This window comes from Streptomyces sp. NPDC030165, assembly GCF_055573595.1.
In genome coordinates, this window is record NZ_JBVIBD010000012.1 from 173,015 (window position 1) to 230,168 (window position 57,154).

43 protein-coding genes and 4 pseudogenes (2 of these 47 cut by a window edge) are annotated in these 57,154 nt (G+C 72.3%); 23 read left to right on the forward strand and 24 right to left on the reverse strand.

Annotated features, from left to right (window positions below):
* The 4 genes from ACZ4Z1_RS23355 to ACZ4Z1_RS23370 all read right to left on the reverse strand — a co-directional run.
* Positions 1-7,343, reverse strand: partial view of a non-ribosomal peptide synthetase gene (locus tag ACZ4Z1_RS23355; RefSeq protein ID WP_468488542.1) — the beginning only. It extends 7,801 nt beyond the left edge of the window; only the first 7,343 of its 15,144 coding nucleotides appear in the window; the start codon lies at positions 7,341-7,343; the stop codon falls past the left edge of the window.
* A gap of 61 nt (positions 7,344-7,404) precedes the next feature.
* Positions 7,405-12,033 (reverse strand): amino acid adenylation domain-containing protein, encoded by a 4,629-nt coding sequence (locus ACZ4Z1_RS23360; RefSeq protein ID WP_468488543.1) that lies wholly within the window; start codon positions 12,031-12,033, stop codon positions 7,405-7,407.
* On the reverse strand, positions 12,030-16,829 hold the full coding sequence (locus tag ACZ4Z1_RS23365; RefSeq protein WP_468488544.1) for an amino acid adenylation domain-containing protein: 4,800 nt from the start codon (positions 16,827-16,829) through the stop codon (positions 12,030-12,032). The genes ACZ4Z1_RS23360 and ACZ4Z1_RS23365 overlap by 4 nt, the downstream gene beginning before the upstream one ends.
* 120 nt (positions 16,830-16,949) lie before the next feature.
* A complete protein-coding gene (locus ACZ4Z1_RS23370; protein ID WP_468488545.1) occupies positions 16,950-18,185 on the reverse strand; it encodes a glycosyltransferase in 1,236 nt (411 codons plus the stop codon).
* Between the two features lie 459 nt (positions 18,186-18,644).
* On the opposite strand from ACZ4Z1_RS23370, the gene ACZ4Z1_RS23375 reads away from it, so the two are divergent.
* From ACZ4Z1_RS23375 to ACZ4Z1_RS23390, 4 genes are all read left to right on the forward strand, one after another.
* Positions 18,645-19,481, forward strand: coding sequence for an AraC family transcriptional regulator (locus ACZ4Z1_RS23375; RefSeq protein WP_468488546.1), 837 nt, complete (start codon positions 18,645-18,647; stop codon positions 19,479-19,481).
* A gap of 75 nt (positions 19,482-19,556) precedes the next feature.
* Complete coding sequence (locus ACZ4Z1_RS23380; protein WP_468488547.1) at positions 19,557-20,213, forward strand: class I SAM-dependent methyltransferase; 657 nt, start codon at positions 19,557-19,559, stop codon at positions 20,211-20,213.
* A 121-nt stretch (positions 20,214-20,334) separates the two neighbouring features.
* Positions 20,335-21,327, forward strand: a complete 993-nt coding sequence (locus tag ACZ4Z1_RS23385) for a GlxA family transcriptional regulator (protein ID WP_468488548.1) — start codon at positions 20,335-20,337, stop codon at positions 21,325-21,327.
* Positions 21,328-21,451: 124 nt separating this feature from the next.
* A complete protein-coding gene (locus ACZ4Z1_RS23390; RefSeq protein ID WP_468488549.1) occupies positions 21,452-22,075 on the forward strand; it encodes an isochorismatase family protein in 624 nt (207 codons plus the stop codon).
* 298 nt (positions 22,076-22,373) lie between these two features.
* On the opposite strand, the gene ACZ4Z1_RS23395 is transcribed toward ACZ4Z1_RS23390, so the two are convergent.
* A complete protein-coding gene (locus ACZ4Z1_RS23395; protein ID WP_468488636.1) occupies positions 22,374-23,999 on the reverse strand; it encodes a GMC family oxidoreductase in 1,626 nt (541 codons plus the stop codon).
* 338 nt (positions 24,000-24,337) lie between these two features.
* On the opposite strand from ACZ4Z1_RS23395, the gene ACZ4Z1_RS23400 reads away from it, so the two are divergent.
* Positions 24,338-24,799 carry a hypothetical protein gene (locus tag ACZ4Z1_RS23400; protein ID WP_468488550.1) on the forward strand — a complete coding sequence of 154 codons (462 nt, stop codon included), beginning with the start codon at positions 24,338-24,340 and terminating at the stop codon, positions 24,797-24,799.
* A gap of 171 nt (positions 24,800-24,970) precedes the next feature.
* Here ACZ4Z1_RS23400 and ACZ4Z1_RS23405 read toward each other — a convergent pair whose 3' ends face one another.
* Positions 24,971-27,817 carry a phosphatidylinositol-specific phospholipase C domain-containing protein gene (locus ACZ4Z1_RS23405; protein WP_468488551.1) on the reverse strand — a complete coding sequence of 949 codons (2,847 nt, stop codon included), beginning with the start codon at positions 27,815-27,817 and terminating at the stop codon, positions 24,971-24,973.
* 354 nt (positions 27,818-28,171) lie between these two features.
* Here ACZ4Z1_RS23405 and ACZ4Z1_RS23410 point away from each other — a divergent pair.
* Positions 28,172-28,626 (forward strand): annotated as a pseudogene (locus ACZ4Z1_RS23410) (MerR family transcriptional regulator); the annotation flags it as partial.
* An 18-nt stretch (positions 28,627-28,644) separates the two neighbouring features.
* Here ACZ4Z1_RS23410 and ACZ4Z1_RS23415 read toward each other — a convergent pair.
* Positions 28,645-29,328, reverse strand: coding sequence for a class I SAM-dependent methyltransferase (locus ACZ4Z1_RS23415; protein ID WP_468488552.1), 684 nt, complete (start codon positions 29,326-29,328; stop codon positions 28,645-28,647).
* Positions 29,329-29,468: 140 nt separating this feature from the next.
* On the reverse strand, positions 29,469-30,041 hold the full coding sequence (locus tag ACZ4Z1_RS23420) for a class I SAM-dependent methyltransferase (RefSeq protein WP_468488553.1): 573 nt from the start codon (positions 30,039-30,041) through the stop codon (positions 29,469-29,471).
* A 6-nt stretch (positions 30,042-30,047) separates the two neighbouring features.
* Here ACZ4Z1_RS23420 and ACZ4Z1_RS23425 point away from each other — a divergent pair, with 6 nt between their 5' ends.
* Entirely contained in the window at positions 30,048-30,857 is an 810-nt protein-coding gene (locus ACZ4Z1_RS23425) for an AraC family transcriptional regulator (RefSeq protein WP_468488554.1), read from the forward strand.
* Here the strand turns inward: ACZ4Z1_RS23425 and ACZ4Z1_RS23430 are convergent.
* Both ACZ4Z1_RS23430 and ACZ4Z1_RS23435 read right to left on the reverse strand, forming a co-directional pair.
* Positions 30,842-33,511 carry a SpoIIE family protein phosphatase gene (locus ACZ4Z1_RS23430; protein ID WP_468488555.1) on the reverse strand — a complete coding sequence of 890 codons (2,670 nt, stop codon included), beginning with the start codon at positions 33,509-33,511 and terminating at the stop codon, positions 30,842-30,844. The two genes, ACZ4Z1_RS23425 and ACZ4Z1_RS23430, sit on opposite strands and share 16 nt — an antisense overlap.
* Before the next feature lie 231 nt (positions 33,512-33,742).
* A complete protein-coding gene (locus ACZ4Z1_RS23435) occupies positions 33,743-34,393 on the reverse strand; it encodes a TetR/AcrR family transcriptional regulator (RefSeq protein ID WP_468488556.1) in 651 nt (216 codons plus the stop codon).
* On the opposite strand from ACZ4Z1_RS23435, the pseudogene ACZ4Z1_RS23440 reads away from it, so the two are divergent.
* Positions 34,357-34,875 (forward strand): annotated as a pseudogene (locus ACZ4Z1_RS23440) (hypothetical protein); the annotation flags it as partial. The gene ACZ4Z1_RS23435 and the pseudogene ACZ4Z1_RS23440 sit on opposite strands and share 37 nt — an antisense overlap.
* Before the next feature lie 26 nt (positions 34,876-34,901).
* Here ACZ4Z1_RS23440 and ACZ4Z1_RS23445 read toward each other — a convergent pair.
* Positions 34,902-35,801 carry an ANTAR domain-containing protein gene (locus ACZ4Z1_RS23445; protein ID WP_468488557.1) on the reverse strand — a complete coding sequence of 300 codons (900 nt, stop codon included), beginning with the start codon at positions 35,799-35,801 and terminating at the stop codon, positions 34,902-34,904.
* Between the two features lie 136 nt (positions 35,802-35,937).
* Here ACZ4Z1_RS23445 and ACZ4Z1_RS23450 point away from each other — a divergent pair, with 136 nt between their 5' ends.
* Positions 35,938-36,306: a helix-turn-helix transcriptional regulator gene (locus ACZ4Z1_RS23450; RefSeq protein ID WP_468488558.1), complete on the forward strand. Its 369-nt coding sequence runs from the start codon at positions 35,938-35,940 to the stop codon at positions 36,304-36,306.
* 251 nt (positions 36,307-36,557) lie between these two features.
* Here ACZ4Z1_RS23450 and ACZ4Z1_RS23455 read toward each other — a convergent pair whose 3' ends face one another.
* From ACZ4Z1_RS23455 to ACZ4Z1_RS23465, 3 genes and pseudogenes are all read right to left on the reverse strand, one after another.
* Positions 36,558-36,833, reverse strand: a complete 276-nt coding sequence (locus ACZ4Z1_RS23455; protein ID WP_468488559.1) for a hypothetical protein — start codon at positions 36,831-36,833, stop codon at positions 36,558-36,560.
* Positions 36,834-36,835: 2 nt separating this feature from the next.
* A pseudogene (locus ACZ4Z1_RS23460) lies at positions 36,836-37,435 on the reverse strand (TetR/AcrR family transcriptional regulator).
* Complete coding sequence (locus ACZ4Z1_RS23465; RefSeq protein ID WP_468488560.1) at positions 37,384-37,848, reverse strand: alcohol dehydrogenase catalytic domain-containing protein; 465 nt, start codon at positions 37,846-37,848, stop codon at positions 37,384-37,386. Before ACZ4Z1_RS23465 ends, ACZ4Z1_RS23460 begins: the two are co-directional and overlap by 52 nt.
* Positions 37,849-38,238: 390 nt before the next feature.
* On the opposite strand from ACZ4Z1_RS23465, the gene abc-f reads away from it, so the two are divergent.
* The 7 genes from abc-f to ACZ4Z1_RS23500 all read left to right on the forward strand — a co-directional run bounded on the left by abc-f (position 38,239) and on the right by ACZ4Z1_RS23500 (position 44,759).
* Entirely contained in the window at positions 38,239-39,873 is a 1,635-nt protein-coding gene (abc-f, locus tag ACZ4Z1_RS23470; protein ID WP_468488561.1) for a ribosomal protection-like ABC-F family protein, read from the forward strand.
* A gap of 79 nt (positions 39,874-39,952) precedes the next feature.
* A complete protein-coding gene (locus tag ACZ4Z1_RS23475) occupies positions 39,953-40,099 on the forward strand; it encodes a hypothetical protein (RefSeq protein ID WP_468488639.1) in 147 nt (48 codons plus the stop codon).
* On the forward strand, positions 40,074-40,325 hold the full coding sequence (locus ACZ4Z1_RS23480) for a hypothetical protein (protein WP_468488640.1): 252 nt from the start codon (positions 40,074-40,076) through the stop codon (positions 40,323-40,325). Before ACZ4Z1_RS23475 ends, ACZ4Z1_RS23480 begins: the two co-directional genes overlap by 26 nt.
* Positions 40,325-41,374: an HD domain-containing protein gene (locus tag ACZ4Z1_RS23485; protein ID WP_468488562.1), complete on the forward strand. Its 1,050-nt coding sequence runs from the start codon at positions 40,325-40,327 to the stop codon at positions 41,372-41,374. The genes ACZ4Z1_RS23480 and ACZ4Z1_RS23485 overlap by 1 nt, the downstream gene beginning before the upstream one ends.
* A gap of 204 nt (positions 41,375-41,578) precedes the next feature.
* The gene (locus tag ACZ4Z1_RS23490; RefSeq protein WP_468488563.1) at positions 41,579-42,538 is read left to right on the forward strand and encodes an alpha/beta hydrolase family protein; all 960 of its coding nucleotides are present in this window, start codon (positions 41,579-41,581) and stop codon (positions 42,536-42,538) included.
* A gap of 118 nt (positions 42,539-42,656) precedes the next feature.
* Positions 42,657-43,535, forward strand: coding sequence for a helix-turn-helix domain-containing protein (locus ACZ4Z1_RS23495; RefSeq protein WP_468488564.1), 879 nt, complete (start codon positions 42,657-42,659; stop codon positions 43,533-43,535).
* 93 nt (positions 43,536-43,628) lie between these two features.
* Complete coding sequence (locus tag ACZ4Z1_RS23500; RefSeq protein WP_468488565.1) at positions 43,629-44,759, forward strand: methyltransferase; 1,131 nt, start codon at positions 43,629-43,631, stop codon at positions 44,757-44,759.
* Here the strand turns inward: ACZ4Z1_RS23500 and ACZ4Z1_RS23505 are convergent.
* The 3 genes from ACZ4Z1_RS23505 to ACZ4Z1_RS23515 form a co-directional block, all read right to left on the reverse strand.
* Positions 44,707-45,588 (reverse strand): hypothetical protein, encoded by an 882-nt coding sequence (locus ACZ4Z1_RS23505; RefSeq protein ID WP_468488566.1) that lies wholly within the window; start codon positions 45,586-45,588, stop codon positions 44,707-44,709. The two genes, ACZ4Z1_RS23500 and ACZ4Z1_RS23505, sit on opposite strands and share 53 nt — an antisense overlap.
* Positions 45,585-46,382 carry a MerR family transcriptional regulator gene (locus ACZ4Z1_RS23510; protein WP_468488567.1) on the reverse strand — a complete coding sequence of 266 codons (798 nt, stop codon included), beginning with the start codon at positions 46,380-46,382 and terminating at the stop codon, positions 45,585-45,587. Before ACZ4Z1_RS23510 ends, ACZ4Z1_RS23505 begins: the two co-directional genes overlap by 4 nt.
* 93 nt (positions 46,383-46,475) lie before the next feature.
* Positions 46,476-47,054 carry a 2'-5' RNA ligase family protein gene (locus ACZ4Z1_RS23515; protein WP_468488568.1) on the reverse strand — a complete coding sequence of 193 codons (579 nt, stop codon included), beginning with the start codon at positions 47,052-47,054 and terminating at the stop codon, positions 46,476-46,478.
* Positions 47,055-47,175: 121 nt separating this feature from the next.
* Here ACZ4Z1_RS23515 and ACZ4Z1_RS23520 point away from each other — a divergent pair, with 121 nt between their 5' ends.
* Positions 47,176-47,370, forward strand: a complete 195-nt coding sequence (locus tag ACZ4Z1_RS23520; protein WP_468488569.1) for a YxD-tail cyclophane-containing RiPP peptide — start codon at positions 47,176-47,178, stop codon at positions 47,368-47,370.
* A pseudogene (locus ACZ4Z1_RS23525) lies at positions 47,363-47,833 on the forward strand (radical SAM protein); the annotation flags it as partial. The gene ACZ4Z1_RS23520 and the pseudogene ACZ4Z1_RS23525, both read left to right, overlap by 8 nt.
* A 140-nt stretch (positions 47,834-47,973) precedes the next feature.
* Here the strand turns inward: ACZ4Z1_RS23525 and ACZ4Z1_RS23530 are convergent.
* The 4 genes from ACZ4Z1_RS23530 to ACZ4Z1_RS23545 all read right to left on the reverse strand — a co-directional run bounded on the left by ACZ4Z1_RS23530 (position 47,974) and on the right by ACZ4Z1_RS23545 (position 51,776).
* A complete protein-coding gene (locus ACZ4Z1_RS23530; RefSeq protein ID WP_468488570.1) occupies positions 47,974-48,147 on the reverse strand; it encodes a hypothetical protein in 174 nt (57 codons plus the stop codon).
* 214 nt (positions 48,148-48,361) lie between these two features.
* Positions 48,362-49,150, reverse strand: a complete 789-nt coding sequence (locus ACZ4Z1_RS23535; RefSeq protein WP_468488571.1) for an aminoglycoside adenylyltransferase domain-containing protein — start codon at positions 49,148-49,150, stop codon at positions 48,362-48,364.
* A gap of 248 nt (positions 49,151-49,398) precedes the next feature.
* Positions 49,399-50,580: a multidrug effflux MFS transporter gene (locus tag ACZ4Z1_RS23540; RefSeq protein WP_468488572.1), complete on the reverse strand. Its 1,182-nt coding sequence runs from the start codon at positions 50,578-50,580 to the stop codon at positions 49,399-49,401.
* Between the two features lie 173 nt (positions 50,581-50,753).
* Positions 50,754-51,776 carry a helix-turn-helix transcriptional regulator gene (locus ACZ4Z1_RS23545; RefSeq protein WP_468488573.1) on the reverse strand — a complete coding sequence of 341 codons (1,023 nt, stop codon included), beginning with the start codon at positions 51,774-51,776 and terminating at the stop codon, positions 50,754-50,756.
* Positions 51,777-51,900: 124 nt separating this feature from the next.
* On the opposite strand from ACZ4Z1_RS23545, the gene ACZ4Z1_RS23550 reads away from it, so the two are divergent.
* Entirely contained in the window at positions 51,901-52,194 is a 294-nt protein-coding gene (locus ACZ4Z1_RS23550) for an ArsR/SmtB family transcription factor (protein WP_468488574.1), read from the forward strand.
* A complete protein-coding gene (locus ACZ4Z1_RS23555; RefSeq protein WP_468488575.1) occupies positions 52,191-52,580 on the forward strand; it encodes a VOC family protein in 390 nt (129 codons plus the stop codon). The genes ACZ4Z1_RS23550 and ACZ4Z1_RS23555 overlap by 4 nt, the downstream gene beginning before the upstream one ends.
* Positions 52,581-52,598: 18 nt before the next feature.
* Here ACZ4Z1_RS23555 and ACZ4Z1_RS23560 read toward each other — a convergent pair whose 3' ends face one another.
* Positions 52,599-53,054, reverse strand: a complete 456-nt coding sequence (locus ACZ4Z1_RS23560; protein ID WP_468488576.1) for a hypothetical protein — start codon at positions 53,052-53,054, stop codon at positions 52,599-52,601.
* A gap of 535 nt (positions 53,055-53,589) precedes the next feature.
* Between ACZ4Z1_RS23560 and ACZ4Z1_RS23565 the strand changes: the two genes are divergently transcribed.
* A complete protein-coding gene (locus tag ACZ4Z1_RS23565; protein ID WP_468488577.1) occupies positions 53,590-54,336 on the forward strand; it encodes a site-specific integrase in 747 nt (248 codons plus the stop codon).
* A gap of 303 nt (positions 54,337-54,639) precedes the next feature.
* Here the strand turns inward: ACZ4Z1_RS23565 and ACZ4Z1_RS23570 are convergent, their stop codons facing one another.
* Positions 54,640-55,185, reverse strand: a complete 546-nt coding sequence (locus tag ACZ4Z1_RS23570) for a hypothetical protein (RefSeq protein ID WP_468488578.1) — start codon at positions 55,183-55,185, stop codon at positions 54,640-54,642.
* A 110-nt stretch (positions 55,186-55,295) separates the two neighbouring features.
* Between ACZ4Z1_RS23570 and ACZ4Z1_RS23575 the strand changes: the two genes are divergently transcribed.
* Positions 55,296-55,460 (forward strand): hypothetical protein, encoded by a 165-nt coding sequence (locus ACZ4Z1_RS23575; RefSeq protein WP_468488579.1) that lies wholly within the window; start codon positions 55,296-55,298, stop codon positions 55,458-55,460.
* A 413-nt stretch (positions 55,461-55,873) separates the two neighbouring features.
* A complete protein-coding gene (locus ACZ4Z1_RS23580; protein ID WP_468488580.1) occupies positions 55,874-56,362 on the forward strand; it encodes a hypothetical protein in 489 nt (162 codons plus the stop codon).
* 511 nt (positions 56,363-56,873) lie between these two features.
* On the opposite strand, the gene ACZ4Z1_RS23585 is transcribed toward ACZ4Z1_RS23580, so the two are convergent.
* Positions 56,874-57,154: the final stretch of a dienelactone hydrolase family protein gene (locus ACZ4Z1_RS23585; RefSeq protein ID WP_468488581.1), read on the reverse strand. The gene runs 445 nt beyond the window's last position; only the last 281 of its 726 coding nucleotides appear in the window; its start codon lies beyond the right edge, outside the window; its stop codon occupies positions 56,874-56,876.

Here is a 57,154-nt window from a genome sequence, read left to right on the forward strand (position 1 = left end):
GTGTCCAGCGGCTGCCCGTCGGGGACGGCATAGCCGATCAGCCGGCGTTCGCCGGGGCGGTCCTCGCGGGCGGTCACCACCGCCTGGGCCACCGCGGGGTGCGCGGCCAGCGCGGCCTCCACCTCGCCCGGTTCCACCCGGAATCCCCGGATCTTGACCTGGTCGTCGGCCCGCCCGGCGAAGACCAGTTCGCCCTCCGCGGTCCAGCGCACCAGGTCCCCGGTCCGGTACATCCGCTCCCCCGGCGCGAAGGGGCAGGCCACGAACCGTTCCGCGGTCGGGCCCGGACGGCCGGGGTAGCCGTGCGCCAGCCCCGCGCCGGCAAGGTACAGCTCACCGGTCACACCGGGCGGGACCGGCTGGAGGAACCCGTCGAGGACGTACAGCCGGCGTCGCGGCAGCGGGCGTCCGATGGGCAGTTCCCGGCCGTGCCGGGCGCCCGGCCGCAGGAGGTGCCACGTCGCGCAGAGGGTGGCCTCGGTCGGCCCGTACAAGTGCCGTACGGCGAGGTCCGGGCAGGCCTGCCGTACGCGGGCGACAGCGCCCGGCGGCACCACGTCGCCGCCGGTCAGGACTTCGCGCAGGCCCGCGAAGCAGTCCGGGTCCTCCTCCGCCAGGGCCCGGAAGAGCCCCGCGGTCACGTGGACCGAGGTGGCCCCGGCCGTCACCGCCGCACGGATCCCCTGCGCGTCCACCGCGCCGGGCGGGGCCACCAGCACCCGGCCCCCGGCCGCCAGCGGCACCCACGTCTCCCGGAGCGAGGCGTCGAACGCGTGCGGCGCGTGCATCAGCACCGCTTCGTCCGCGCCGACGGACCAGCCGCGCTCGCACACGAGGGCGGCCACGCTGCCGTGCGGCACCGCCACCGGCTTGGGCACGCCCGTCGAGCCCGAGGTGTACATCACGTAGGCCGGGTCCGCCGCCGTCACGGTGCGCGCGGGACCCTCGTCCGGGTACGTACGGACGTCCGCCGCCACCCGCGGATCGTCCAGGTCCACCAGCCGCCCCGCGTACTCCGCCGGCACCAGCTCCCGGTGCGCCCCGGTGCACAGCACGGCTGCCGGGGCCGAGTCGGCCAGGGTGAAGGCGATCCGCTCGCGCGGGGCGCCCGCCTCGACCGGTACGTACGCGGCGCCCGTCCGCCACACCGCCAGCAGCGCCACCAGCAGCCCGGCCGAACGGTCCATCAGCACGGCGACCCGGTCACCACGCGCCACGCCCCGTGCGGCCAGGTACCCGGCCAGCCGGCCGGCGGCCGCCACCAGTTGGGCGTAGGAGAGCGTCCCGTCGCGGCCGTCGACCGCCACCACGTCGGGCGTACCGGCCGCATGGCCGGCGATCACGTCGGGCGTCAGGGTCCGCGGCGGCCCGGCCCCCGTTTCGTTCCACCCGGTCACCACCCGGGAGCGTTCCGCGGCGTCCGCCACGGTGATCCGTCCGACGAGCACCGACGGATCGGCCACCACCTGGGTCAGCACCCGCACGATCCGGTCCGCGAGCCGCCCTGCCACCTCCCGGTCGAGGAGGTCCGGCCGGTACTCCACCTGGACGCGGAGCCGGTCACCGGGGACGGCCCCGACCGCCACCGCGTAATGGGTGCCCGTCTCGACACCGGCCTGGGCGATCGACAGCGGACGGCCTGCCGAGCCGGGGCGCACGGTCGAGCTCCGCGGGTAGTTCTCGAACATCATCATGGTGTCGAAGACCGCGCCGGGCCCGGCGGCCTCCTGGATGTCCGGCAGGCCGAGATGCTGGTGGGCGATGAGCGCGGCCTGGTGTTCCTGGAGCTGCGCGAGCGTGTCCAGCACCGGCCGGGCCCCGTCCAGCCGGACCCGTACCGGCTGGGTGTTGATGAACAGGCCGATCATCGACTCCACGCCCGCCAGCTCAGCGGGGCGTCCCGCGACGGTGTTGCCGAACACCGGGTCCGTACGTCCGGTCAGCTGCGCCAGTACCAGCGCCCACGCCCCCTGGAGCACGGTGTTCAGCGTCAGGCCGTGCCCGCGGGCCAGTTCCTCCAGTGCGTGTGTCTCGTCCTCGGACAGTTCCGCCCGGCAGGTCTCCGACACCGCCGGCGCCCGGCCCGGGTCCGCCGGCGCCACCAGTGTCGGGTCCACGGCTGTGGCCAGTTCCGCGCGCCAGGCGGCCCGCGCGGCCTCCTTGTCCTGTGCGGCCAGCCACGTCAGGTACTCCCGGTAGGAGGGCGCCTCCGGCAGGCGGGATGCGTCGCCGCCCGCCGCGTGGAGCGCGCTCACCTCGTCGACGATGTTCGGCATGGACCAGCCGTCGATCAGGATGTGATGCGTCGTCAGCACCAGCCGGTGGCGGCCTTCACCGAGGCGGATCAGCAGCAGCCGCAGCAGCGGGGCCCTGGACAGGTCGAGCCGCTCCGCCCGCTCCTCGTCGCACAGCCGCGCCACTTCGGCGGGCACTTCGCGTTCCGGCAGGCCCGACACGTCCGCCGTCCGCCACGGAACCCGTACGTTCCGCGCGACGACCTGTACGGCCTCCCCCGTCGCCGCCCTGTGGAAACTCACCCGCAGCGCGTCGTGCCGGTCCACCAGGGCCTCCCACGACGCGCGCAGCACCGCGGCGTCCAGCGGGCCGCTCAGCTCCAGCACGCGCTGGGTCCGGTAGACGTCCGGCCCCTCCTGGTCGTACGAGGCGTGGAACAGCAGCCCTTCCTGAAGCGGCGCGAGCGGCCAGACGTCGGCCGGCTCCGGGACCGCCGCCTCCAGCGCGGCCACGGACTCCTGGCTGAGGGCCACGAGCGGGAAGTCGGACGGGGTGTGCCCGCCTGCGCCGGGCTCGCCGGCGTGGGCGGCCAGGCCGCTGAGCATCTTCCGCCAGGTCTCCCCCAACTCCTGTGCCACGGCGGCGTCCAGGGCCCCGGACGGCCAGGTCAGCGTGAGGGTCAGGAGCGGCCCGCCGGGAGTGTCCCGGACGACCGCGCCGGCCTCCAGCACGTGCGGGACGGCGGTGTCCGGCGCGGCCGAGCCACCGATCGCCGTCTCGCCCGCCGGCTGCCAGGGGGCCACCGGGCCGGTCCGCGCTCCGGACGGGAAGCGGCCCAGATAGTTGAACCCGATCTGCGGGCTGGGCAGATCCGCCGGCCCCGGTCCGGTGCGCGGGGCGGTCAGGTCCGCCGGTCCCAGTCCGGCAGGCGGGCCGAAGTGGCGCAGCAGCCCGTGGCCGAGTCCGTCACCGGGCACTGCCCGCACCTGTTCCTTGACCTGCTTGAGGAGGCGGCCGGCGGCCGGCCCGCCGGACCCGGCTTCCCGCAGGTCGATGTCCGCCGCGTTCAGCCGCACCGGGTGGATGTCGGTGAACCAGCCGACCGTACGGGACAGATCCGTGCCGTCGTGGGACTCCCGGCCGTGTCCTTCCACGTCCACCAGGAAGCCGGCGGTGGCGTCGGCGTCGGGCAGCCGGCGCGCCACGGCGCCGGCGAGCGCCGCGAGCAGCACCTCGTGCACCCCACAGTGGAAAGCCGTGGGGATACGGCCCACCAGGGCGGCCGCTTCCGCTCGCGGGATCGTCCACGACCGCCGCCGCAGCGTCGCCACGATGTCGCGTACCGGGTCCGTCGCGCATGCGCCGAGCGCCGGGGCGGCGCCTTCCGCCAGGCGTTTCCAGTCGTCCAGTTCGGTCCTGCGCGCCGGCGCCTGTGCGGCCAGGTCCCGCGCCCACTGCCTGAAGGAGGTGCCGACGGCGGCGAGTTCCGGCTGCCGGCCGGCCGCTGCCGCTTCGCAGGCGGCCCGCAGGTCCGGCAGCAGGATCCGCCAGGACACGCCGTCCACCACCAGGTGGTGCACGGCCAGGACCAGCCGTCCCGCCTGACCGGGCCCGGTGTCCAGCCAGACCGCCTGCACCATGACGCCCGCGGCCGGGTCCAGCCGCCCCACGGCCTCCCGCGCCGCGTGCTGCGCGGCTTCGTCCGCCCGGCCGTCCGGCACGGCTACGCGGGTGACCAGCGCGCGGGCGTCCACGGTGGCGCGCTCGTCCACCACCAGGACCGGTTCGGGGCCGTCCGGCACCGTGCGGGCCCGCAGCATGGGGTGGGTACGGAGCAGGGCTTCGAGCCCCGTGACCAGCGTCTGTCGTGTCAGTGTGGCCGGCGAGCCGACGACCGCCCACTGCGCGAACTCCGGGCGGGCGGCCTGCGCGCCGAGTGCGCGCATGACCGGTGTCCAGGGCAGTTCGCCGACGCCCGTGTCGTCTGCGGTGCCGGACGCCGTCCCGGCCGGCCGCGCCACTTCGGCCAGCCGTTCCGGTGTCTTGTGGCGGAAGACCTGGCGCGGGGTCAGCGCCAGTCCGCCGCGTCGCGCGCGGGACGCCAGCTGCATCGAGCTGATCGAGTCGCCGCCCAGCTCGAAGAAGCCGTCCCGGACGCCGACGTGTGGCACACCGAGGACCTCCGCGAAGAGGGCGCACAGAATCTTCTCGGCTTGCGTACGCGGCTCCCGGCCGGGAACGTGTCCGCCGCCGGGTGCGGGCAGGGCGGCCCGGTCGACCTTGCCGTTCGCGGTCACCGGGAGGCTGTCGAGCACCACCACGGCCGCCGGGACCATGTAGTCCGGCAGCACCCCGGCGACGTCGTCCCGTATGCGGTGCGGATCGGCCTCCCCCGGGCCGGCGGGGACGACGTACCCGGTCAGGCGGCGCTCGCCCGGGCCGTCCTCACGGACGGCCACCACGGCCTGGGCCACCGAGGGGTGCGCGGCCAGGGCCGCTTCGACCTCGCCCGGCTCCACCCGGAAACCACGGATCTTGACCTGTTCGTCGGCCCGGCCGGCGAACACCAGCTCCCCGACAGCCGTCCAGCGCGCCAGGTCCCCCGTCCGGTACATCCGCTCGCCGGGCGCGAACGGGCAGGCCACGAACCGCTCCCCCGTCAGGCCCGGACGCCCCGCGTACCCCTGCGCCAGCCCCGCTCCGGCGAGGTACAGCTCACCGGCCACCCCCGGTGCGGCCGGCTGGAGGAACGCGTCGAGGACGTATGCCCGGCGGTTGGCCAGCGGACGCCCGACCGGCAGCACCGCGCACGGTCCGTCGCCCGGGCGCACCAGGTGCCAGGTCGCGCACAAGGTGCTCTCGGTCGGCCCGTACAGATGACGTACCGCGACGTGCGGGCACGCCTCCCGTACGCGGGCGACCGCGCCGGCCGGCACCACGTCGCCCCCGGTCAGCACCTCCCGCAAGCCGGTGAAGCACTCCGGCGCCTCCTCCGCCACGATCCGGAACAGGCCCGCGGTGAGGTGCACCGCCGTCACCCCGTCCGCCACCGCTGCCGCGATGCGCTCGGCGTCCACCGGCCCCGGCCCGGCCACCACCACCCGGCCGCCGGACGCGAGCGGAACCCACACCTCGAACAGCGAGATGTCGAACGCGTGCCGCGCGTGCAGCAGGACCGCGTCCCCGGGCCCCACGGACCAGCCGCGCTCGCCCACCAGGGCCGCCACGGCGCCGTGCGGCACCACCACGCCTTTCGGCACGCCCGTCGACCCGGACGTGTACATCACGTAGGCCGGGTCGTGCGGTCCCACCGCGACCGGCTCCGCCGGCGCCGGGCAGCCGGCCACCGAAGCCGCCACCCGCGGATCGTCGAGCACCACGAGTGCGGCGGCCGCGCCGGCCGGTACCGCGACCCGGGTGGCCTGTGTGCACACCACCGCCGACGGCGCGGCGTCGGCCAGCAGGAATGTGGTCCGCTCGGCCGGGCTGCCGGTGTCGACGGGGACGTAGGCGGAGCCGGTCTTCCACACCGCGAGGAGGGTGACCAGAAGCTCGGCCGACCGCTCCATCACCACCGTGACCCGGTCGCCGCGCCGCACTCCCCGCCGGATCAGGTAGCTCGCCAACCGGTCGGATTCACGGGCCAGTTGTGCGTACGACAGGGTCCGGCCGCCGTCCGTCACCGCCGCCGCTTCCGGTGTGCGCGCGGCGTGGTCCGCCACCATTTGAGGCACCGGCGCGTCGGGGGCGGGCGCCTGTGTGGCGTTCCAGTCCGTCACGACCCGTTCGCGCTCCGCCGCGTCCAGCGCGTCGATCCGGTCCACCGGTACCGAGGGGTCCGCCGCCATCTGCTCCAGCACCCGCACCAGCCGCCGGAAGACGGCCTCGGCGGTGGCCCGGTCGTAGAGGTCCGGCCGGTGGTCCAGCTTGCAGGTCAGGCGTTCGCCGGGCAGGACGGCGAGTGCGAGGGGGTAGTGGGCGGTCTCGGTGGATCCGGCCGGTGTGAGGGTGAGGCCACCGGTGCCGGACGGCCCGGCGGGCGGGTCCGGGTAGTTCTCGTACACCACCAGCGTGTCGAAGACCGCTCCCGGCCCGCCCAGCCGCTGGATCTCCGACAGGCCCAGGTGCTGGTGGGCCAGGAGCGCGGACTGCCGCTTCAGCAGCCCGGCGAGCATTTCGGACAGCGGCTGGCCCCCGTCGAGCCGTACGCGTACCGGAAGGGTGTTGATGAAGAAGCCGACCATCGATTCGACGCCCGGCAGTCCGGCGGGCCGGCCCGCCACCGTGGCGCCGAACACCACATCGGTACGGCCGGCCAGCCGCGCCAGCAGCAGTGCCCAGGCGCCCTGTACGACGGTGTTCAGCGTGAGGTCGTGGTCGCGGGCCAGCTCCGCCAGCCGCCGGGTCAGCCGCTCGGGGATGTCCCTGATGATGCTTTGGGGGACGACGGGGGTGCGGGCGGGGTCGGCCGGCGCCACCAGCGTCGGCTCCTCCGCCCCGGTCAGCTCCGCCCGCCAGGCGGCGCGCGCGGCCTCCTTGTCCTGCCGGTTCAGCCAGGCCAGGTACTCCCGGTAGGGCGTCACGTACGGCAGTGCGCCGGGGTCACCGTCGGCTTCGTACACCGCGGACAGTTCGCCGAACAGCACCGGCATGGACCAGCCGTCCATGAGGAGGTGGTGGCTGGTGAGGACGAGGCGGTGCCTGCGCTCGCCGAGCCGGACCAGCAGCAGCCGCAGCAGCGGGGCCACCGCCGGGTCGAAGCGCCGCGCCCGCTCCCGGGCGGCCAGGTCCTCCGCCGCGGACAGTGCCTCGGCCTCGGGGAGGTGCGACAGGTCCGCCTGCCGCCAGGGCAGTTCGGCCTCCCGGGCGATGACCTGGACCGCCGCACCCGATGCGCGGCCGCGGAAACTCGCCCGCAACACCGGGTGGCGGGCCACCAGCGCCTCCCACGAGCGCCGCAGCCGCTCGGCGTCCAGCTGCCCTTCCAGGTCGAGCAGGCGCTGCCCCTGGTACGCGTCGGGCCCCTCCTCGTCGTACGCGGCGTGGAACAGCAGTCCCTCCTGCAACGGCGACAGCGGCCACACGTCCTCGACGCGGGTTCGGGTCATCGCTTCTCTCCTCACAGCCGGTCACGGTGCAGGTGTCTTCCAGGGGTGCGTCGTCGGCGGGTCAGGTTTCGAACTCGTCGATGTCCTCCTGGGCCAGCTCGACGAGGCTGAAGTCGGAGGGGGTGTGGCCGCCCGCTGCGGGGGCGGCGCTGTGGGCGGCCAGGCCGCCGAGCATCTCCAGCCAGCACCGGCCCAGCCGGCGGGCCGCGGCGCCGGCCACGATTCCGGTGGACCACTCCAGGTGGAGGGAGAGTCCGGCCCCTTGCGGGGTGTCCCGGACGACGGCGCCTGCTTCCAGGGCGTGCAGGACGGGCTGGTCCGGGTCGGCCGCACCGCCGATCGCCGACGGGCCGGCCGGCTGCCAGGCTTCGGGCGCCCGCGCCGCCCCCGAACCGGTACGGAACCGCCCCAAGTAGGTGAACGCGATCTGCGGGGCGGGCAGGGCGGCGAGCAGTGGTGCTGTCCGCGGGTTGAGGTGGCGCAGCAAGCCGTACCCGAGGCCGTCGCCCGGCACCGCTCGCAGCTGTTCCTTGACGGTCTTCAGCAGCACCCCGGCCGCAGGTCCGCCGGCCGGCACCTGTTTCACGTCGGTGCCGCCCAGGCGCAGCCGGACCGGGTGGACGGAGGTGAACCAGCCCACCGTGCGCGTCAGGTCCACGCCTTCTCCGGCCTCGCGGCCGTGTCCCTCGACGTCGAGCAGTACCGCGTCGGCGTCCTGCCAGTGCGCGACCGCGCCGGCCAGCGCGGCCAGCAGTACCTCGTGCACGCCGCAGTGGAACATGGCGGGGGTGGTGCCGGTCAGTATCCGGGCCTGCGCCGGCGGCACCGTCCACGACTGCCGCGCCACGGCCGCCCAGGTATCCCGCGCGGGGTCCGGCGCCCGGCCGCCCGGAAGCGGCACGGGCGTCTCCAACGAGCTGGTCCAGTAGGCCAGTTCGGCAACGCGTGCGGGTGTGACGGCCTGCTCGGCCAGCATGCCCGCCCACCGCCGGAAGGAGGTGCCGACCGGGTCCAGTTCCGGTTCCCGGCCGGCCGCCGCGGCCTCGCAGGCGGCCCGCAGGTCCGGCAGCAGGATGCGCCAGGAGACTCCGTCCACCACCAGGTGGTGGATCACGAGTGCCAGCCGTCCGGTCCGCTCGGGTCCGGCGTCCAGCCAGACCGCCTGCACCAGTACGCCCGCCGCGGGATCCAGCCGGCCCGCTGCCTCGTGTGCGGCCCGGTCCGCTGCCCGGTCCAGGTCCCCGGCCGCGACGTGCGCGGCATCGACCCGCGACACCAGCCCCGCGGGCGCCACCGTTCCGCGTTCGGCCACCGTCAGCGCCCACGCGGAGGCTTGCGGAGCCACGCGGGCCCGCAGGACGTCATGCGTGTCCAGTACGGCTGCCAGCCCGGCCACCAGCACGTCACGTGTCAGCCCGGCGGGGGTTCCGGCGATCACCCACTGGGCGAACCGGGGCGCCGCCGCGTGCCGGCCCAGCGCGCGCATGACCGGCGTCCAGGGCACCTCACCGGCCGCCACGTCCGCGGTGGCCGCCGCCTCGCCCCCGATCCGGGCGACGGCGGCCAGCGCGGCCGGCGACCGGTGCTCGAAGACGTCCTGCGTGTCCACGTGCACCCCGGCACGGCTCGCGCGGGACGCCAGCTGCATCGACGTGATCGAGTCACCGCCCAGCGCGAAGAAACTGTCCTCCACACCGACGCGTCCGACGCCGAGCACCTCGGCGAACACCGCGCACAGGATCTCCTCGGCCGGGGTCCGGGGAGCCCGCCGCGCGGCCCGCTCGCCGGAACCGGGAACGGGCAGGGCCTCGCGGTCGACCTTCCCGTTCGCGGTCACCGGCAAGGCGTCCAGCACCAGTACGGCGGACGGGACCATGTAGTCCGGCAGCAGGCCGGCGAGGTGGCGCCGGACCGACTCTCCGTCCACCTCTCCCTCCAACTCCCCGCCCGGGGCCGGGCTTTCGGGGACGACGTATCCGGTCAGCCGCGGCCGGCCGGGCCGGTCCTCGCGGACGCTCACCACGGCGTCGGCGACGGCGGGGCAGGTGAGCAGGGCGGCCTCGATCTCGCGGGGCTCCACACGGAACCCGCGGACCTTGACCTGGTCGTCGGCCCGGCCGGCGAAGACCAGCTCCCCGCCGTCCGTCCAGCGCGCCAGGTCCCCGGTCCGGTACATCCGCTCGCCCGGCGCGAAGGGACACGCCACGAACCGGTCCGCGGTCGCCCCCGGCCGCCCCTCGTAGCCCTGGGCCAGTCCCGTACCGGCGAGGTACAGCTCGCCCGTCGTGCCGGGCGGGCCGGGACGCAGGAAAGCGTCCAGGACATAGGCCCTGCGGCGGTCCATGGGGCGGCCGATCGGCAGCTCCCCGGGCACCGCGTCACCGGGCCGCAGCGGGCGCAGGGTGGCGCACAGGGTGGTCTCGGTCGGCCCGTACGCGTGCAGCACCGTGGTGTCCGGGCACGCATTCCGGACCCGCCGCACCGACGCGGCGGGCACCACGTCGCCGCCGGCCATCACCCGCCGCAGCCCCGCGAAGCACGCGGGTGCCTCCTCCGCGATCACCCGGAACACGCCCGCCGTCAGCTGCACCGTGGTCACCCCGGCGGCCACCGCCGCGCCGATCCGGCGCGCGTCCAGCGCCCCGGGCCCGGCCACCACCACCCGCGCGCCCGCGGCCAGCGGCAGCCAGATGTCGAACAGCGAGGCGTCGAACGCGTGCGGCGCGTGCATCAGCACCACGTCATCCGTACCGAGGCCCCATACCGGATCGCTCACGAGTCCGGCCACACCGTCGTGCGGCACGGTCACGCCCTTGGGAGTCCCCGTCGAACCCGAGGTGTACATCACGTACGCCGCGTCCTGCCCGGTCAGCGGCGCCCGCGGCCCCCCGGCAGGGCACTTCGCGACGGCTGCCGCCACTTCCGGGTCGTCCAGCACCACGAGCCGTCCCGGGGCGCCGGCCGGTACGGTGCCCCGGGTACCCGCGGTGCACACCACAGCCACGGGGCCGGTGTCGGCCAGCAGGAACGCCACGCGCGGGGCCGGGTGGGCGGTGTCCACCGGTACGTACGCGGCGCCCGCCTTCCACACCGCGGCGAGCGTCACCAGGAGGTCCGCCGAACGCTCCAGCACCACCGCGACCCGGTCTCCCCGCGCCACGCCGAGACTCGTCAGGTAGGCGGCCAGCCGGTCGGACGCGGCGTCGAACGCGGCGTAGGTCAGCGACCGCTGTCCGTCGGTCACCGCCGTCGCGTCCGGTGACCGCTTCGCCCACGCGGTGACCCGTTCCGGCACCAAGGCGCCCGAGGTCCCGGCGCTGGCGCCGTTCCCGTGCGTCACCACCCGCTCGCGTTCGAGCGCGTCCACCACGTCGATCCGTCCCGCGGGCGACGCAGGGTCCGCGACGATCTGTTCCAGCACCCGCAGCAGCCGTCCGGCCAGCGGCCCGGCCACCTCCGGGGCCACCAGGTCCGGCAGGTACGCCAGGCGCACCCGCAGCCGGGCGTCCGCGGTGACGCCCACGGTCAGCGGGTAGCTGGTCGCCTCGTTGACCTCCGCAGTCTCGAACGTGACCGCGTCGCAGACCGTCGGCCCGCCGGCGCGGCCACGGTGGTTCTCGTACACCAGGAGCGTGTCGAACACGGCTCCGGGCCCGGCGTGGCGCTGGATGGCCGGAAGGCCCAGATGCCGGTGCGGCAACAGCGCGGCCTGGCGCTCCTGTACGTGCGTGAGCAGGTCCCCCACCGGCCGCGCACCGTCCACGCAAACCCGTACCGGCAGGGTGTCGATGAGCAGCCCCACCATCGATTCCGCCCCCGGCACCTCCGGGGGCCGCCCCGACACCGTGGTGCCGAAGACCACGTCCGTACGGCCGGCCAGCCGCGCCAGCACCAGCGCCCACGCGCCCTGCACCACCGTATTGACCGTCAGGTCGTGCGCGCGGGCGAACGCGGTCAGGGCCTGTGTCGCCTGCGCGCCGAGTTCCGCCGTACGGGTCCGGGGCGTCACCGGCGTCCTGCCCGGGTCCGGCGGTGCCACCAGCACCGGCTCCGTGACACCGGCCAGTTCGGCCTGCCACGCGCGGGCCGCCGCCTCCTTGTCCTGGCGGTCCAGCCACGCCAGGTACTCCCGGTAGGAAGGGGCCGGCGGCAGGCCGGAGAGGTCACCGGCCGCCGTGTAGGCCGCGGCCAGCTCCCGGGAGACGACCGGCATCGACCAGCCGTCCATCAGGATGTGATGGCTCGTCATGACCAGGTGGTGGCGGTCCGGGCCGAAGCGGATCAGCAACAGGCGCAGCAGCGGTGCCGACGTCAGGTCGAACCGCCGGGCCCGCTCCCGCCCGGCCAGCGCCGCTGCCTCGGCGGCCGCCGCGTGCGGTGGACGTCCCGACAGGTCGCTCTCGCGCCAGGGCAGGCGTACCGTGCGCGGGATGAGCTGCACGGCCTCGCCCGACTTGCGCCTCGGGAAGCCGGCCCGCAGGGCCGCGTGGCGGTTCAGCAGCGCTTCCCACGAGGCCCGCAGCCGTCCCGCGTCCAACGGTCCGTGCACCGTCTGGACGTGCTGGATGACGTAGGGATCCGTCTCCTGGGCGGCGGAGGAGGCGGAGTGGAAGAGGATGCCCTCCTGGAGCGGTGACAGCGGCCACACCTCTGCCAGCGCGGGCCCCTGAGCGGCGGTTGCGGAACTCACAGCGGCGACCCTTCCTCCCGGTCTTCCCAGCTCTGCGCCATCGCTTCGAACAGCTCGATCTCGTCCTGGTCGAGGGCGAGCAGGGTGAAGTCGCCGGGGGTGTGACCGCCTGCCCCCGGTGTGGTGGTGTGGGCGGCCAGACCGCTGAGCATCTCCAGCCAGCACCGGCCCAGGCGTTCCCCGTCGGCCTCGTCCAGTACGGCATCGGGCCAGCTCAGGCTGAGGGTGAGCACCGGCCCGTCGGAGGTGTCGCGGACGTCCGCGCCGGCCGCCAGTACGTGCGGCGCCGGCATGGCGGGGGCGAGTGCGGAGCCGATCGCCGACGTACCGGCCGCCTGCCAGGCGCCGACCGTGTCCCCCGGGGAGGGCGCGGGGAAGCGGCCCAGGTAGTTGAAGGCGATCTGCGGTGCCGCGAATGCCGCCAGGACGGCGCGGGTCCCGGGGTTGAGGTGGCGCAGCAGCCCGTGTCCCAGCCCGTCGCCGGGTACGTCCCGGCTCTGCTCCTTGACCGTCTTGAGCAGCGCGCCGGCCGCCGGGCCGCCCGACGGCACCTCGTCCAGGGCGACGCCGGTCAGGTCCAGCCGCTGCGGGCGCACACTGGTGAACCACCCCACCGTACGGGAGAGGTCCATCCCGTCACCGGCCTCGCGGCCGTGCCCCTCGACGTCCACCAGGACCTGCGGAGCGGCGTCCCGCCTGCTGCGCGCGACCGCTCCGGCCAAGGTGGCCAGCAGCACCTCGTGCACACCGCAGTGGAAGGCCGTCGGTGTGGCGGTCGTCAGGACGGCCGCTTCCTCGGCCGGTACCGTCCAGGTCCGGTGGCGGAGGGTGGCCCCGGTGTCGGCCGCCGGGTCCAGCGCCCGCTCGACCGGTACGGGGTCCACGGCACCGTACGCGGCCGTCCAGTCCGCGAGTTCCGCGACCCGCTTCCCGTCGGTCGCCTGTGCGGCCAGCCACCCGGCCCACCGCCGGAACGACGTGGCCACCGGCTCCAGTTCGGGCTCCCGCCCGGCGGTCACGGCCTCGCAGGCGGCCCGCAGGTCCGGCAGCAGGATGCGCCACGACACCCCGTCGACGGCCAGATGCTGCACCACCACGACCAGACGGCCGACCCTGCCGGGGCCGGCGTCCAGCCATACCACCTGCATCATCACGCCCGTCGCGGGATCGAGCCGCCCCGCGGCCTCGTCCGCCGCGCGCTCGGCGGCCGCGTCCAGCTCCCCCGCGACCGGCACGCGCGTCACCAGGCGCGCGGCGTCCACCGATCCGCGCTCGCCCACCGTCAGAGCCGGTTCCCCGCCGTCCGGCACCACTCGGGCCCGGAGCATGTCGTGGGTGTCCACCAGCGCGCCCAGCGCGGCCACCAGCACGTCCTGGGTCAGCCCGGGAGGCGCGCCGACGATCTGCCACTGCGCGAACCGGCCGTCGACGACCCGGTCGCCCAGCAGCCGTGCGACCGGGGTCCAGGGCACCCGGCCGACGCCCGTGTCGTCCCCGGTCGCGTCGGCGCCGGCCGCGGGGCCGACGGTCTGGGCCACCCTCGCGAGCCGTTCGGGCGTCTTCGCCTCGTACACCTGCCGCGAGGTCACCACCAGCCCGGCGCTCCGGGCCTGCGCCATCAGCTGCAGTGCGCTGATCGAGTCACCGCCCAGTTCGAAGAAGCTGTCCTCGGCTCCGACGTGTCCCGGCCCCAGTACGTCGGCGAAGAGGGCGCACAGGGTCTCCTCGGCCGGCGTACGCGGGGCGCGGCCCCCGACCCGCGCGGGGAATCCGGGCGCCGGCAGCCGGGCGCGGTCCACCTTTCCGTTCGGTGTCAGCGGCCACGCGTCCAGGGCCACCACCGCCGCCGGCACCATGTGGTCCGGCAGCGAGCGGGCGGCGTGTTCCCGCACGGCCCGGCCGTCCACCGGGTCCGCGACGGGCACGGCGTACCCCACCAGCCTGCGGTCGCCCGGGCGGTCCTCCCGCACCACGACCACCGCTTCGGCGACGGCCGGGTGGGAGGCCAGCGCGGCTTCCACCTCGCCCGGCTCGACCCGGAACCCGCGCACCTTGACCTGGTCGTCGGCCCGTCCGGCGAAGGCCAGCTCCCCGCCGTCCGTCCAGCGCACCAGGTCCCCGGACCGGTACATCCGCTCCCCCGCCGCGAACGGGCACGCCACGAACCGCTGGGCGCTCAGGGCGGCCCGGCCCAGGTAGCCCCGCGCCAGGTTCGCCCCGGCCAGGTACAGTTCGCCCACCACACCGGCCGGTACCGGCTGCAGGAACGCGTCCAGCACGTACGCCCGGGAGTTGGCGATCGGGCGGCCGATCGTCGGCCGGCCGGCACCGCCCAGCGGCGCGCTCGCGGTGGACGTGACCGTCGCCTCGGTGACGCCGTACTCGACCACCAGCTCCCGCCCCGCGGCCCACCGCCGGCGCGCCTCCCCGGTCAGCGGCTCGCCCCCGACGATCAGTACGCGCAGCTCCGGCAGGCCGTCGGACGGCAGATTCCGCAGGAAGGACGCCGGCAGGGCGACGTGGGTGATGCGCCATGTGCGCAGCAGCTGGGCCAGTTCCGCACCGAGCGGCGGCCGGCCCGGCGGAGCCGGCACGAGCCGGCCGCCCGCGCACAGGGCGGGCCAGATGTCGCTCATCGAGACGTCGAAGCCCGGCGAGACCAGTTGGAGGACACGGCTGCCGGCGTCGAGGCCGTACCGTGCGACGTGGTCGACGACGAGGTTGGCCAGTCCGCGGTGTGGGACGACCACGCCTTTCGGGGTGCCGGTCGTACCCGAGGTGTAGATGAGGTACGCCGCGTTGTCGGCCCGCAGCGGCGCCCGGCGCTCCGCGTCCCGCACGGACCCACCCGCGCAGCCCCCCAACGCCTCGGTCACCGCGGGGCCTTCCAGGTTCAGCACCCGCCCGCCGAAGTCCCGCGGCACCGCGTCGCGGGTGCCGCCGTCGCACACCGCCACCGCCGGCCCGGCGTCCCGCAGGACGAACGCCACCCGCTCCGCCGGAAGGCCGGGATCGACCGGTACGTGCACCCCGCCGGCCATCGACACCGCCAGCACGGTCACCACGAACTCCACCGACCGCTCCAGCACCACCGCCACCCGGCATTCCGGGCCCACCCCCGAGCGGATCAGGTACCTGGCCAGCCGCCCCGCCTCGTCGTCGAGTTCCCCGTACGTCACAGTCCGCTGCCCGTCCTGAACGGCCACGGCGTCAGGCGCCCGCCGCACCTGGCGTCCGAAGAGCTCCGGCAGTGGCGCGAGCGGACAGGGCGCCGCCGTCCGGCTCCCCTCCCGCACCGCCCGTGCGCTCTCCGGCGGGCCCGGCATGCCGACCCGGCCGACCGGCACCGCGGAGTCCGCCGCGGCCCGTTCCAGCAAGTGCAGCAGGGACCGGTGTACGCCCCGGACCCCGTCCTGGTCATAGCGCGCGGCATCGGCTTCCAGGACCACGTCGACCCGGCCGCGGTCCGGCGCCGACGGACCGGTCATCCGTACCACGAGGTCATCGACGGGCCGTGGGGACAGGTCGCACAACTTCCCCCGGCACGGCCCGAACCACAGGTCCGCGTCGGCCGGCGAGACACCCACCGACGGGCCGAACTGCCATGGGTCCTGCGCCCGGCCGAGCTCGCGGCGCAGCCAGGCACCGGGAAAGCGCCGGTGGGCGAGGAGACCGCCGGTCTCTTCGCCGGCCGCCCGGGTCAGCTCCGCGAAGCCCGCCCCGGCGGACACCGGCAGCCGCAGCGGCAGGACGTTGGCCATCGCACAGGGCGTCCGCCGCGCCCGCCCGGCGGGGCGCCCGTCGGCGGTCAGGCTCAGGCACGCCTCGTCCGCTCCCGTCATCCGGCACAGGGACACGGCCGCAGCGGCGGCCACCAGGGCGAGCCGCCCCGTTCCGGCGCGGGCCGCCACCGCGGAGAGTGCGGCGACGGCATCGGGAGTGAGCCGGCCGCTCTCCCGCAGAACGGCGCCGCCCTCGGCGGGAGCCCTGGCGGAAACCGGCACCGGACCTGGCCGGTCCGCGAAACGTTCGTGCCAGTACCGCCGGTCGCGCGCGCAGCCGTCCGACTCCCGGTAAGCGGCTTCCTCACGCAGCAGGTCCCGCAGCGGGACGTACCCGGGAACACCGAGGTGCTCCCCACGCACCAGCGCCCCGTAGAGCTTCGCGACGCGGCGCGCCAGCAGCGCACTTCCGAATTGGTCCAGCACCAGCCGGTGATATCGCTGGTACCAGACATGACGCTGGGGGGCCAAGGAGATGAGCGTGTGCGAAAACAGCTCTCCGCACTTCTCTTCCGGATCCGGCAATCGGGTCTGCTCGCCCTGCATCAAGCCCTCGACGGCTTTCCACGGATCGTCACACATCCCGATATCGACGGTCCGCAGTTCCCCACCCTGCGCCGAATTCCGCCCGATCACCTGAACCGGAACACCACCGTCTTCCGTGAACCGCGCCCGCAGCGCCTGGGTCTCGGTGACGGCCTGCCGCAGCGCCCGTTCAAAAACGACCGTGTCCAGGGGCCCGAGAATGTCGACGTACTGCCTGATCTCGTACGGCCGGTACGTGTCATCCGCATGCCGGGCCGACCACACTTCCGCCTGGCATGCGGACAGGGGTAAAGCGGGCCCCTTGAGGTCGTTCATGCTGCCCCCTTCGGTGGACGGCCCGGCGCGTGAACTGCAGACGGACCGCGCCAATGCCGCGGCGCGCACACCGTGAACCGTCCGAATTTCTCGCCGGGCCCGGCCGGTACAGGAATTCCACGGCCGATCGCTCCACTGTGCGGAGCCCCACATACGCAGTCAACCGCAACCAGTTGGACGGGGAACGGGCAATTGCGCGTCCAACTGGCTGCGGTTGCGTCCGCGGTTCCGAGGGCTCTTGTCAGCAGGCTCGGGGCACGATCCTGCGGGGGCTCACACGGTCATGGCCGGCCTTCCCTGGCTGACTTCGTCGAGCAGCAGTCTCGCGGCCACCGCCGCACCGTCGGTGCGGATGACGCCGGCCACGGCCCGCGCCCGTGCCCGGGTTTCGGGCGTCAGGGCCGTGGTGAGGGCGGCCGACAGGGAGCCGAAGGTCGGCGTCGGGCCGTCGTGGGACACGCCGGTGCCCAGCTCGGCCACTCGGGCGGCCCAGTACGGCTGGTCCGCGATCAGGGGGACCACCACCTGGGGCGCGCCGGCCCGGGCCGCCGTCGTCGTGGTGCCCGCGCCGCCGTGGTGCACGACGGCGGCCACCCGCCGGAACAGTGCCTGCTGGTTGACCTCGCCGACGACGAAACAGTCGTCGGCGTCGTCGATCGGGGCCAGGTCCGCCCAGCCGCGCGCGAGGAGTACGCGGCGGCCCTGCGCGCGGACCGCTTCGGTGGCCACCCGGGCGATGCCCTTCGGGGCGTACGCGGCCATGCTGCCGAAGCCCACGTACACCGGTGGCGCTCCGGCGTCCAGGAACGCCTCCAGGCCGTCCGGGAGCGGGCGGTCGTCGGGCAGGATCCACGCCCCGGTGTGCACCAGGTCGAGGTCGGTCATGCCCTGCGACGGGCACAGCGTCGGGTCCGCCGCCAGCCACGGCCGGCCGGTGAAGACGTGGTCGCGGACGTTGTCCACCGGCGGCAGGCCGATCCCCGCCCGACGGCGGTTGAGCGCCTCGCCGTACAACGCGTTCACCCGCTGGGCGTCCTGCTGCCACAGCACCCGGTTGTCGGTCTCGTCCCGCGGGGACGGCGTGCCCGGGCGCACCCCGGGGCGGAGGTGCCGCGACGGCAGGCCGAAGATGTGGAAGCACCCGTACACGTAGCGAAGGCCCAGGCTCTCGGCCACATCCCGTGCGCCGGCCGGCATCAGGCCGGACGCCAGCAGCGCGTGACACCCCTCGGCCGCCCCGATGAGCGTGTCGAACCGGGCGTCGACCAGCTCGGCGGCGAGCCGGAACGCGTCCGCCGCCGTCGGCGGCCGCTCGCCGGCCACCACCGAGCGCACCGGCGGACCGAGCGGCACCAGCGGCACGCCGACTCGCTCCAGCAGCACCGCGAACTCCTCGTCCGGAGGAGCGCACATCCGTACCTGCGCACCGAGTTCGCGCAACGCCACCGCCAGTCCCGCCAGCGGTTCGACGTCTCCGCGTGATCCCACCGTCGTCAGCAACACCCGCATTTCGTGCCCCCCATTTCCACAGTTCCACAGTTCCCGCCTTTCAGTCGCCGATTCTGCGGTGGGGGTGGGGGCTTGCCGCAAGCCCCCCGGTGCGCTATACGTTGAGAGTGGCAAGGAGTGAATTCTCCTTGCCTTTGTTTTTGGGCCGTCCGCCGAGGACGGACAGCCCTCCGGAAATCCCGAAAGAAAATCCTTCCGGGCGGGCGCTGATCAGGTGCGGGGCAGCGGTCGGTGCGGGACTGCCACCCGACGGCCATGACGCGCGGTCCTGACCGTCACGCACGTGGCTGCCATTCGCCGCGCAGTCGGCGAAACACTCGTCACCGCCGCATCGTCACCTCAACGGCCTGCGGCAAGTGCAGGCGAGAACGGGGGCACGATCGGCGTGGCCGCACTCCCGGCCCTGCGGCGACCGCCTCCACCGCTCTTGAACACCGGCGCGCCGCTCATAATGTCGGCATGACCACCGCCGACGGCTGGGTGCGGTACTGGCGCGACGGCGACCGCCCCGTGGAGGCCATGCACGCGCACTTCTTCGACCACGTCTATCCGCCGCACAGCCACGACACGTACTCCTTCGGCAGCACCGTCGCCGGCGCGCAGAGCTTCCACTGCCGGGGCGGCACCCACACCAGCGGCGCCGGGATGGTGATGGCCTTCAACCCGGACGAGGTGCACGACGGGTGGGCCGCGGCCGACGTGGGATACCTGTACCGCATCGTGCACATCGGCCCGTCCGTGGTCAGCGACATGATCAGCGACGCCACCGAGGGCCGCTCCGCCGCGCTGCCCCTCTTCACGGACCCCGTACTGAGCGACCGAGCGCTCGCCGACGCCCTCGCCGGGCTGCACGCCGCGCTGATCGGCTCCCCGAATCCGCTCATACGGGACGAGTGGCTGACCGCCGCCGTGACCGCCATGACGCGCCGCGGCGCGTCCACGACGGCGTCTGCCGTACGGGTCCGGACGCCGACCGACCGCGCACGCCGCCAGGCGGCCCGCCGCGCCCGGGAACTGCTCGACGACACCTACCTGGAACCCCTGACCGCGGAACAGCTGGCGGCGGCCTCCGGATGCAGCCGCTTCGCCCTCTACCGGGCCTTCCGCGCCGAGTTCGGCCTCGCGCCCAGCGACTACCAGCGGCAACTGCGCCTGCGTCACGCACGTTCACTGCTCATGTCCGGCGCCACACCGGCCGACGCCGCCTCGGCCACCGGCTTCGCCGACCAGGCGCACTTCAGCCGCTGGTTCCATCGCGTGTACGGCATCACGCCCGGCACCTTCCGGCGTGCCTGACGGCTGCGGGGCGGAAGGGCCCTGGCGGTTGGAGTGACGTGTCGGCGCAGCGACCCGATCTGATGGACTGGTGGCATGACGCCGCTGCCGTCCCGCATCCTCCGGGCCCTCGCCCGGTTCAACGCCGCGCACCCCTGGGACCACAACGCCCACTTCCACCCGTGGATCCTGCGGCAACTGCCCCGGCGCTTCGGCAGTGCCCTGGACATCGGCTCCGGCAGCGGCGACCTGGCCAGACTCTTGGCCACCCGCGCCGCCACGGTGCACGGCATCGACGCCGACCCGGCGATCACGGCCCGGGCGCGGGAACTGACTCCTCCCGTGGCCCCGGTGACGTTCACGGTCGCTGACGCGCTCACCGGGGTCCCGGGCGACTCGTACGACGTCATCACCTGCGCCGCCGTCCTCCACCACCTGCCGCTCGCCGACGCCCTCACCGTCTTCCGCCGTCACCTGGCTCCCGGCGGCACTCTGGTGATCGTGGGCCTGGCCCGCCCGCAGACGCCCGTGGACCACCTGCTGGCCGCCGTGTCCTCCCCGCTCAACGCCGCCACCGGCTGGCTCAGGAACAAGGGCCGCCCGTCGCCCCGGCCGGTCGCGATGACCGCCCTGACCCGTCCGGCGGACACCCCCTTCCCCGACATCGTCCGCGAAGCCCACCGCATCCTGCCCGGCGCACGCCTGCGCCGTCGGCTGTTCTGGCGCTACACGCTCGTGTGGCGTCACCGCTGACGTACATGAGCCGGGAGCCTTCCCCGGTCCCCCGTCCCCCCGGCCCTCTTCGGACCCCATGTCCGGATGTGACAGGTAATCGTCATTGCGGTCACTGACGGCAGCGGGTGAGGATCGGTCCATGCCCACTTCGCACCGTGTCGTCATCGCGGTCTTCCCCGATGTCGATCTCCTCGACGTCACCGGCCCGGCCGAGGTCTTCGCGCTGGCCAACCGGGAGACCGCGGGCCGCGCCGGCTACCAGGTGCGCCTCGCCGGGCCGGCCACGGGTGCGGTCCGCACGTCGGCGGGGGTGCGGCTGCTCGCGGACGTGGCCTTCGAGGACGTCGGTGAGCAGGTGGACACCCTGCTGGTGCCGGGCGCGGTGGACATGACCGACGACGGCCCCGTGGCCCGTACCGACCCCGCCGTCGTGGCGTGGGTGAAGGAGACGGCCCCGTACGCCCGGCGGGTCGCGTCGGTGTGTGTGGGCGCGCATCTGCTGGCCGCGGCCGGGCTGCTGGGCGGGAGGACGGCGACCACCCACTGGTCGACCTCCGCCCAGCTCGCCGCCGATCACCCGGACGTGACGGTCGACCCGGACCCGGTCTTCGTCCGTTCCGACTGCGGCCGGCTGTGGACCGGGGCCGGGATCAGTGCCTGTCTGGACCTCGCGCTGGCTCTGGTGGCGGAGGACCTGGGCGAGCAGACCGCCCTGGCGGTGGCCCGGCAGCTGGTGATGTACCTCAAGCGGCAGGGCGGACAGAGCCAGTTCTCCGTACCGCTCAGCCGCCCGGCCGCCGAGCGCCGGGACATCGACGAGCTACGGCTGTGGATCTCCGACCATCTCGACGAGGACCTGTCCGCGCCGTCTCTGGCCGCCCGGATGTGCCTCAGTGAACGGCACTTCGCCCGTGTCTTCAAACAGGAGACGGGCAGCAGTCCCGCAGCTTACGTCGAAGCGGCCCGCGTCGAGCTGGCCCGGCGCCTGCTGGAGACCACGGACTGCCCGCTCGACCAGGTCGCGGCCGCCGCCGGGCTCGGCTCGGTGGAGACGTTGCACCGGGCGTTCAGACGGCAGCTCGCCTCCACCCCGGCGGCCTACCGCCGCCGCTTCCGTACCCGGGTCACCTGAGCCGCCCGTCTCCCACCCCATTCTCCGTATCTCTCCGCATCTCTCCCTTGGCGCTCGGCGAGGCGGACGACCTCACCATGTGCCCTGACGCGAACAACGAACAACGCACGCCGAAAGGTTTCCGATGAACGCCCTCACCCCCTCCACTCCCCTGCGCGACGTGATCGGGCTGGACGGCCGGCCGCCGCGGCTGAGCGAATCCGCCCTGCTCCTGGTCGACTTCCAGAACACCTACCGCACCGGCGTCATGGCCCTGGACGGGGCCGACGAAGCCCTCGCGGCCGCCGCCCTCCTGCTGGAGCGTGCCCGTGCCGCGGGCACCCCGGTCGTCCATATCGTCAACGACGGCGGCGAAGGCACTCCGTACGACATCCGCGCCGACATCGGCGCCATCAGCGAGCCGGTCACCCCCGTCGAGGGAGAACCGGTCGTGGTCAAGCAGTTCCCGAACGCCTTCCACGCCACCGAGCTGGAGAAAGCCCTGACCGGCCTCGGCTTCGAGCCGGGCAGCGGCAAGGACCTCGTACTGGCCGGCTTCATGACCCACATGTGCGTCAACTTCACCGCACAGGGCGCCTTCAACCTCGGTTACCGGCCCACCGTCGTCGCCGAAGCCACCGCCACCCGCGCCCTCACCGCCCCGGACGGCACCGTACTGCCCGCCACCACCCTCCAGGCCGCCGCCCTGACCACCATCAGCGACCTGTTCGGCCTCGTCGTCCCCACCGCGGACGGCCTCCCCGGCTGAACCGCGCACGAACCCGGAGACCGCGCCGCCGCTCAGCGCGCGGCCTCCGGGAACTCCAGGCGACAGCCGTACCGGCCGACCGGAGTTCACGGATGAGGGCCCGTACCGCCGTGGCCTCCGTCGATTCGAGTGCGGTGCCGTAGCCGACTCCGCGCCGGGTCGGCCGGGCCCGCGAAGTGAACCCGCCCGGGCCGCCTGGCACCAGGCACCGAGGAATGACCGGCCTCAGGTTCCGGCGCCTTCGCTGTTGCGAAGGCACACCGCAACTCCCTTGAGTTTCCGGGCGCTCCGAGCGCGGTCAGCCCTGCCCGGTCATGATCATCTCTGCCGCCCGCTCGCCGACCACCATGGAGGGAGCCATCGTGTTGGCGACCGTCACATGAGGCAGCACCGAGGCGTCGGCGACGCGGAGGCCCTCGACGCCGTAGACCTTGAGCCGGGCGTCCACGACGGCGTCCGCGTCCCGCCCCATCCGGGCCGTGCCGCTCTGGTGCCAGAAGGTCTCCACGGCGTTACGCAGGAACAGCTCGACCGTGTCCGTCGCGGAGGACGCCGGGGACACCTCCCGCCTGGCGAACGGACGGAGCCCGGCGGAGTTGCCGATCTCGCGGGCCATGGCGACGGCGGACAGGGCCGAGCGGACGTCGTCGGGGTCGGCCAGGAAGTTCGTCTCGACGCGGGGCCTGGTCAGCGGGTCGGCGCTCGCCAGGCGGACCCGGCCGCGGCTGCCGCCGCGCGGGCGCATGGCGGGCATCAGCGTGAAACACCGTTCCGGCGGCGGGTACTGGGCGGCGCTCTCCACGGAGACGGACGGGGCGGGCGAGAGGTACATGACGAACTCCGGCGCTCCCGGCCGCGTGTCGTCGGACCAGAAGCAGACGGCCTGGCTGCGCGTGGGCACCGGCATCGGCACGTCCTCGGCCTCCCACATGCAGGGCAGGCGTATGTGGTCGTCGAGGTTACGGCCGACGCCGGGCAGGTGCTGGACCACCGGGACGCCGGCGGCCCGCAGTTCGGCCTCGTCCCCGATCCCGGACCGCATGAGCACGGCCGGGGTGCCGATCGCGCCCAGCGACAGCACCACCTCCTGCGACGCGTGCGCGCGCAGCGGCTTGCCGTCGCGGATGAGCTCGACGCCGGAGGCCCGGCCTGCGGAGAGTAGGACGCGGGAGACCGTCGTGTGCGGCAGGACCGTGAGGTTCGGCTGCCCCAGGCGGCCGGCGACATAGCGGCGGAAGGGGGTCTGCCGCACTCCCTCGTGGATGTTCTCGTCCCGTACGGCGCAGCCGGCGTCCTTCTCCATCAGGGCGCCGTTGGCGCTGTCGAAACGGGAGAGGCCCGTGGCCTCGACGCCGTCGAGGAAGGCGGCGAAGAGCGGGTGCACGTCCTGCGACGGCCGGATCCGCATCGGACCCCCGGTGCCACGGCGTTCGGGGTCGGGGGCGCCCTGCCAGTCCTCGATGCGCCGGTAGAGCTCCAGTATGTGCGCGTAACCCCACCCGGAATCGCCTGCCTGCCGGGCGAAGGAGTCCCAGTCGCTCCGGTGGCCGCGGGCCCATACGCCGGCGTTGACGGCGCCGCCCCCGCCCAGTCCCCGGCCCGTCGCGTAGGCGAGCCGGCGCCCGTTGAGCTGCGGGTTCGGCTCCGTGACGTAGTCCCAGGTGCGCTCGCTGCCGAGGTTGGCCGGCCACAGGTCGGGGTTGCTCACCCGCTCGTCCTCGTCGTCGCCGCCGCTCTCGACGAGCAGCACCGTGACAGCCGGATCGGCCGCGAGCCGGCCGGCCAGGACGGAACCGGCCGAACCGGCGCCGCACACGATGTAGTCGAAGGCGGCACCGTCGTCGATACGGTCGGCGAGCGCGAGCCGGTGCGGGAGTTCGGCAGCCGTGGCGCCTTCCTGTCCTGGTTCGTTGCTCACGTTCATGCTCACGCTCGTCATCTCCTTGGAACTAAGTCCTGAACGACTGACGGTCCTCCCCCATGCCCGTTCCGGGGCCGACGCGTCGAAGCGGCCGGTCCGATCGGGCAGTTCGCCAACATCACCCTAACCGTCTCGAACCATCGCACCGCATCGGCCACCTGCTACGAGGCACCGCCACCCGCGGCTCGACGCCGCCCGGCCACGGTCCGCCCCGGCGGTCCGCCCCAGCGCCCCGGCCGCCGTTAGTGAAGCGTTAGCCGTACAGCGGCAGATCGTCAGCGGCGGCCGACAGTCTTGTTCTCATCAGCCCGCAGCGCCACGCGAAGAGAACAGGGAAGAACATGTCGCACCGCACCACACTCCGCCACGCCCGCAAGGCCGCTGCCGCCATGGTGATCGCCGTCGCCGCGCTCGGGCTCACCGCCTGCCAGGACGGCGGCAGCAGCGCTTCGTCCTCGTCCGCCTCGACAAGCGCCCAGAAGCCCGCCACCTCCACGGCCAAGTCCGCCCAGAAGTCCACCGGCGGCGCGCCTTCGGACGCGACCAAGAAGTCCGGCATGAAGTGCACGAACCAGATCAACTACGCCGGTGACCCCCGGTCCAACGCCGAAATCAACTCCATCGGTGAAGACACGGGCCGCTGCCCGGCCCCCAAGAAGGACACCAAGCCGTCCGGCACCCCGAAGAAGCCCGGCGTGAGCTGCACCAACCAGATCAACTACGCGAGCGACCCCCGGTCCAACGCCGAAATCAACTCCATCGGTGAGGAGACCGGTTACTGCCCGCCGATCCAGCATCAGTGAGCCCACCGCCGTCCCTGACGGCGCAGCCCCCTTGGGGCTCAAGTGGACACTGGACCGTTCCGGATCACGGCCATGTCCTCCGCCGCCGAGGCTTCCGGCGGCGGAGGACGGTCCTTCACTTCATCCGTGCACTATGGAGCGCTACCGAGCAATGCGGAACGCTGCCGTGCACTACCGTGTGCCACCCACCACCGGCTCCCCTGTCGACTGACTGCCCGCCGGACGGGGCGCGACCACGCACTCGGACGTGCCGGACTCCGCCGCGCCGTTGACGGCGGTGACGCAGAACTCGTAGTTCCAGACGCCGGGCACCAGGTAGGCGATGCCCCGGCTGGTCCCGTCGGTGACGTACTCGTCGGCCGTCGACCGGCTGCCGTCGTTGATGTTGCGGATCCAGACGCGGTAACCGGCGGCCTGTTCCGACCCGTTCCAGGTCAGCTGGACGGTCGTGGCGTCCGTGGAGGTGACCTTCAGGCCGGTGGGCGCCGACGGTGTCCCGGCACCCACCATGACGGCCCGGGCCGCGCCCGGCATGCCGCCGCCGGCCGCGTTCCAGGTGGCCACCGCGACGACGTACCGGTGGCCCGGGACCAGGCCGTCGACGTGCGCCGACTGGCCCTTGACGCCGACGCTGCTGACGAACGCGCCGGGAGTGTCCTTGTCGAAGGTGAGCACCTCGTAACGGTCGATCGTGCCGGTGTGCGTTCCGGTCGGCTTCCCCCATGACACGTCGACCCCCGTGGCGGTGGCCCGGGTGACGATGCCGACCGGCGCCGGGGCGGTCTCCGGGTGCGCGGTCGCGCTGACGACGCCCGACCAGCCGGACGTGGCCTGCTCTCCGTTGTCGGTGCGGACCTGGTACTCCCACTTCTGGCCGTCGGTCGTCCAGGTCGTGTCGTGGCGGTTGGCCGTGACCCGCAGTTCGTTCCACGCGTCGCTGCCCACGAGCCGGCTCCGTACCGTGTAACCGAACGCGCCGAAGACCCGGTCCCAGGTCACGGTGATGCCACCGGGGCCGGACCGGGCCGCGACGTTCCCGGGCACGGGGGTCGGCCGGGTCTCGACATCCCCGGGGACGGGCGGCACGCTCGTGCCCAGGTGGAACTTCTCGTGCAGCGTCAGTTCGAAGGCCCGGGCGATCTGGTACTCACCGCGGGCGTTGGGGTGCAGACCGTCGTAACCGGCCGGGCAGCCACCGACCTCGCACTCGTAGTTCCCGCGCCAGTCGACCAGCTCCACCGGCGACTTGCTGGTGTTCCACTGCGGGATCGCCTTGCGGAGCATGGCGTTGTACGTGTCGGTGTTGCGGGGCAGGTCGTCCCGGCCGCCGATCTTGGTACGCTGCGGAACGTCGGCCAGCGCGAACTTGACGTCCGGCTTCGCGGACCGCGCCTCGTCCACCAGCGCCTTCATGCTGTCCAGGGTTCCTTCCGGGCCGCTGACGAACCAGCCCATGTCGTTGAACCCCAGCCCGACCAGCAGCAGATCGGGGCGGTACTTCGCCACCTGGTCGGCGATCAGCTTCTTGTCCTGCGCCGCCTGCCGTCCCCACACCGCGAAGTGCTCACTGTCGAAGGGCCGCGCACCGGCCGCGTAGGCGCCCGAGACCCTGGGCGCATCGGGCTCGGCGGCCTGTTCGCCCTGGAGCGCGGGCGGGGCCGGTGGCTTCGGCTCGGCGTGCTGCACGGTGCCCTTGTACGGGCCGACGAAGTCCACGGTCACGCCCTGGTTCTGGAACCACTCCCACAGGCGGTAGCGCCAGGTCCAGTCGCCCTCGTGTCCCTGGGACATCGAGTCGCCGACCACCATGATCCGGAGGTTGCCGCCGTTGCCGTCGCCGTCGTCGCCGTTCCCGCGCGGGTTCCGTTCGACGATCTCGTCGATGAGCCCGCCACCGGGGAAGTCCATCATCATGATGCCGGTACGGTCCATCGCCTCGCGGCCACCGAAGTTGTCCGCGCGGCCGGAGTAGAACTCCGGGCACCGGCCGTCGGTGTTGTGGAAGCACTGGATGAGGAACTCGTTGACGCCGTTGGCCGTCGGGGTGCCGCCCGCGACGGTGGAGGGGTGCGCGCCCGACGAAGTACCGCTGGTGTAGTTCATGTACAGCGCGTCGGGCTGGTAGCGGTACTCCTTCTCACCTCCGCGGTGCGCGTCCCACACACCGTTGGTACGGCGGAGGTGCGCCCGGACCTTCTCCCACTTGCCGGCGATGGCTGCGATGCTGGGAACCTCGTACGCGTCCTGGACGTACTCGTCGTAGGAGCCGCCCGCGGGGTAGAGCTGGCGGACGCCGTAGCCGCCGTAGATGCCGCCGCCCGTCCCGCGGAAGCCGAGCAGGACGATCTTGCCCCGGACCTCGCCGAGGGACGGCGTGTCCGCCTGGCTGCTGCCGGTCACCGACGGGCCCCAGAACAGGTCCTGCCACGCCGTCGTCCGCTTCCACTCATCGCCTTCGCCGGTGTACGCACGGCCCTGCAGGTACGAGTCGAAGACCTTCGTGCGCCATGCGTCGGTGGCGAAGCCCTTGGCGTCCTTGCAGGAGAACGTCTCTCCGGTGCACTCGGCCTTCAGGTTCAGCAGGATCGTTTCCTTCGGGTGTGCCGAGAGGAAGTCCTTGGCCTTCGCCAGTACGTCGGTGAAGTTGGCGTACTGATACATGGCGCCGTGATGGACGGTGAAGGCCAGCCCAGCCTTGCCCTGGTCCACCCTGACCCGGATGTCGATCGACCGGATACCGGCGTCCAGCTGGGTGGTCAGGGTCTCCGCGCTGTAACCGTGCGGTTCCTGGGTGCGGGTGATGCTGGTGGAGATCGCCTCGCAGGCCCCCGCGCTGCTCCGGGAGCCGCACAGGGCGAGACTGTCGTGCGTCCCGGGTATGGACATCCGGGCGAGGCTGGTCCTGTCCGGCACCCCGGCCATCCACGTCCGGTTGGCCGGCGAGGCGGACGTGATGCTGTTGTAGTACTCGTTGGCCTGCGCCGGTACGCCGGTGGCGACCAGGCCGAAGGCCGTCAACGCGAAGGTCAGTAAGACTCTGAGGACAGTACGTCTGCGCGCGGCCGGACCGCCGCGCCGACGCTGTCGGGTCGTGCCTGGCATCAATGATTCCCATCGATCGATCACAGGCCCTTCGGCGAAAAATGCCGAAAGGTCGGCGTAAGTGTCGCAGCGTGGGGAGATGGTGACCATGGATGCCCGGGTGACCCGGGTCACGGGTGAGGGGTGAGGTGATGCGGTGTGCGAGTGCGCCGGGGGCGGACGCGATGGGCTCACCTGAGGTGCTTGAAGTTGCCGCAGCGGCAACTCCTACCGTCCTGACCAGGGCCGGAAAGACCGGCCCCTGTCCAGCAACCGACCGGGAGGCGGGTCATGGCCTGGCCGACCGCCGAGTCGCGCGGATGTCCGGTGTGACAGCCCGGACCCTGCGGCACTACGACCGGACCGGCATCCTGCCGCCAGCGTGGATCGGCAGCAACGGCCACCGCCACTACGAGGAGGAGCAGTTGCTACGGCTGCAACAGATCCTCGTGCTGCGAGCGCTGGGCCTGGGCCTGTCCGAGATCGGCCGGGTCCTGGCCGCGCAGGTCGACGAGTTGGAGGCCCTGCGGGGTCACCACCGGCGCCCGCTCGCCGAACGCGACCGGCTCGACGTCCTGGCCGCCACCGTCTCCCGCACGATCACCGACCTGGAACGGTCCAGGAAGGACGGCAGCCCCATGACCACCATCAACCGGCCGGAGAACCTGTTCGAGGGCGTCCGGCCCGAGCAGTACGAAGAGAGCCTGCGCCCCTTCCCCGAGCACGCCGGGGAAATGACGCCGAGCCGAGTCTCCCCTCCCCCTCTACTCCTCCCACCGAACCGCTCGCACCCATATCCGGTCCTCCGTCACGTACCGGTCGACTCTCAGACCCGCATCAGCCAGCGCCTCCTCGAACTGCTGCTTCGTCAGGGGGCGGGCCAGGAATGTCTGGGTCCAGGCGGAGTCGGGGAAGGTGTACTCCGCGTGTACCGAGTTGACCCCGTCGCCGACCGGGTCCGCCGATACGATGCGGATGGTGAAGCCGGTGGGGTCGTGGCGTTCGCGTGGCACGTCGGTGTGGAAGTCTTCGCCCTCGCGCTGGATCAGTACGCAGCCGCTCGGTGCGAGGTGGCGGACGCAGGTGCGTAAGAGTGCTCGCCGTACGGCGACATCGGCGGTGTGCACGAGGAACGATGCGAGTATCACCGCGTCGAACGTCTCGCCCAGGTCGAGGTCCTCGATCGGGCTGCACACCGTCCGCGTCCCGCGGACGTGCTCCAGCATCTCCGGTGACTCGTCCACGGCGGTCACCGCGAAGCCTCGTTCCAGAAGCGGGTGGGTCATGCGCCCCACCCCGCAGCCCAGTTCCAGTATGTGCGCGCCCGCCGGCACCGCCTCGGCCACGATGTCCGGTTCGGCTCCGGCCGGCAGTCGTGCGTAGAGTTCGACCGCGCAGCCGTCCGGGGTGATCGGCCCGGGCCCTGTTCCCTGATGTCCCGCTCGCATGTTCCGTCCCATGCCCGCTCAACGGCCCGTTCCGCACAGCCGTTCCCCCTCTTCCCTCGACCGCCCGTTCGAGTGAACGCCGCGTCTCCGATCGCCGGGACCGACCGGCGCGTCTGACGGCCGGGGCCGATCGCCGCCTCTCACTCCCGTACGGCACGGAACCGGAACCGCCCCTTCCCGAGGATGACCTCCGCCGGACCGAACCCGGCCGCGCGCAACCGCCGCGGCAGGGTTTCCGGCGGGACGGGTACGTACGTGTCGCCCAGGTGTAGCAAGCGGAAGGCCGTACTCGCGCAGCCGTCACAGCCGGCGAAGACGCCACCGGGGCGCAGAACCCGCCGGGCTTCGGCGAAGAGACGGTCCTGCGCTTCCGGGGACGGCACGTGATGCAGCATGGTGAAGCACACGACGGCGTCGAAACCGCCGTCCGGGAACGGCATCGACGTGCCGTCGCCGTGCACGACGTCGACCTGTCCCGCGTACGCGTCCTGAAGTTTCTTGGCGAACTCCGCGTCGACTTCGAGGACACTGAGGTGACCCGGCACGCGGCGCGCGAGTACGCGCGTGGTGGCGCCGTAACCGGGCCCGATCTCCAGGGTCCCGGTGCCGAGTTCGACTCCGTCGAGGGCCCAGGGCAGCAGGTTCCGCTCCACCCCTCGTGCCCACCTGTCGGAACTGCACACCCACTGGTGCAAGCGATTCATGGAGGCCATGCGGCGATGCTAAGAAGCGCGGGCGACGTCCACCACGAGGTAGGGGGACACACCCTGTCGCGGTACGGACATCTCGTACCGGGGCGGTTCCCGGAAGCGGCAGTGGTCGTGGGGAGTTTCGTGGTCGACGACGGCCAGTGGTACGGACGGCACTGGCACACGGCACACCAGCTGGCCTGGGCGGAGGAGGGGGTCATCGCCGTACGCGCCCGGGGCAGCACCTGGATCCTGCCGCCGACCATGGCGCTGTGGATACCGGCCGGTACCGAGCACGCGACGGGTGCTTCCGGTCCGGTCGTGGGCCGGAGCCTGTACTACGTGCCGGACCGCTGTCCGGTGCGCTGGCCGGCCCCCACCGTCGTGGGCGTCTCGCGCCTGCTGCGCGAGCTGATCGCCTACCTGGCGGACGACGGTCTGACGGCGCATGCCCGGGAACGCGCGGAAGCTGTCGTCCTCGACCAGTTGCGTCCGGTCTCCGTGGCGACGGTCCTGGCACCCCTGCCCCGCGACGACCGGGCACGCCGCGTCGCACACGCCCTGCGCGCGTGCCCGGCGGACGACCGGACGCTGGCGGAGTGGGGCGCGGAGGTCGGGGCGAGCGCGCGGACGCTGGCCCGCGCGTACGCCGCGGAGACGGGGATGCCGTTCGGGCAATGGCGTACCCGCTTGCGCCTGCAGACCGCGATGCCGCTGCTGGCGGGCGGTGCGACGGTGGCGGCGGTGGCGCCCCGGGTCGGGTACGCGTCACCGAGCGCGTTCGTGGCGGCGTTCCGGCGCGTGGTCGGCGTACCGCCCGGAATCTATTTCTCGCCGTGAGCCGCGGACTCCTGGTCCTGCGGCACCGGGCGCAGGGCGAGGAGGGCGATGTCGTCGGCGCTGTCGGCGCTCAGGGCGATGAGCAGCTCGTCGCAGAAGACGTCGAGGGGTTCGCTCGCCAGGGCGGCGGCGTGCCGGCGGAGTCTTTCCATGGCGTGGTCGAGGGACTCGTCGCGGCGTTCGATCAGGCCGTCGGTGTACAGCAGGACGGTCGCGTGGGCCGGGATCGGATCGACGGCTTGCGGGCGCGGCATGTCGGGTTCCATGCCCAGCAACAGCCCTGAGCCCGCGTCGAGGTAGCGCGTGTCGCCCTCTCTGGTCGTCAGCAGCGGTGGCAGGTGTCCGGCGGAGGAGTGATTCAGCTGCCAGGGCCCGCTCGCGGAGCCGTTGACCAGACCGTAGATGCAGGTGGCGGTGGCCTCCTGGGACAGGCTGTGGTTGGCGATGTCCAGCCGGCGCAGCACCTCTTCGGGCGGCTCCTGGCGGTCGATGGCGATGCCGCGCAGCATGCTGCGCAGCTGGCTCATGGCGACCGCGGCCTCCAGGTCGTGTCCGGTGACGTCACCGATGACCACGGCGGTCTGCCCGCCGGGTACGACGAAGCTGTCGTACCAGTCGCCGCCGATCTGCGCGGTCGTGGAGGAGGGCGCGTAGCGGGCGGCCATCTGCAGGTGCCCGATCTCGGGCAGTACGGGCAGCAGGGAGCGCTGGAGGCGCTCGGCGATGTGGCGGGTCTCCTGGTACAGGCGGGCGTGCTCCACACCCAGGGCGAGGCTGCGGACCAGGTCGCCGATCAGGGGCAGCGATTCCTCGGTGAAGGGCCGTTCCGCGCCCGTACGGATCAGGGTCAGGGCGCCGAAGACGGCGCCGCGGGTCCGCAGCGGGGCGATGACCGCGCTGTTCGCCCCCACCCGTTCGAACAGATCGCGGTCGTGGGCGTCGAGCGGGCTCTTGACCTGGCCCGGCGGCGGGCCCTCGGTGAGCAGCAGCGGCCCGGCTCCGCGCAACACCCGGGCCAGCGGCCCGCGCGCCGCCCCGGTCACCGGGGGAAGCCTGCCCGCGTACGCTTCGACGGGCAGTTCTGTGGAGCTGTGGTGGGCGACGCAGAACCGCTCCAGCACGTCGCCTTCTTCGAGCAGGTCCACCACACACCAGTCGGCCAGTCGCTGGGTCAGGATCTTGGAGACCCGCTGCAGTCCTTCGTCCAGGTTCGGGGTGCTGCTCAGCGACTCCCCGATATCGGCCAGCAGCCGCCGTTCCCGCGCCGGCCCGTCGGGCTCGTCACTGTCCGCACCCGCGACGCGCTCCGGGTCGTCGGGCAGGTCCGGCCCGCCGGGCTGCTGCGCGGGGATGGCCTGGCTCTCTCCGGAGGGGAGGGGGGCCGGGACGGGAGGGGCGGTCCTGGGGGCGATCTGGGCGACGTAGACAGTCTGGCCGTCGGCCGTCACCTGGGTCTGGACGAACAGCCGTACGGGGACGAGCCTGCCGTCCCGGTGCAGCGCCGGCAGTGGTACCGAGCGGCCCAGGATGTGGGGCTGCCCGGTGAGCAGCAGGCGGGTGAACGCCGTCATGTGGCGCTCCCTCAGGTGCTCCGGGATCAGCGCGGTGAGCCGCTGGCCGACCAGCTCACCCTCCTGCCAGCCGAGCATGTCCGCGGCCGGTCCGTTCGCCACGATGATCCGGTTGTTGTCGTCGGCCGCGATGGTGGGCACCCTGCTCGCCCATACGTGACTGGCGTCCCAGGGCACCAGCTCGGAGGGGCTGGCACTCGGCTCGCGGGGAACCATGGTCCACGCGGTGGGTGGCCCGCCGGTGAGCTGGCAGGCGATCTGGTCGAGCAGCCAGCGGCGGAAGGCACGCTTCTGGGGAAGGGACGGCCAGGTGAGGAGGCGCTCGTCCCGGGCCGCCTCCTCTGCCACGTCGAGTACGCGGCCCAGGGTCCGTACCGCCCGTGCGATGTCCGCCGGGAAGGAAACGCTCAGGGAGTGGACGTGGGCCGCCGAAGGCTGCCCTTCCAGCGCTGCCGACATGTTCGCGCCGATCACGTTGCTCGCGTCGTGCGCGGCGGCGAGGTCTTCCGGGTCCACGCCGGTGTCCTCCCCTGCGTATGCCGCGAAGGTCAGCTCGCGGAGCAGGGTGTGCTGGTGATGCTGGGCCGCCAGGTACAGCGTGCCGGGGAGGTCGACGAGCGTCACCGTACGGGTCGGGCCACAGGACGGTTCGGCGGTCTCCCATGTGGAGGACGGGGGTGGCCGCTCGTCGCACCACAACTCGAACCACACCGTCTTGCGCTCGTCACCGGTGTCGACGCCGTACCGGGAGGCGAGCTGCTCGACGACCGCCAGGCCCTGTCCCCGGCCCTGTCCGGCGTACGTATCGGGGTCCCCCGGCACCGGCCGACGGCACGGCCGGTGGTCGCTGACCCGAACCTGGACCTCGTCGTCGAGCAGCCGGACCGCCACCTCGGCCTCCGTGCGCGCATGCAGCACCACATTGGTCACCAGCTCGCTGACCAGAAGTTCAGCGGTATCCACCGCGTCCGGCGCGCCGTCGGCCAAGGCAGCTCGCACGAAGCGCCGGGCCTGCCGCGCGCTCTCCGGCCGTGGCGGAAACCTCTGCGAGGACGCCGCTCCCGGCTGACTGATGTGGTCCATGCCGTCAGTGTGGGGCACGCGACATCCCTCAGGGCCGCGCTCCCGAGGTATCTCGTCAACGTGCTCGCCGGAATCCATCAACTGGGTGAGGGGAGGGTGGGCCTGACGGGGTTGCCGGGGCACTGGGCCCGTACGCGGCAGGGCCGCCACCGCGTCGCCGACCGGTTACTCAGCTGCCCGTCTGTCCCGTGGGCGTCGGTGGCCGTGAGCAGCAATCGGCGGAGGAGCGCATCACGCCCGGCCGCCGCGCGCCCGTTCCTCAGCCGCGTCGAGCGCGGGGATGAGTGGTGCCAGCGTGGCGCGGAGCAGGTCCGGCAGTGAGCCGGACGGCACGACGAGTCCGCCGGGCGCCGAGGACGCGACGGCCGTCTGCAGCCACTGTCCGAGCGCGACGCGGACCGCGGCGGCCACGCTCGCCGCGAGCACTCGGGCGGTGTACGGGGCGGCGTGCGGGTCCGTGGGTGGGCCGGTATGCGGGGAGGTGGAGGGGTCGGCGTACGGGCCGGTGTCGCCGAGGCGTTGGGCGATCGCGTCGGCGAGGGGGTGTTCGATCGCGGTGGCGGTGTCGACGAACGCGCCGCGCAGTGTGGGGCGGGTGGTGATCAGCAGCAGCGCGTCCGGGCCGGGTTCGTCCGAGGCGGTGTACTGCTCCACGATCGCTTCGATGACGGCGTCGGCGAGACCGACGCCTTCAGGCCGGCCGGCCACCGCCGCGGCGACGCGCTCTTCCCGTTCGCCGGTGACGGCGGCGACGATCGCCTGCTCCCGACTGGAGAAGTAGTTGTTGTACGTCCTCGGCGAGACGCCGGCGGCCTCGGCGATGTCGTCGACGCGCACATGGTCCGTACGCCGCCCTGCCCCTCGAACACGTCGACTGGGCACCCTTCGACATCCTGAGCCTGGACCTCTACCGGTCGGCCGAGGTCGCCGGCCACTTCGCCGAGAGTGTCCGCGCCCTCGTCGCACAGGGGAAGCCCGTCGCGATCACCGAGTTCGGCACCGCCGCGTACCGCGGCGCGGGTGACCGGGGCGGCCGCATCCTGGAGGCCGTCGAGTTCGACAAGGCCACCGGAGCGCCGGTCCGGCTGAACGACGCGTACGTACGCGACGAGCCGGGCCAGGCCACGTACGTACGCGAACTGCTGGAGACTTACGACACCGCGGGTGTCGACGGCACCTTCGTCTTCCTCTTCGCGCTCGGAAACTTCCCGCACCGCCCCGACGGCGATCCCCGCGACGACCTCGACCTGGCCAGTCCCGGCATCGTCAGAGTCCTCGAAGGCCGGCACGGGGACACCTATCCCGATATGCCTTGGGAACCGAAGGCGGCTTTTGCCGCCCTCGCCGAGTACTACCGCGGCTGACGCCGAGCACGCCGTGCGAGCCGCGGCTATTCGCCGCGCGCCGCGCGCCACTGCTCGGGTACGGCGTTCCGGACGGCAGCCGTGTCCTGCGCCGGAACCGCCGGATCCGCCTTCGCCTTGGCGACCGCGGCTCCCAGGTGGCTCTGCACAGCGTCGGGCAGCGCGGAACCCTGAACGCTGTTGACCAGGTCTTGAGCGATCCGGTGCAGTTTGATGTTGGTGTGCTGAGAAGCGCTGACCAGAACGGACCAGGCGGCCTCCGGGGTCAGCGTGAACGTGGCCATCAGAATGCCGCGGGCCAGGTCGATGGCCGGGCGGGTCTGCATGGCGCGGCGGAGCTGCGCGACCTCCGTGGGCAGGTCCCGGGAGGCGTCTTCGTGCGGGGGCGAACCGTCGACGGCGGCGAAGGGGGCGTGTCCGTCGTTCGGGGCGCGATTCGGGACCGGGTTCATGTTCGGGTTCACGTTCGGGGCCGGGTTCGCATTCGGGATCGGGGGCACACTCGGAGCCGGGTTCGCATTCGGAATCGGATCTGTGGGGACGAACAGTTCGCGGGTCCCTGTCAGCTCCAGCAACCGCTCGACCGCACGGCCGCCGGAGACGAGGACGACGGTCTTGTCGTGCGCGACAGCCCGTAGACGCAGACGCAGCAGCATGTTGAGGCCGGCGCAGTCGCAGAACGACACCGCGTCGAGGTCGAGATCGACACCCCGGGGCGAGCAGCTCAGAACCTCGCGCAGCTCGGGTTCAATCCCCCCACAGGCGCCCAGGTCCAGCTCTCCACGCACCACCACCCTGGTGCGATCGCCGCCCCGGAGGGCCTCGATCCCCGACAGACCCGGCAAGGACACGGCGGACGTGCCGCCACCCCCGTTGCCTTCAGCGGGGCCTTCGGGGAGGCGCGCCCAGTGCGCAGCTTCCGGCATGGCCTTCCTCTCCCGCCCTCATCGCCTCGTCTGCCGTCCATCTCAGGCTCGCCCATCGACAGACACCCGTCAACTAATACACGAAAATCGTTGCGTGTATCGAGACGCGTGAATGTTCGGTCGGTAGAGTTGGAGCATGGATGGATTGACCGAGTCGAACAACGGGGTGCCCGAAGCGCACACCGGGTGGACATTTGTGACCAATCATGCCCGGGTCCTGGCGGCCATCGCCGACAATCACAACGCCCGCATCCGCGACATCGCCGCGCACTGCCGGCTGACCGAACGCGCCGTCCAGAAGATCATCGCCGACCTGGAGCGCGACGGTTACCTCTCCCACACTCGCGAGGGCCGCAGCAACACCTATCGGATCGACCCCAGCAAGGTGCTGCGCCATCCGGCCGAAGCCGGCCTGACCGTGGCGTCCCTGCTCTCCCTGCTCGTCCAGGACGAAGCGGACCGCAGCATGCTTCCCGAGGACCGGCACCAGCACAGCACGGCCTGAAGTCCGACGGCCCGAAGACCGCCGACCTGAAGTCCAGCGGTCCGAAGTCCGGCAGTCCGCTGGTGCCGGCCCGAGGGCGGATGGCCCGAGAGCGGACGACCTCAGTGCTGACGACCTGAAGAATACCGGCCTACCGCGAAGCGGGAGCGGCCGCTGCGGCCCGAGGCCGTCCGCTTCGCCCGGCCCGGTGGCCACGCGGCCGGCGAACCGGCCCGCTCAGGAAGACCCCGGCCGCCGGGTCGCGGGCCGGGTCAGACCGGCACTTCCACCCCGGCTCGCCTCAGGTACCCGAGGGCCAGCCCCAGGCACTCACCGGGGGTCCTTCCGTCCACCCGGGTGCTGTGGCCCTGCGGCAGGGGACCTCCCGAGGCGACGAAGGTCCACGCGGGTCTGTGCTCGCGGGCACGCTCCGCGTCCACCCGGATCAGGGCGTTGATGCCCTGATCGCCCAGCCATTCGAGGATGAGCAGCGTCACGTCCTCCACGCCGCTGCCCGGGTCGAGTTTCGGCCACCGGTTCCTGCTCACCGTCACCGCTCCTGAGTACGTCGCCGGCTCGGGAGGGCCGGCAACGGCCGTGTCCCCGAGCGGCGCAGGAACTCGATCCCCTGGTCCAGGGCCGCCTCCAGGTGTTCCAGGCTGCCGGTCCCGATGTACATCAGCACCCCTCCTTGGATGCCGGCCAGGAGCGCTCGGGCGCGGCGGTCGGCGTCCAGGGCTGCATCGATCTCGCCCTGACGTTGCATGGTGCGAATGCCGGCGGCCAGTTCGCCCTGCCACCGGGTGTAGAGCTCTTTGACCACGGCCTGAGCGCCGTCCGTCGTCGGACCGAGTTGGCCCATGACCGCGTTGACCGGGCAGTTGGGACCCTGATTGCGGTAGCGGGCGACGACCTTGTCACGCCAGATCCGTCAGGCGTCCCACGCATTGAGCGCGCCCAATTCCGGCTGTTGATCGCTGATCACGCCGGAGGTCTCGTACCGGGCCACGGCCGGCAACAGCTCGCCCTTTCCGCCGGGAAAATAGTGGAACAGCTGATTTTTTCCGGTCGCGGTACGTTGCATGACGTTGTCGAGCGTCATGGAGAAGATGCCCAGCCGACGGATTTCGGATGCCGCGCCCTCGACGATGCGCCCCCGTCGTACACCACATGGGCGCCTTCACCTCCCGTCAACTCCCCGACCTGGCCTCCGAAGCCGCCACCACTGGATGTCGGGACATGATCCGCGGCGTGCACGACCACGGTGTCGCCCGGCTTGACCGGGTACGTCTCGGTGGTGAAGTAGCGGGCCGCCAGCCCCTGCATGATCACCGCGGCCGCGGTCTCGTCGGACACCTCGTCAGGAAACTTGACCAGCGCCTCCTCGGGAATGGCGAGCAATTCCGCGTAGCTGCCGACGCGACAGAACCAGGCGACGCGGTCAGCGGGGGTGCATTCCTCGACGCCGTCGCCCAGAGCGGTCACATATCCCATCCTCTCGGCTCCGAGGATCGCGGGAGCGGCCCAGCCAGGGCCACCGGCCGTCCGGGCCCCGACGTCCATGAAGTTGACTCCCGCGACGGCGAGGCACACCAGCACCTCACCTTTCCAGGCGCCGGATCGGGGAATTCGGTCCCGTATGGCGACGAAAATGGACCCGCACGTCCAGTCTCCGGCGGACGGGCCAGTCGTGTACGGCCGGTTCCGGTCCCGTCCGTGGCCGGACGCACACGCCGGCCGAAGTCGTGGTGTTAGCCTGGCGACGACGTGATCTCGGATCGAGGAGACGCAGCTGTGGCGGGTGACGACGACATCTCCGGGTGATACCCGGACCTGACGGCCGCCGGCCGGTGCGCGGACGCACCGCCGTGGTGGCCGCCTCGTCGTGCCCTCCTGCCCGTCTCCGGGCACCGGTGTCTGCCGTGCCCGTGGTGTTCTCTCCGAGGTATCCCCATGTCCGACGCTTGCGTCGTCTGCTCGAACCTGTCCTTCGCCTGGCCCGACGACACCCCCGTCTTCCAGGACCTGACCTTCACCGTGGGCGCCGGCCGTACGGGGCTGGTGGCGCCCAACGGCTCCGGCAAGAGCACCCTGCTCAAGCTGATCGCCGGTGAGCTGCGCCCCGCCGCCGGGTCCGTCACCGCCTCCGGCGTCCTCGGTCATCTCCCGCAGAGCCTCCCCCTCACCGCCGACCTGACCGTGGCCGAAGTACTGGGCGTCGCCGAGGTGATCCGGGCCCTGGACGCCGTGGAGTCCGGCGATGTGAGCGAGGCGCACTTCGCGACCATCGGCGACGACTGGGACATCGAGGAACGCACCCGTGCCCAGCTCGACCGCCTCGGCCTCACCGAGCTGCCCCTGGACCGCGGCCTGAGCACGCTCAGCGGCGGTCAGGTCGTCTCGCTCGGGCTGGCGGCGCAGTTGCTCAAGCGGCCCGACGTCCTGCTGCTCGACGAGCCGACGAACAACCTGGACCTCGACGCGCGCCACAAGCTCTACGACGCGCTGGAGGACTGGCACGGCTGCCTGCTCCTGGTCAGCCACGACCGGGCGCTGCTCGACCGTATGGACCGCATCGCCGAGCTCGCCCCGGGCGCTCTGCGGCTGTACGGCGGCAACTTCACCGCGTACGAGGAAGCCGTACAGGCCGAGCAGGAGGTGGCCGAGAAGAACGTCCGCAACGCCGAGCAGGATCTCAAGCGGGAGAAGCGGGAGTTGCAGCAGGCCCGCGAGCGCGCCGAGCGCCGCGCGAGCAACGCCTCCCGCAACCTGAAGAACGCGGGCCTGCCCCGCATCTTCGCCGGGAACATGAAGCGCGGCGCCCAGGAGTCGGCCGGCCGGGCGGGCCAGACGCACGCCTCCCGGGTCAGCGAGGCCAAGGCGCGTCTCGACGAGGCGGGGCGCGCCGTACGCGACGAGCAGCGCATCACGCTGGACCTGCCCGACACGAACGTGCCCGCTGGGCGCAATCTGTTCCTCGGCGAGGGTCTTTGCCTCAGCCTCGGCGGGCGGCCGCTGTTCGCCGCCGACGGGGTCGACCTGACGATCCGGGGCCCCGAGCGCATCGCGCTGACCGGGCCCAACGGCGCCGGCAAGACCACGCTGCTGCGCCTTCTCCACGGCGACCTCGAACCCGAAGCGGGGCAGATCAAGCGGGCCGACAGCCGGGTCGCGTACCTCTCGCAGCGCCTCGACGTGCTCGACCTCACCCGGACCGTGGCCGAGAACTTCGCCGCGTCCGCCCCGCACCGTACGGAAGCGGAGCGGATGAACCTGCTCGCGCGCTTCCTCTTCCGGGGCGCTCGGGCGCACCTCCCGGTGCGTGTGCTGTCCGGCGGCGAGCGGCTGCGCGCCACCCTGGCGTGTGTGCTCTGCGCCGAGCCCGCCCCGCAGCTACTGCTGCTGGACGAGCCGACGAACAACCTCGATCTGGTCAGCGCGGGGCAGTTGGAGAGCGCGCTGGCCTCCTACCAGGGCGCGTTCGTCGTGGTCAGCCACGATGAACGTTTCCTCGCCCGGATCGGCGTCGACCGGTGGCTGCGGCTGGCCGGCGGAGAGCTGAGGGAAACGGCGGCTCCCGAGGTGTGAGGGCCGGAACAGGGCCCGGCCCGCGTCCGAGGTGCGCATCCGGCGGGCCGCGTACAGCGCTCACACCAGGAGGACCACCATGCCCCGACCCGCTCTGCTCGCCCATGACCTCGTCCGTACGCCGGGGACCCGGCGGGTTCTCGACGGCGTCTCCCTCACCGTCTCTCCCGGCCGGTGCGTCGGGCTGATCGGCGAGAACGATGTCGGCAAGCCGTGGGCTCCGTGACGCCCGCCCGGCCGGACCGACGCCGCCCCCGGAGGAGGCGCTGTCCGCCGTGGCCCGCCAGGCGGTGGAGCTGCTGAGCGGGCCGGGCGTGCCGCTGCTCGACAAGGGCGGCGACCCGGAGCGCGCCGTGTCTACGCGAGCACGCCCGCAACAGCCGCACGCTGACCGACTACGCCTGGACAGTGGCCACTTCAGCCCCAACCGTGACTCCCCTACAGTGATCTGATGGGCAGCCAAACGGATCACAGCTCGCCGCACACTCCCAAGAATGCCGCCGCCCGGCCCGTACCGACGCATGTCGTCGGCCTCGCCCCCGAGTTCACCGACCCACTGTGGCGGATCTCTGTCCGCTTGAACCCCATCGAAGTGGACCTGCTGCGCAGCGAACCGCTCCGGCGCCTGCACTTCGTCGCGCACGCCGGGGCGTCGACGGTCAGCACCTTGCAGTCGTACTCCAGGCTGGAACACTCCCTCGGCGTGTTGGCGCTGGTCGCGCACTTCCGTCCGGAGGACGAGCTGCTGCGGGCCGCCGCGCTGCTGCACGACATCGGTCATCTGCCGTTGAGCCACACCTTCGAAGGCATGGCCGGTCTCGACCACCACGCCATCGGCGTGCAGTTGCTGCGGACCGATCCGATCCGCACCGTGTTGAACGATCACCGGATCGACGCCGAGGTCGTCGTCAGCATGCTCGGCGGCCGGCCGTCCTCGCCCCTGACCGGCCGCTCGGGCCTGCTGAACCTCGACCACCTCGATTCGTACGTACGCAGTGGGCGCGCCGCCGGGCGTCTCGATGCCGATCCGGCCCTCGTACTGCGCCGGCTCGCCGTCGAGGACGATGTGGTGTCGGCCGACCGCGAGACCGCCGCGCTGCTCGTGGACCTCGTGTGCGCGGAAGCGCGACTGCACACCTCGTGGGACAACGTGGGCCCGGTGTCGGTGGTCCGGCGCCTGGCCCGGCAACTGCTCGACAGCACGTCCGTCACCGCGGCCCGGCTCGCCCGCATGACCGATCCGCAGCTGTGGTCCGCGTTGGACTCCTGCACGGTGACGCGAGCGGAGAGCGCCATGATCCGGTACGAGCCGCACCGGTTGCGGGTCGTGGCCGGGCGCGCTGCCCAGAGGAGCTCCGGCTGGGGCTTCTCCCTGCGCAAGATCTACCGCTCGGCGCCGCTGGTGGCGGGAGAGCGGATCGAGGTGACCGCGCCCGAGCTCGCGGACGAGCTGGACGCGCTGCGTTCGCTGCCCACCGAGTTCCGCGTCTGGTGGAGCTGAGCACCGGCCGCGGCGGCACTCAGAGCGCGCACTCCTGCGAAGGTCCCTGCGATCCACACCCTTTGACAAAGTGGAACGCTGTTCCATATCGTAAACGGAACAGCGTTCCGCTTCGGTGTGCCGGAGTCGTACGCTCCTGCCCGCCTCTCCTGGAATCGGCCGAACACGGCTGTCGGCAGAGGCCGTTGAAGGGACTACCGCCTCATGAACGCATCGACTTTCCCGGCCGGCTTCCTCGGCTCGCCCGCTCCCGTCCTCTCGGTCAGCCCGGTGGTACTGTCCGTGCCCGGCCGGGCCGTGGATCTCCAGGTGCGGGTCTCCGCGCCCGTGACCGGGAGCGATCTCCCGGTCATCCTCCTGTCGCACGGGCAGGGCCCCTCCCACCACCTCTCCTCACTGAACGGCTACGCCCCCCTCGCCAACTTCTGGGCGGCGCACGGCTTCGTGGTGATCCAGCCCACCCACCTCAGTTCCCGGACGCTGAACCTGGACCCCGCCACCCCCGGGGCACCTCTGTACTGGCGGTCGCGGGCCGAGGACATGCAGCACATCCTCGACCGGTTCGACGCGATCGAAGCCGCCGTCCCGCAGCTCCTCGGACGCTTGGACCGCGGCAGGGTCGCCGTCGCCGGGCACTCGATGGGCGGCCACACCGCGAGCCTGCTGCTGGGCGCCCGGCTCACCGACCCGGACGACGGCACGGAGGTGGACCTGGCCGAGCCGCGCATAAAGGCGGGCGTGCTGCTCGCCGCGCCCGGCGGGGGCGGCGACGCCCTCGATCCGTCCACAGCCGAGGCCTTCCCGTTCTTCTCGACCACGGACTTCTCCAAGATGGCGACACCCACGCTCGTGGTCGCAGGCGACCAGGACGACTCCACCCACCTGACGGTTCGGGGCGCGGAGTGGCACACGGACCCGTACGTCCTCTCCCCCGGCCCCAAGGCGCTGCTCACCCTGTTCGGCGCGGAACACGGGCTCGGCGGGGTCTCCGGATACGACGTGGCCGAGACCACGGACGAGAACCCCGCGCGGGTGTCCGCGGTACAGCAGCTCACCTGGGCCTACCTCCGTTCCGAGCTCTACCCCGGGGACTCCGCCTGGCAGGTGGCGCGGGACGCGCTGGCGTCCGGTCCGGAGCCGCTCGGGCGGGTCGAGTCCAAGTAGGGCACGCAGGGGCACCGCTCTGCCCGTTCCTGATCCGTTCCGGCCCGTTCCTGCCCGCGCCGGCCGTCCTGGAACATTCGTCCAAGACAGCAGCACCGAAGTCGGCGACGGTAGAGGCATGCGCAGCTACGACGCGGGGAGCGACGCCCTGGATCATGACGCCAGGGATGCCGAGGATGCCAGGGGTGCCAGGAACAGCGAGGACTCCTGGGGCGCCAGTGTCGACTGGGAGGTCGCTCTTCCCCTCGGCGGAACGTCTCTCCACGGCGTCCGGATGGCCGGGTTCCGTGACCGTGTCGCCACCGGCCTGGACATGCGGGTGCTCCCGCAGCCCGCCGTGATCGTCGTCATCGAGCTCGGGGACGCCCCGTACACGGTCGAGGGGGCCACGGGGCGGCAAGCGCTGCGAAGCCTTGTCGCCCCGTTGTCGCCCGGCCCGGCCCGTATCCGCAGCGAGCGGGTCGAGTGCGTGGAACTGCGCCTGTCTCCCCAGGCCGCGTACGCGCTGCTGGGCGTCTCCCCGCGCGAACTCGGGTCCGTCACCAGCCTTGAGGACGTGTGGGGGCCGCACGAGCGCCGTCTCCGGGAGCAGCTGACCGTCGCCACGACGTGGCAGGAGCGCCTCAGGCTGACGAACGCGTTTCTCGCGGAGCGGGCCGCGCGGGCACCGTGGATGGCGCCCGAGGTCGCCGCGGCCTGGAACCACATCGTGGCCCGCCGGGGCCGGATACGGGTCGGTGACCTCGCCGCGTCCTGCGGGTGGAGCCGCAAGCGGCTGTGGTCCAGGTTCGGTTCCCAGGTCGGCCTCACGCCCAAGCGCGCCGCCATGCTGGTCCGCTTCGACTGCGCCGCCCGGGCACTGCGCGCGGGCGGCAACGCCGCCGACATCGCCCTGGCCTGCGGATACGCCGACCAGCCTCATCTCTACCGTGACGTCTTGGCCTTCGCCGGATGTACGCCGGGCGTCCTGGCCCATAGGGCGACTCCCGCCGGCTAGAGGCTCCCTCGCGCGGCCACCCCACACAACCGCCCGCGCGCGGCTACCCACACCACTCCCGCACCTGCCCGACGTACGGAGGAAGGAACTCCCTTGATCAGTACCGATGTCCTGGCGGCCGGCCTGGCCGACCGGGACGTGATCGTCCGGCTCACCTTCGGCAGCATGGCCGCGCAGACCCTGCGCGCGGCAGTGCGGTTGCGTGTCGTCGAGCTGATCGGCGACGGACGGCGCCAGGCCGCCCACGTGGCGGCCGACGCCGGCGCCGAGCACCAGCCCATGACGCGACTGCTGCGCGCCCTGGCCGGGCTCGGCCTGCTGAAGGAACACGCCCCCGACTGCTTCTCCGTGACGTCCACGGGCGCACTCCTCGATCCCGCCCGCACCGACGCGCTCACCTCTTTCGTGCGGATGTTCACCGAGCCGGCGATCCTCCGCGCCTGGGAGCACCTGGACGACAGCGTCCGCACCGGCGACATCGCGTTCGACACCGTCTTCGGTACGGACTTCTTCAGCCACCTGGCTCAGCACCCCGAACTGTCCACGGAGTTCAACGCGGCGATGAGCCAAGCCGTCGCCGGGACCGCCGCCGTACTGCCCCACGCCTTCGACTTCAGCCGGTTCACGACGGTCACGGACGTGGGCGGCGGCGACGGAACACTCCTGGCCGGCGTGCTCGTCGCGCATCCAAGGGTCGCCGGGGCCGTCTACGACACGGCGGAGGGCCTGGCCGGGGCGGGCGGGACGCTGGAGCGGCACGGGCTGGCGGAACGCTGCTCGCTGATCGCCGGGGACTTCTTCCGTTCCGTTCCCGGAGGCTCTGACCTCTATCTGATCAAGAGTGTCCTGCACGACTGGACGGACGACCGGGCGGTCACGATCCTGGGCCACTGCCGTGCGGTGCTGCCGCCCGGCGGCCGTGTCCTGATCGTGGAGCCCGTGCTCCCCGAAGTCGTCGGCAGCGGCACCGCCACCGGAGCCGGCACCGAGACCGAACCCAATGCCGGAGCCCACGCCGCCGACGGCGGAGTCACCTATCTGAGCGACCTCAACATGCTGGTGAACGTGGGCGGCAGGGAGCGCACCCGCAAGGACTTCGCGACCCTGTGCCACCGCGCGGGCCTGTCCCTCCTCTCCGTCACTCCGCTCACGCAGGCCGCACCGTTCTCCCTCATCGAGGCAGCGGCCGCGGAACGGACTGAGGTCCCCCCGGTGCGGACGTGATCCCGGCCTTCAGCGCGGCGACGACGGACGCGGGGTCCTCGGCGTAGAAGCGGAAGGCGCGGGCCTCGGCAGGTTTGCCCAGGGCGCGGATGAAGCGCACCGGCTCGGTGAGCTCGACGGTGACCGTCGTCTGGCCGGCCACGGCCATGTCGGCGACGCCGTTCTCGTCCACGCCGGCCAGCTTCCCGTCCGGGAATCTCCGGTCCTGCCGGATGGCAGCCATACGGTCGGCGGGGATACGGATGTCCAGCAGGGCGCCGTAGCGCAGGCGCAGCGAACCGTCGGCGCCGATCACGTGCGGGCGTACCACGCAGGAGGCGTGCAGGGCGATGACGAAGTAGCAGCCCCAGATGTCGAGGACGAGCGTCACGGCGTGCACCGCCGGCCACGGGATCAGGAAGGCGAGGCCCACGGTCTCGACGACGCAGACGAAGAGGAAGCCGTACATGGTCGCCGTCTGCCCCGGCGCGTACGGGACGGGCGTGTCGCCGTCGCGTACCCCGTGCGGGCCACGGCGCGTCACCCAGCGCAGGAAGCTGGTGGAGAGGAAGACCTCGTGGGCAGTCAGCTTGCGTACCGGAGCCGGGACGCCGTCGGCGATCGCGGCGCGGAAGGCGGCGCGGCGGTCGAGCCCGTCGCGGCGGTGGCGGCGGTGGTCGAGGCAGATCACGGTGGCCGCCGCGGCCGCGAGCGCGAGCATGGCCGGCTCGGTGGCCGTCCGGACGGCCGGGGGGATGCGCACGCCACCGGCCACGCACAGAACGAGTATCAGCTCGCCGGGTACGAGTGCGGCGAACGCCCGGCGCACGGTCTTTCTCAGCGTCTTCATCCGGCACGCTCCTTGAGCAGTTCGATGGCGCGGAACACGGCGGCGGCCTGGGCGGGGGCGAAGTCCTCGAAGAAGGCGTCGGCGAAACCGCCGCCCTCCCCCGCGTCCCCGTCGTCCGGGACGGCCATCGCCCGCAGCGCCTCGTCCGGGATGCTGTCGACGATGGCCCGGGCCGTCTGCTCCACCCGCGGATCGTCCTCGGCGGCCTCGGCCAGCTCGTCCATCCGGGCGTACACCTCGTACGCGCGCCGCATGGCCGCCGGGTCGGCCCTCAGGGTGTGCATCATGGCGTCGAGCCATCCGCGGTCGCCGCCCGGCGAGCTGGTGTCCAGCAGGGCGAGGAGCTGCCGTTCCTTGGCCGCCATCGCCGACTCCGGTCCGGGGAGCAGTGCCGAGGCGCGGTCCATGTCGTCGAAGACGGCCGCGAGCTCGGGTGAGACGGGGGCCTCGTCCGGGAGCCGCCCGGTCCGCTCGGCCTGTTCGAAGAGCCCGGCCAGGCGGGCGCGGCGCTGCCGGATGGCCTCCTCCTGGCGCGCCAGGTCGGCGTCCAGCTCGGTGAGGATTTCGACGAGGTCCTTGCCCGCGTCGTCCGCCAGTACGTCCTTGACCTCGTCCAGGCTCAGGCCCAGCTCGGTCAGCCGCCGGATCCGGGCCAGCTCGATGGCGTCGCGCAGCGAGTACTCACGGTAGCCGTTGGGCTGTCGCGGCGGTTCGGGCAGCAGCCCGGTGCGGTGGTAGTGCCGTACGGCACGGGTGGTGATGCCGACGATGCCGGCCAGCTCTCCGATGCGCATGCCTTCAGTAGAAACGTTGACGCTGCGACAAGGTCAAGCGTCACGGTACGGACGACGCGGCTGCAGCCGGCCGTGAGGCCACCGGCCCGTCGTTCAGGAGCGCGGGCCCAGGCGGTACGCCGTCCGGTCCTGCCAGCGCCGGCCGTCCCAGGCGATGAGCTGGACCGTGTCGACGGAACAGCACAGCGGCAGCGAGGGGGCCAGTTCGGCCTGCACCGCGTCGTACGCGGCCTGCTGGGTCGCCGGGCCCTCGTGGTTCGCGATCGTCAGGTGCGGGGCGAGGCCCGCCGTACCGAATATCCCGCGGTAGGGCACGACTTCCGGCCAGCGCCGGGTGAGCTCCTTGGTCAGCGCGGTCACGGGGTCGTGGGGCCACGGGTCGAGGTAGAGCACGCCGGGGTAGTGGCCGAACGCCTCGAAGGTCAGGGGGAAGGCGTCGTGCCCGGCGAAGAGGGCGACCAGTTCACGGTGCGTCGTGGCGTCGATGCGGCTTTCGTGCAGGAACGGGTACAGAACGGTCACGTGGGCGGGAAAGCCGGCCCGGACCAGCGGGTCGGCTTCGGGAACCTTGATCGTGAGGGCGGTGTCGCCGGGTATGTCGGGCCAGCCGGCGTCAGCGGGTTCGCTCTTGACCAGGCCGGCCTCTGGGAGCGCGTCTTCGTCCGTGTTCATCGGGCGTCATGATGGCATTGCCGGGTCACTCCGCTGACAGGTGTCGGCCGGAACGATGCGCTGCATTCGCCGCGGCCCCGTGGAAGCCTGGGAAGGACCGGCGAGCGAGAGAGGCCCTGGCATGACCGAGACCTGCCTGCCCGTACAGCCGAGTGAGGCGCGGCTGCCCGATTTCACCGCCCTGCCGCTCGGTGAGCTGTCAGCCCGTACGGAACACCCGGTGCTGAGCGCGCTGCTGCCCGGCGTACGCGAACGCGTGGGCAGCTCGGACATCGTCGCGTTCTACGACGACGCGCCCCCTGACGTGCATGAGTGAAGCGGGCCGCCCCGTTCCCGCCCGGGGTGGCGCGCCCTCCCGGCAGCCCCTGTCCACCCGGCAGTGCGCGCCCTTCCGGCAGTTCGTGCTCAAGGTACACAGCAGGTGCAATCTCGCCTGTACCTACTGCTACGTGTACGAGGGCCCCGATCAGAGCTGGCGCGAGCGCCCGGTCCGGGTGGCCGAGGACACCGTACGCCGCACCGCGGAACGCATCGCCCAGCACGTCTCCACGCACGGGCTGCGGACGGTACGTGTCGATCTGCACGGCGGGGAGCCGCTGCTCGCCGGCCCGGCCGCGCTGACCGGTTACGCGCGGGCCGTCCGGGACGCCGTGCCTGGGGACTGCGCCGTCGCCGTTTCCATCCAGACCAACGGCACACTGCTCACCGCGGACGCCCTGAAGCAGCTCAGCGCGGCGGGCATCACCGTCGGCCTGAGTCTCGACGGGGGCAGCGCCCGGCTCAACCACCGGCGTGTCGACCACGCGGGCCGCTCCTCGTGGCCCGCGGTACGGCGGGCGGCCGGTCTGCTGGCCGGTGCGCCCGCCGCGTACGGGGGCATCCTGTGCACCATCGACGTGGCCACCGACCCTGAGGAGACCTACCGGTCGCTGGTCGCGCTGGAGCCCACCAGCCTCGACTTCCTGCTGCCGTACGGGAACTGGAGCGAGCCGCCGCCCGGCATCGGGCCGTCCGCCGAGTCCGCGGGCCGGGCGGTGCGCCCCGTTCCGTACGGGGAATGGCTGGTCCGCGTCTTCGACCTGTGGTGGGACACGCCGCCGGGCCGTACCGGTCCGCCTGTTCGGGGAGATCGTGGCGTTGCTGCTCGGGGCGGCGAGCAGGTCCGAGACGGTGGGGCTGTCGCCGCTCGTCGGCGTCTGCGGGGGCGGCAGGTACACCGACCGCTACCTGCACCGGGCGGGTTTCGACCACCCTTCGGTGTACTGCGCGGACCTGGAGCACCTGATCCGCCATGTCGGCGAGCGGCTTCAGGAGGCGGTACGCGACACGCGTCTCAGCCAGGGGGCCAGTCGTCCGATCTCGGTGAGCACGTGGTCCACGTGCGGACGCACTCCGGCCCTCAGCTCATCGCTCCAGCTTTCCTCGGAGTAACTGCATTTCAGGTACAGCTCCTTGGCGTGCTCCAGGACCGGTCGGTGCCGGCGCGGGAGACGGCCGAGGGCCCAGTCGGCGGCGGCGTCCTTCGGCCTGATCCCACCGGTGGCGAGGGTGGTCCAGATGCGCGCGAGGGTGAGCAGGACGTTGCGGGTGTCGCTGTCCACCTCGTCCAGCAGGCCGGGGATGCCGTCCACACTCGCCCGTACCACGTCCGTCCACGGGACGGGGCCGAGAACCTGCGCCGGAGGCGGCCCGGCGAGCGGGTGATCGCCTGCCAGCGTCATGGTGACGAGCAGCGCCAGGTCCGGCATCGGTTCCGGCTGCGGGGCCCCACCGGCCGCGAACGCGTCGCGCAGCCATTCGCCGTAGAGGAAGTCGCCGGTCGGTGGAAAGCGCCACGGACGCACCTCGTCCTGGACGACGACGGTGAGTTCGACCGGGCGTCTCCCGCCCGTGAATCCGGAGACGGCACGCACCCCGTCGAGGAGGGCCTGCCGTTGCCGGTCGTTCATGCGCTGCCGGGAGACGGCGAGGATGTCCAGGTCGCTGGCGGGCCGGAGGCCCCCACCGAGCACGAAGGAACCGTGGAGGTAGGTGCCGAGGACTTGCGGGCCTAGTGTACCGTCGAGCAATTCCACGATCTTCCGTTTCTGGTCCATGGGACCAGTGTTGCCATCAGCCGCACCGGAGGCATCACCATGACCGGAGCGAGGCGGCACCCCGGCACGGCTCACGCTTCCCAAGGAGGCGGCGACCGGGCCGGTGTACCGGTGTAGAGGGTGTCGAGGCTGAGGGCGGCCGCGGTGACGCCTGCCGCGAGCGCGGAGCACCGGACGGGCTGCCCCGGCGCAAGCATCGGCCGGGGCCTCGTCCGCGCTCCGGTACCGCTTCGGTCAGGCTCGTCCGCTCAGGGGCAGCCGGCCGGCTCACCGTGGCCCTGCCAAGGGCGGGCGAGGGTGACCAGGGCAGTCGCGGACAGCAGGACGCAGCCCAGGACCACGGCGGCCGTCGACATGGCGGTGGTGTTCCCCAGTACGCCGGGCAGGGGCGCGGCCGCGGCGCCGAGTACGAACTGGGCGCCCCCGAGCATTCCGGAAGCGGCGCCGGGGGCGTCGCCGCCGACCGCGAGGATGATGGTGGTGGACGCGGGCAGCAACAGCCCGAACCCGGTCGTCAGGCCGAACAGGCAGGCCCAGGTGGTGGGGAACGTGCTGATGCCGACGGCGAGCAGCGTCACCAGCGTGGCCAGGGCGAGCACGGTGATGACCACGCCGGCGGTGAGCAGGGAGTTGAGACGTACGCGCCCGGCGAGCCGGCCGAAGACGGTTCCGGCGACGACGGTGCCGACGGCGTTCGTGGCGAAGACGAGGCCGTATCCGGTGGGCGACAGGCCGTAGACGTTCTCGAAGACGAAGGGCGAGCCGGTGATGTAGGCGAACAGGGCGGCCAGGCCGCAGCCCATGACCAGGAGGTAGCCGGTCATCTCCCGGCGCCGGAGCAGTCCGCCCATCGCCGCCAGTACGGCGGGCAGTCCGCCGGTCCGGCGCCGCTCGACGGGCAGCGACTCGGGGACCCACGCCCAGATCGCGGTGAGCAACAGCAGCCCGGTCACGGCCAGCGCCACGAACACCAGACGCCATGAGCCGACGCCGAGGAGGAGGCCGCCGGCCACCGGCGCCAGGACGGGCGCGGTCGACCCGATGACGCTCAGTGTGGTGAGCCGGCGGGCCGCGTCGGTGCCGGTGAACCGGTCGCTGACGACCGCCCGTCCGATGACGATGCCCGCGCTGCCGGCGATGCCCTGCAGCAGCCGGGCCACGTCGAACACAGCGATGGACGGGGCGCACGCGCAGACCAGGGACAGCACGCTGAACAGGCCGGAACCGGTCAGGAGCAGCCGTCGCCGCCCCATCGCGTCGCTGACCGGGCCGAGGACGACCTGGCCTACGGCGAGCCCGGCGAGGCAGGCCGTCAGGGAGAGCTGGACGGCCGGCTTCGAGGTACCGAAAGAGGTGACGATCTCCGGGAAGCCGGGCGCGTACATGTCGATGGCGAACGGTGACACCGCCGACAGCCCGCCCAAGACCATGATCAATAGTCCTGTTCCGGCGGTCCGATCTGGCGCGGAATCGATGCTGACGGTCATCGCTCTCCCTCCGGGGGTTGCCTGCGTGAGGCCCCATCGTCGGAAGCGGAGACGTACCGCGGTGTGGAGAGCCGGGCCCGCGAATGTGGAGCGCGGTGCCGGCCCGACGGGCGCCGTCAGGTGTGCGCCCGCCTGAACCGGGCGGGGGACGTGCCCCGGTCACGCCGGAAGGCGTAGCCGAAGTTGCCGGCCGAGGCGTAGCCGACCTCGTGAGCGATCCGGGCGACCGGCCAGTCGGTCTCGACCAGCAGGGCCGCGGCCCGGTCGAGGCAGCGACTTCGGTGGTACTCCATCACCGACGTCCCGTACAGCGCGCGGAATCCGGTGGTCAGGCGCCGTACCGACATCGACGACGCCCGGGCCAGAGCGGCGAGCGTCGGTGGTGCGTGCCGCTCCTGCCACAACAGGCCGGGTACGCGGCGCAGCGCGGCCGCCTCGTGGTCGTCCAGGGCCAGGCCGGCGGGGTCCGGGGCGTCCGCGGGCGCCCCGGTGGCCGTGAGCCCGTCGATCAGCGCGGCCAGCGCCGCCACGAGCCGCGATTCCAGGAACAGCAGGCGTCCCGGGGACGGGCGCCGGTGCAGGAAGATCTCCTCCAGCGGGCCGGCCACCGGACGCAACGCGTCTGACCGGCCCAGGTACCGCTCGCGTGCGACGCTCTCCGGCCCGGTGGGCGGCAGGTCACCCGCGCCGAGACCGCCGAGGTAGGACTCCAGCCCGGTCCAGGTCCCGGTGACCGACACCGCCCGGTACCGCTCGCCGTCCCCGTGCGTGACGACGCCGTCGGTGGCCCCTCGGGGGCTCAGCGCCACGGAGCGGGCGCGCAGGTCACCGGCCCCGGCGCCGGTCTCGCTGATGTGCATGCGCCCGTCCACGCAGTGCTCCAGCTCGAAGTGGCCGCCCGGGAACGTGAACCCGACCTGGTGCCGGCCGGCGAACGCGACGTCGTACCGGACGATGTGGAACCCGCTCCGCAGCGGGGTCACCTCGATCGTGCCGTCCCCCACCTCCGGGCGCAGCCGATGCCGCACGGTGCCGTCGTGGGCCTCCTCGGTCTGGGCGATCGACGCGTAGTACGCCGCGGTCGTCGCCTCCGCCACGGCCGAGCCGGCCGCGCCGGCGAGCTGGTGCACCCTGGTCACGAGCGGCAGGTTAGCTCTCCCCCGGCTCCTTGGTCATTTCCGCCGGCCGGCCGGGGAGACGGGCGCCGTCGGCACCGGGACACCCGACTTGTTAGGCAAGCCGCTACTTGCCTATGGTGGGGACATGGCAGAGGATGTCTTCAAGGCACTGGCCGATCCCACCCGCCGGCGCATCCTCGATGAGCTGGTGGACCGGGACGGCCAGACCCTGTTCGAGATATGCGCCCGGCTGACGACCAAGCACGGCCTGGGGCTGTCCCGCCAGGCGATCAGCCAGCACCTGGCCGTACTCGAATCCGCGGGGCTGGTCCTTGCGCGGCGCCAGGGCCGTTACAAGTTCCACGACCTGAACACCGAACCCCTGGAGCGCATCGTGACCCGATGGCTCAGTCCCGCCCCTCCGGAGAGCACCCCATGAGGATCCACCTGACCAGCGTCTTCGTCGACGACCAGGAAAAGGCCCTGCGCTTCTACACCGACGTGCTGGGTTTTGAGAAGAAGTACGACATCCCCATGGGCGAGGCCCGGTGGCTGACCGTGGTCTCGCCGGAGAACCCCGACGGGACCGAACTGGTGCTGGAGCCCTCCGGCCACCCCGCGGTGCAGCCGTACAAGACGGCACTGGTCCAGGACGGCATTCCGGCCACCGCATTCGCCGTGGACGACGTGCGGGCGGAGTACGAGCGGCTGCGCAAGCTCGGGGTGGAGTTCACGCAGGAGCCGACGGAGATGGGCGACGTCACCACCGCCGTGCTGGACGACACCTGCGGCAACCTGATCCAGATCATGCACGGCGACTTCTGAACCGGAGCACGGACGTGGTCAGGACCGGCTGTCCGGGCGGCGCTTCGGAAACGCGCCGCGCAGGGCGGGTCCCCGGGTGAGGAACGCGGCCCGGATCAGGGGCACGGAGCACACGCCCTGCAGCACCGCGTACCACAGCGGGCAGACACCGGGAATCGCGTCGACGGCGATGATCGCGACCGGCATGACGCCGGTGAGAGTGCACACGCGCTCGAAGTGCCGTCGCGATCCCTGGGCGGCGCGGGCGGTCAGCCGGTGGAGCACCGGGGCGATCGCGAGCAGAATCGCGGCCCTGACCCACATGAACGTGGTCACCGTGTGGCCGCCGGCCGCCACCGCGGCCACCGCCAGAAGGGCGAGGGCGCAGAGAATCCCGTACAGCTTGACGCACTTGCCCACCGCGTCGAAGGCGCGCCGGGCACTGGGCCCGCCGAGGTGTGCTGTCCCGGTCGTGGTGTCGCTGATGTTCGTCATGTCTTCCTCCGTCGTATCGTGATGCCGACGCTACGGAGCACGTGAGCGGTGGGGTACGGGCCTGGACGTACAGGTGGGTGGGGCCAGCCCCACCCCCGTACCGGCGTCTCGGCACAGCGGGAGGCCACCGTATGAGCGCACCCGGCCACGTCCTGTGCGGGGAGCTGCTCGGCCTCCAGGACGAGATGCCGGCGGGCCTGGCCGAGTGGGTACGCATCCCGTCCGTCTCCACTGACCCCGCCCACCGCACCGATGCCGTGCGCTCGGCCCGCCGGCTGGCTGCCGCACTGCGCGCCACCAAGGCGTTGACCGGACTACGGGGCGACACGCCGCTGATGTGCGCATCATCTACCTGGTCTAGCCGTTACTCGTTGCGCATCCGCGTGACGGTTGCGCATCCGCGTGACGAAGGATCGCAACGAAGTCGGACGCAGCATCTCGTGACATCCAGTCGGTCTGCCTGCCGCGTTGGGGACGGGTGGCCGAAGGCGCAGGGGCGGTTCCCTGGCTGGTCTTCGATGAGGTGGGCAGAGCGGTGGAGCCGATCCGAAGGTTCCTGATCGACTTCGTCGCTCGGGACAACCGGCCGGGCAGCGTCCGCAGCTATGTCTTCGACCTGTTGCGCTGGTGGCGGTGGCTTCGGGTGGTCCAGGTCGAGTGGGACCGAGCGACGTCCGCCGAAGTCCGTGACTGCGTGCTGTGGCTGCGTATCGCGACGAAGCCGCGGACATCGGCACGGACGCACTCGGCGGTGACCGCCGGGACGACGAACATGATCACGAAGGAGCCGTACCTGGACGACCTCTACAAGCCGCGCACCATCCGCCACAGCAATGCGGTGCTCCGCAGCTTCTACGAGTTCGGGATCGAGTCGGGCAGCGGCCCGCTGGTCAACCCGGTGCCGCTGGCCCGGAGCATGAGGCGGGCTCCCGCACCTCTTCCAGCGCCGCCCCTACTGGCAGCCGCAGGTCACGAGCGAGGCCGCCGTCAAGCGCCTCCTGGACCGCACCTTGGAATGCACGAGCCTGCGGGAGACCAGGCGGGCGAGCCACTGCGCTACACGCCCCACGACTTCCGCAGGGTGTTCGCGACCGAGGCCGTCACCGGCGGCCTGCCCGTCCACATCGCCGCCCGCATTCTCGGATACAAGACCCTGACCACCACTCAGGCATATCTCGCCGTCTTCCGGGACGACCTGATCAGGACCTACCGCGGCTTCCTCAACCGCCGCCGCGCCGCGCGTCCGCAGGAGGATTACAGGGAGCCCACTGCTCAGGAGTGACGCGACTTCCCGCAGCACTTCGAACTCCACAAGGTCTCCCTCGGCACCTGCGGGCGCCCTTACGGTAACCCCCTGCCAGCACGAACATGCGTGCTTATCCGAACTAAACCAACTGGCTTCCTGGTTGGACGGATCGGGGTCGAGTTACTGAAAGTAGTAGGCGGAAATACTGATACTCGGCAACATCCGAGCGTGTCGCGCTGTGGCACGGCCACGGTCATCGAGGTCGCGCCACCTTGCACCTGAGCCCACTTCACGGGTGTCCAGGTGCGAGAGCACCGAGCACCCCATGGCCGTCATTGCCTATCGGAGCTCAGGCAGTGGTCCGGAGGTTATCGGGTAGCAGCCCTCTTCAAGCCGGAAGAGGTACTTCCGGAGATCCCTGCCAAGCCCTTCAGCGATGTAGGCGGCAAAGTCCCTCAGCCCCTCTGCGGCTTCCCGCTCGTCAGACCTGTCGCTGGACGACCATCTGGGCAGGAGGGACTCCAGGTACTCGGTGACCCGCCCACGGTCGCGCCACCAGTCCCGAACAGCATCGGGTGTCCATCGGCTATCGCCGTCGCAGGCATAGCCGCGGTACGGATCTTCCTGGGCTGCTGTCACCAGGTTCAGGACCTCGGCCCTGGTCGCCGGCTGGCGATACACATATTCACCGAAGTACTCGCCGCCGTAGAGCACATGACGCGGTGCGTGCAGCCGGCCCGTCCAACAGTTGTCGGCGATGCCGGTGTAGAAGGGGCCAGGAACGTTCAACCAGAGCCGGTCCTCCCATCGCCCGCCGAAGGACGTCTCGGGCTCGCCTTCTGGAAGCGCCGCTATCGGTTCCCAGCGCAGCTCTTTGTAGGTCATCCGCGAAGCTTAGGATCCGCTGGGAAGGATCTCTCAGCATCGGCGCTGCTTCGTCCGGTGTTGCGGCGGATGTCGGGCATGCCGAGGTGGACCGTGGACGGCTGAGTTGCATGCTCGCGCATGGCCTCCAGCTTCTGCGCGGCGGCGGCCATGGTGGTCTCGATGGCGGCGACCTCGCCAAGACAGCCCTGGTCCCGGGCCTCCTGGAGGCGGTCGACGAGGTTGGCGTGGATCTCCTGGAGACGTGGCATCTGGGCCGGGTCCACGAGAAGTAGGGGACATCTGACGCATGTGTCAGATGCTCGCTCCTGCGACCTGTCCCGTCTCAACGCGCACGACTCGTCGAGATCCGCGACAACCTCATCGCCCGCATCGCCGAGGCCGAACGTGAAGGATGGCTCGGCGAGGTGGAAGGGCTCCAGGTGAGCCTTGCCGGAGCGGAAGGGAAACTCGCCCAACTCGACCGATGGCCGGCCAGCCGGAGCGTCGTCGGCCTAGGCATCCCCATAGTCACCAGCCCCGCCTCCATGCCACGCCAACTCCGTTGCTCCGAAAGGGACTAACACCTGCGGCGGAGCGAGTCCGGCCCCAGTAATCACCAGCTGTTTCTCGGGAAGCGATCGAGGAGCAGGACGATGCTACTTTCCGGCCGCCGTCAGCCAGGCTGCCGTAGCCAGAGGAGAGAACGGTGACCATCCACATAGAGCCATCGGCGTTCGGCCCCGTCAGAGCCGTCGCTGCCGAACATGTCGTCGCTCATTGGCTCAACGAGCAAGGTGGGAATCCGACCCTGCACGGAGGGAGGCGGCGAGGGCACGACATCGTCGACGGCGACCAACTCGTCGACGCCAAGCTCCTCGTGCCAGCTTCCAAGAGCGAGAAGGTTCGCTACCCCGGCTGCACGCACAAGCTCCGCCGCGACCGATGGAGACCGTTCGATCCCACCCGCACCACGCACATCATGCTCGTGGAGTTCCCGTCGGACTGGACCGGGCAGAGCAGCACTTCCTTCGTTGAAACAACGATCACCATCCGGCACGAGGACGTGCGTCTCTACCTCATCGAAGTAGCGGAGTTCAACGCGATCCTCGACGAGGGCCGCGAAGAGGCAGAGAACGAGAAGTGGGCCTTCATCATCCTCGACGACGACTGGCTTAAGCAGCGCCGTGTCCACTGACAGACAAGGGGAGGGGTGAATAACCCCTCCCCTCAGCAGCCTCCCGAGCGGAGACACGATCGTTGTTCAGAGAAGCGTGCATCCGCTGCCCCGTTCTCCAGATGGCCCCCGTCAGAAGCCCCGCCTCATCGAGATCATCCAGAGCCTCCGCGAACGCACCCGCGAAGCTCGCGGCAACGGCTGGCTCGGCGAAGTCGAAGGACTCCAGGTCGGTCTCGACGCCGCCACCGCCAGGCTCAACAGCCTCAGCCGGGCCCCGGCCGACGGCCGACCCCAACCGGTCGACCTCGGCATGCCCGTCTTCACCGACCCACCCGCCGCTCCCACGCCCCCAGGAGAGTCCCCGCATGCACCCGATACGCCTGATCTCGTTCGGCTGCCTGCACCTTCCCACGGGCCCGGGCGGCAGGCCGATCCCGCCGGCCGCCGACCGCGTCGAGGGTGAGACCACCGGAGCCGGTGGCGGTCGGCGGGCCTGGTCCGCGGCCCGGAATCGCGGTTGTCGACCAGATCACTCCGTTACGGTCAGGCACTCGGCGAGCAGGTCGACGACGTCGTGCCAGGCTCGCTGTGCGTGCCGTGGGTGGTAGCCGACGCCGGGACGCACGGTGTGGTCGACCGGTGGGTGGTGGAAGGCGTGCAGGGCCCCTCCGTAGACCACGAGGCGCCAGTCGACGCCCGCGGCCTGCATCTCTGCGGTGAACGCGTCCCGTTGGGCGGGCGGCATGATCGGGTCTTCCGACCCGACCCCGGCCCATACCGGGCAGCGAATGCGTGCCGCCTCACCCGGTC

Excerpts from the sequence above, each read along its gene's own strand:
- ACZ4Z1_RS23515 (WP_468488568.1), bottom strand. The coding sequence starts at position 47,054 with ATGAACACGGACGAAGACGCGCTCCCAGAGGCCGGCCTGGTCAAGAGC.
- ACZ4Z1_RS23415 (WP_468488552.1), bottom strand. The coding sequence starts at position 29,328 with ATGCGAGCGGGACATCAGGGAACAGGGCCCGGGCCGATCACCCCGGAC.
- ACZ4Z1_RS23420 (WP_468488553.1), bottom strand. The coding sequence starts at position 30,041 with ATGGCCTCCATGAATCGCTTGCACCAGTGGGTGTGCAGTTCCGACAGG.
- ACZ4Z1_RS23425 (WP_468488554.1), top strand. The coding sequence starts at position 30,048 with ATGCTAAGAAGCGCGGGCGACGTCCACCACGAGGTAGGGGGACACACC.
- ACZ4Z1_RS23485 (WP_468488562.1), top strand. The coding sequence starts at position 40,325 with ATGGGCAGCCAAACGGATCACAGCTCGCCGCACACTCCCAAGAATGCC.
- ACZ4Z1_RS23520 (WP_468488569.1), top strand. The coding sequence starts at position 47,176 with ATGACCGAGACCTGCCTGCCCGTACAGCCGAGTGAGGCGCGGCTGCCC.
- ACZ4Z1_RS23505 (WP_468488566.1), bottom strand. The coding sequence starts at position 45,588 with ATGAAGACGCTGAGAAAGACCGTGCGCCGGGCGTTCGCCGCACTCGTA.
- ACZ4Z1_RS23430 (WP_468488555.1), bottom strand. The coding sequence starts at position 33,511 with ATGGACCACATCAGTCAGCCGGGAGCGGCGTCCTCGCAGAGGTTTCCG.
- ACZ4Z1_RS23450 (WP_468488558.1), top strand. The coding sequence starts at position 35,938 with ATGGATGGATTGACCGAGTCGAACAACGGGGTGCCCGAAGCGCACACC.
- ACZ4Z1_RS23570 (WP_468488578.1), bottom strand. The coding sequence starts at position 55,185 with ATGACCTACAAAGAGCTGCGCTGGGAACCGATAGCGGCGCTTCCAGAA.
- ACZ4Z1_RS23575 (WP_468488579.1), top strand. The coding sequence starts at position 55,296 with ATGCTCGCGCATGGCCTCCAGCTTCTGCGCGGCGGCGGCCATGGTGGT.
- ACZ4Z1_RS23370 (WP_468488545.1), bottom strand. The coding sequence starts at position 18,185 with ATGCGGGTGTTGCTGACGACGGTGGGATCACGCGGAGACGTCGAACCG.
- ACZ4Z1_RS23480 (WP_468488640.1), top strand. The coding sequence starts at position 40,074 with ATGTCGGCAAGCCGTGGGCTCCGTGACGCCCGCCCGGCCGGACCGACG.
- ACZ4Z1_RS23560 (WP_468488576.1), bottom strand. The coding sequence starts at position 53,054 with ATGACGAACATCAGCGACACCACGACCGGGACAGCACACCTCGGCGGG.
- ACZ4Z1_RS23395 (WP_468488636.1), bottom strand. The coding sequence starts at position 23,999 with ATGAACGTGAGCAACGAACCAGGACAGGAAGGCGCCACGGCTGCCGAA.
- ACZ4Z1_RS23380 (WP_468488547.1), top strand. The coding sequence starts at position 19,557 with ATGACGCCGCTGCCGTCCCGCATCCTCCGGGCCCTCGCCCGGTTCAAC.
- ACZ4Z1_RS23550 (WP_468488574.1), top strand. The coding sequence starts at position 51,901 with ATGGCAGAGGATGTCTTCAAGGCACTGGCCGATCCCACCCGCCGGCGC.
- ACZ4Z1_RS23465 (WP_468488560.1), bottom strand. The coding sequence starts at position 37,848 with ATGGACGTCGGGGCCCGGACGGCCGGTGGCCCTGGCTGGGCCGCTCCC.
- ACZ4Z1_RS23490 (WP_468488563.1), top strand. The coding sequence starts at position 41,579 with ATGAACGCATCGACTTTCCCGGCCGGCTTCCTCGGCTCGCCCGCTCCC.
- ACZ4Z1_RS23400 (WP_468488550.1), top strand. The coding sequence starts at position 24,338 with ATGTCGCACCGCACCACACTCCGCCACGCCCGCAAGGCCGCTGCCGCC.
- ACZ4Z1_RS23495 (WP_468488564.1), top strand. The coding sequence starts at position 42,657 with ATGCGCAGCTACGACGCGGGGAGCGACGCCCTGGATCATGACGCCAGG.
- ACZ4Z1_RS23510 (WP_468488567.1), bottom strand. The coding sequence starts at position 46,382 with ATGCGCATCGGAGAGCTGGCCGGCATCGTCGGCATCACCACCCGTGCC.
- ACZ4Z1_RS23555 (WP_468488575.1), top strand. The coding sequence starts at position 52,191 with ATGAGGATCCACCTGACCAGCGTCTTCGTCGACGACCAGGAAAAGGCC.
- ACZ4Z1_RS23540 (WP_468488572.1), bottom strand. The coding sequence starts at position 50,580 with ATGGTCTTGGGCGGGCTGTCGGCGGTGTCACCGTTCGCCATCGACATG.
- ACZ4Z1_RS23535 (WP_468488571.1), bottom strand. The coding sequence starts at position 49,150 with ATGGACCAGAAACGGAAGATCGTGGAATTGCTCGACGGTACACTAGGC.
- abc-f (WP_468488561.1), top strand. The coding sequence starts at position 38,239 with ATGTCCGACGCTTGCGTCGTCTGCTCGAACCTGTCCTTCGCCTGGCCC.
- ACZ4Z1_RS23445 (WP_468488557.1), bottom strand. The coding sequence starts at position 35,801 with ATGCCGGAAGCTGCGCACTGGGCGCGCCTCCCCGAAGGCCCCGCTGAA.
- ACZ4Z1_RS23365 (WP_468488544.1), bottom strand. The coding sequence starts at position 16,829 with ATGTGGGGCTCCGCACAGTGGAGCGATCGGCCGTGGAATTCCTGTACC.
- ACZ4Z1_RS23375 (WP_468488546.1), top strand. The coding sequence starts at position 18,645 with ATGACCACCGCCGACGGCTGGGTGCGGTACTGGCGCGACGGCGACCGC.
- ACZ4Z1_RS23475 (WP_468488639.1), top strand. The coding sequence starts at position 39,953 with ATGCCCCGACCCGCTCTGCTCGCCCATGACCTCGTCCGTACGCCGGGG.
- ACZ4Z1_RS23390 (WP_468488549.1), top strand. The coding sequence starts at position 21,452 with ATGAACGCCCTCACCCCCTCCACTCCCCTGCGCGACGTGATCGGGCTG.
- ACZ4Z1_RS23385 (WP_468488548.1), top strand. The coding sequence starts at position 20,335 with ATGCCCACTTCGCACCGTGTCGTCATCGCGGTCTTCCCCGATGTCGAT.